Below are 55,026 nucleotides of genomic sequence, written 5' to 3'. Positions count from 1 at the left end.
TTGCCCGCGATCCCCTCGTACCCGCGGCTGCCCAGCGCCTCGACCCGCGCCGTCTCCACCGCGTCGAACACCGCGCGCGCCACCGGCTCGGCCGGCGCGGCGCGCGTGTGCAGTCCGGCGTCATGCAGCCGCAGCCGCAGTGCGAAGGAGTCGGCGAACCCGCGGGCCTCCGCCACCTGCTCGGGCGGCAGCGCGCGCGCCGGCATCGGCACTTTCAGATGCTTGCCCGACTGTGCCGGCGCGTCGGCGGTAAAGGCGAGTTCGACCTCCGGCTCGTCCGCTAGTGCTCGCGCCGCACCGCCGAGCACCGCCTTGAACCGATCCAGGGGTGTGTCAGTGGCCATTACCAGAGCAGCTCACAGCCAAGCGCGGCGAACTCGGGATCGCGGGTGACGACGACCAGATCCTGCGTCACCGCCTGTGCGGCAATCATCCGGTCGAAAGGGTCACCATGCCTACCTGGCAACAGGCCGGCGCGTAGACCATGGCGTTGGTCAATCGCGATCACACGAAATCCTTCTTCGGCGATGTCCAGTTCGTATCGATGCAACATGCCCGCCATCTCCGGCATCCCGCCAAGACGGACCTTCGTCGCGATCTCCCACGCCGACGCAGCACTGACGAATATCGTAGCATCCGGTTGCGAGATCGCCATGGTGGCGGGTCTGGAAAGACGATCGTCGTCCAGCAGCCACCAGACCAGCGCGTGGGTGTCCAGCAGCAGCCGCAACGACACGTCAGTGCCGATCCTCGTGCGTACCTTCCCACAAGGCGAGTTCCTCTTCAGGCAGAGGATCGAACCACACCGAGCTAGGAATGTGGCCGAGCAGGCCCTTCCAACGCCCAGGACGCCGCGGCTCGCCCGGTTGCAGCGGCAGCGGCATCAATCGCGCGTGCGGCTTGCCGTCCTTCGCGACGATGATCTCCTCGCCGGCATGGGCACGGTCGATAAGACGGGAAAACTGCGTCTTCGCCTCGTGCACGTTGAACATGTTCTGCGGATCGGCTTCGGCCATCGTTGCCACTCCCATCGTGGACTAAGTAACTTAGCCCACTCAATGCTTCAACCCCGCCGCGCCACGCTCTCGGGCAGGTCCTTGCCGAACACGCGCTGGTAATATTCCGCCACCAGCGACCGCTCCGCCTCGTCGCACTTGTTGAGGAAGCTCAGCCGGAACGCCATGCCGACGTCGCCGAAGATCAGCGCGTTCTGCGCCCAGGTGATGACCGTGCGCGGGCTCATCACGGTGGAGATATCGCCGTTGACGAAGCCCTTGCGCGTCAGGTCGGCGACGCGCACCATCTGCTCGACCGTCTTCTTGCCGTCCGGCTTGTCGTACTCGCCCGACTTGGCGAGCACGATCTGCGCCTCCACGGCGGCGGGCAGGTAGTTGAGCGTGACGACGATGTTCCAGCGGTCCATCTGCCCCTGGTTGATCTGCTGCGTGCCGTGATACAGGCCGCTGGTATCGCCCAGCCCCACCGTGTTGGCGGTGGCGAACAGGCGGAACCACGGGCTCGGCCGGATGACCCGGTTCTGGTCGAGCAGCGTCAGCTTGCCCTCCGTCTCCAGCACGCGCTGGATCACGAACATCACGTCGGGGCGGCCGGCGTCGTACTCGTCGAACACCAGCGCGGTCGGCGTCTGCAACGCCCAGGGGAGCAGCCCCTCGCGGAACTCCGTCACCTGCTGGCCGTCGCGCAGCACGATCGCGTCGCGGCCGACCAGGTCGATGCGGCTGATGTGTGCGTCCAAGTTGATGCGGATGCACGGCCATTTCAGCCGCGCCGCCACCTGCTCGATATGCGTCGACTTGCCGGTGCCGTGATAGCCCTGCACCATCACCCGCCGGTTGTGCGCGAAGCCCGCCAGCACCGCCAGCGTCGTGTCGTGGTCGAACACGTACGCCGGATCGAGATCCGGCACCCGCTCGTCTGCCTCGGAGAAAGCGGGCACCTCCATGTCGAGGTCGATGCCGAACAGGTCGCGCACCGACACCATCTTGTCGGGGGCGTCGAGGACGGTCGTCTCGCGGCTGTCCGGTTGCGTATTGGAAATATCGTTCATGGCCATGGCACCGAACGCCTTAGGCGACGAAACGTGCCGGACTCAACCACGCCTGCACGTTGACTTCATGCGCCGGGAGGAATCCCATGTTGCCCCGAGTCGCGGTGACGGCTGCCGGGTGCCCGAAGGAGAGAGACGATGACCTATGTCAGTGGTTTCGTGACCCCGGTCGAGCCGGCCCGGCGCGACGAGTACGTCGCCAGCGCGGAGAAGGCGTGGCCACTGTTCCGCGAATATGGTGCGATCCAGCACGTCGAGGCGTGGGGCGACAACGTTCCCGCCGGCGAGCGTACCGACTTCCGCCGCGCCGTCGACCTGCGCGACGGCGAGGTGGCGGTCTTCGCCTGGGTGATGTGGCCCGACAAGGCGACGGCCGACCGGTGCGAGGCATCGATGCAGACCGACGATCGCTGGCAGCAGATGGACATGCCCTTCGACGGCAAGCGCATGATCTACGGCGGCTTCAGCACGATCTTCGAGGCGCGCGCGGACTGATCGCGACCGGCAGGAGAGCGGAGATGACCCGGTTCACCGGCCTGCCGATCGGGCCGGCCGGGCCGCGTAGGGGAGTTGCATGATGGAAAAGCTGACCACCGTCCTCTGGTTCGATCATGGCGAGACGCGCCGGGCGGCGGAGTTCTACGCCTCGACCTTCCCCGACAGCCATGTCGGCGAGGCCGTGACCGCGCCGTCCGACTTCCCCGACGGCGCCGCGGGGTCGGAACTCGTCGTCAACTTCACCGTGCTCGGCCGCGCCTTCTCCGGTCTCAACGGCGGGCCGCAGTTCCAGCCCGACGAGGCGGTCAGCTTCATGGTGCTGACCGACGACCAGGCGGAGACCGACCGCTACTGGAACGCGATCGTGGACGGCGGCGGCGCGGCGAGCGCGTGCGGCTGGTGCCACGACCGCTGGGGCTTCCGCTGGCAGATAACCCCGCGCACGCTGATGGAGGCGTTGCTGGCGGGTGGCGGCGAGGCCAAACGCGCGTTCGACGCGATGTCGACGATGGGCAGGATCGACGTCGCCGCGATCGACGCCGCGCGCCGGAGCGCCTGACCCACTCAGGCGAAGGCGGGCGCCCCACGCAACTGCTGATAGGCGGCGATTACCTTCTGCAACTGCGCCTCGTGCCCGCGGTCGCCGCCGTTGCGATCGGGATGATAGCGACGGACCAGTTCGGAATAGCGTTTGCGCAGCGCCGTCCGGTCCGCGTCGGCGGCCAGGCCGAGCACGCGCAGGCTCTCGCGATCCTGGCCGGACAGCGGCTTGCCGTCCGGCCGATCGGTGGCCGGCTCCCGGCGATAGCGCGCCGCCAGCGCATCGAGCGGGTCGGAGAAGTCGGCCCAGCGCGGTGGCTGGTCGCCCGCACCGCCCCGCGCGAACGCCCGCGTCTCGCGCTCCCATCCCGCCAGCGGGCGCTGGGCGTGGTGGATCTCGTCCGCCGTCATGCCGTCGAAGAAATTGTAGCGGCTGTTGAACGCGCGCACGTGCTCCAGGCACATCCAGCGAAAATTGGGCGGGCCGCCCCCGTCTCCCGCACCCTCCAGCGGCGGTGCCCGGAACTCGCCCGCGGCGTCGCAGCCCGGCTCCGCGCACAACCGGCCGTTGGCCTCCACCCGGCCGTGGAAACGCGGGCTCGGCCGCCCTTTCTTCGCCTTGTCGTCCACTTCGTTCCCTGATGTTGCGAAAACCGGCTATATAGGCCCGATGACCCCGCCTTCCACCGAGCCGCTGGAGCAGACCATCGCGGATCGCCTGACCAGGGCGCTCAGCCCGTCGCGCCTCGTCGTGTCGAACGACAGCGCGCAGCACGCCGGCCACATGGGCGACGACGGCACCGGCGAAACGCATTTCAGCGTCGAGGTGGAGAGCGCCGCCTTTGCCGGCCTGTCGCGCGTCGCGCGGCAGCGGCTGGTCAACGCCGCGCTCGCCGACCTGCTCAGCACCCGCATCCACGCGCTCGCGATCAGCGCGCACCCGCCGGCCGATTAGGAGACACGCGTGGCGTACGACCTCTGGTACTGGCCGACCATCCCCGGCCGCGGCGAGTTCGTCCGCCTGGCGCTCGAGGCGGCCGGCATCGACTATCGCGATCGCGCGCGAGAGGAAGGCGCCGCCGCGCTGGTCGCCGATCTGGAGGAGCGCACCGCCCGCGCGCCGTTCGCACCGCCCTATCTCGCGCTGGAAGGGCTGGTGATCGCGCAGGTCGCCAACATCCTGATGTTCCTGGGCGAGCGTCACGGCCTCGGCCCCTCGTCGATGGCCGACCGGCTGTGGCTGAACGAGGTGCAGCTGACCATATCGGACCTGGTCGCGGAGGTGCACAACGTCCACCACCCCGTCGGCGTCGGCGCCTATTACGACGAGCAGAAGCCCGAGGCCGCCCGCGCCGCCGCGCCGTTCCGCGAGGAACGGCTGCCCAAATTCCTGCACTGGTTCGAGAAGGCGGTGACCTGCCACCCTGGCGACTGGCTGATCGACGGCCGCTGGACCTACGGCGACACCTCGCTGTTCCAGCTGGTCGAGGGGCTGCGGTACATGTTCCCGAAGCGCATGGCGACGCTGGAGCCCGATTATCCCGGCGTGATCCGCGTGCACGACATGGTCGCCGGCCTGCCCGGCGTCCGCGCCTATCGCAACAGCGACCGCGCGATCCCGTTCAACGAGGACGGCATCTTCCGCCACTACCCCGAACTCGACGCCGCGTGAACCCGGCATGACGACGTTGGGGATAAAGGCCCGCCGCCCCGCCGCGCGCATCCTGCTCGTCGACGGCCAGGGCCGCGTGCTGCTGTTCCGCTTTACCCCGTCCGACCGGCCGCCCTTCTGGGTCACCCCGGGCGGTGCGCTCGACGCGCACGAGACCTACGAGGCCGCCGCCCGCCGCGAGCTGCGCGAGGAGGTCGGCCTCGACCGCGACTGCGGCCCGCAGGTCGCGCGCCGAGAAGTCGAGTTCCTCACCATCGAGGGCGTCGAGGTCGTCGCCGACGAGCGCTATTTCCGCGTCGACGTCGACGCCTGCGACGTGGTCACCGCCGGCCATACCGACCTGGAGCGCCGGGTGATGTTCGGCTGGCGCTGGTTCGATCCCGCCGAGCTCGCCGACTGGCCCGAACCCGTCTACCCGATCGACCTGGCCGACCTGCTGGCCGCATCCCGGAGCCTGCCATGACCGACCTCACCCGCATCGCGCTTCCCACCGGCGTCGAGCTGGACGTGCAGATCGCGGGGCCGGAGGGCGCACCGGCCGTGTTCCTCCTCCACGGCTTCCCCGAATCGCACCGCACCTGGCGCGGCATCGTTCCCGACCTGGCGCGCGACCACCGCGCGATCGCCCCCGACCAGCGCGGCTATGCCGCCTCGTCCAAGCCCGCGAACGTCGCCGACTACGCGCCCGACCGGATCGTCGGCGACCTTCTCGCGCTCGCCGATCACTTGGGCGTCGACCGTTTCACGCTGGTCGGCCATGACTGGGGCGGCGCGGTCGCGTGGATGGCGGCGCTCGGCCGGCCCGACCGGGTCGAGCGGCTGGTGATCGTCAACGCGCCGCACCCGCTCGTCTTCCAGCGCTCGCTGTTCGACGACGCGGACCAGCGCGCCGCCAGCCAGTACATCACCCGCTTCCGCGACACCGGCATCGATCAGGGCCTGGTCGGCCAGGGCCTCGAACGCTTCCTCGCCACCAGCTTCGCGCAGCACACCGCCGGCGCGCTGCTCGGCGAGGACAAGGCCGCCTACCTCGCCGAATGGTCCCATCCCGGCGCGATGACGGCGATGCTCAACTGGTACCGCGCCTCGTCCATCGTCGTTCCCGCGCCCGGCGAGGACCCGCCTCGCCCCGCCTTCCTCGACGCGCCCTTCCCGCCCGTGACCCAGCCGACGCTGGTGATCTGGGGCACGGGCGACAAGGCGCTGCTGCCGGTACAGCTCGACGGCCTCGACGCGCTCGTCCCCGACCTGACGGTGGAGCGGGTCGACGCCGGCCATTTCGTGCCTTGGCAGAACCCGCAGGCCGTGATCGACGCGATGCGGCGCTGGGGCATCTGAGCCGGGCAGCGAACCTGTCTTTTCGCTGACGGCCGCATTCCCGCGCCGTTCAGCCGGACGGGTGCATCTGCGTGCCCATGCCGCCCCCGGCATCGCACCTGAAGGAGAGCAGTCATGCGCACGATCATCCTGGCCGCGCTCGCCGCCGCCACCGCCATCACCCCCGTCGCCGCCAGCGCGCAGAGCTACGGCGAGGCCCGCCGCAGCCAGCGCGAGGTGCGCGAGAGCCGGCGCGACCTCGCCGAAGCGAGCGCGTACGGCAGCCGCGGCGACATCCGCGAGGCCCGCCGCGAACTGCGCGATGACCGTCGCGAGGCGCGCCAGGACTGGCGCGACTATCGCCGCACGCACCGCGGCGTCTACACCCGCCCCGGCTACGCCGGCCCGCGCGGCTATCGCTATCGCCCGGTCGCCGTCGGCCACCGCTTCGCGCCCGCTTATTACGGCCGCGATTATTGGGTGAACGATTACGCGCGCTATCGCCTGCCGCGGCCGGGCTACGGCTATCAGCGCTGGGTCCGCTATGGCAACGACGTGGTGCTGGTGGACACGCGCAACGGTCGCACGCTGCAGGTCTACGACCGCTTCTTCTACTGATCCGTCGCGCAGGGGGCGGTCGCCGCGCGATTGCGCGCGGCCGTCCCCGTCCGTAAAGCCCGGCCATCCATGGCCACCCCCACTCCCACCAGCCCACTGGTCATCGCCGTTCCCAAGGGCCGCATCCTCGCCGAGGCGCTGCCCCTCCTCGCCCGTGCCGGCATCCATCCGGAGGCCGCGTTCGGCGACGAGAACAGCCGCGCGCTCCGCTTCGCCACCGACGATCCGGGCGTGGCGCTGATCCGCGTCCGCGCCTTCGACGTCGCGACCTTCGTCGCCCACGGCGCGGCGCAGATCGGCATTGTCGGCTCCGACGTGCTCGCCGAATTCGCCTATTCCGAACTCTACGCGCCGGTGGATCTCGGCATCGGTCACTGCCGCCTGTCCGTTGCGGAGCCCGCCGCGCTCGCCTCGCGAGATGATCCGCGCGGGTGGAGCCACGTCCGCGTCGCGACCAAATACCCGCACGTCACCGCCGCCCATTTCGCGCGCCGCGGGGTTCAGGCGGAATGCGTCAAGCTCAACGGCGCGATGGAACTCGCCCCCACGCTCGGCCTGGCACCGCGCATCGTCGACCTCGTCTCCTCGGGCCGCACGCTCCGGGAGAACGGCCTGGTCGAGGTGGAGGAGATCATGCAGGTCACAAGCCGCCTGGTCGTCAACCGCGCCGCGATGAAGACCAGGGCGGACGTGGCCGCGCTGGTGGAGGCGTTCCGACGGGCGGTCGGCCACCACTCTCCCCTCTCTGCAAGGGAGGGAGTGAAGTGATCCGCCTCTCCGCCTCCACCCCCGACTTCGCGGAAGCCTTCGCCGCCCTCGTCGACGATCGCCGCGAATCCGCCGCCGACGTGTCCCGCGACGTTGCCGTGATCATCGCCGACGTCCGCCGGCGCGGCGCCGAGGCGGTCCGCGACCTCACCCACCGCCTCGACGGCCACGATCTCGACCAATCCGGATGGCGCATCGATCCCGCCGACTGCGCCGCCGCCTACGAGGCGCTGGAGCCCGGCCTGCGCACCGCGCTCGATCTCGCCGCCGCCCGCATCCGCGCCTATCACGAGCGCCAGCGGCCCGCCGACAGCGACTATACCGACGCCGCGGGCGTCCGCCTCGGCGCGCGCTGGACGCCGGTCGACGCGGCGGGCCTCTACGTCCCCGGCGGCCGCGCGGCCTATCCCTCGTCGCTGCTGATGAACGCCATCCCCGCCAAGGTCGCGGGTGTCGGGCGGCTGGCGATGGTCACGCCGACGCCGAACGGCCGGATCAACCATCTCGTCCTCGCCGCCGCGCACCTCGCGGGCGTGGACGAGGTGTGGCGGATCGGCGGCGCACAAGGGGTCGCCGCGCTCGCCCACGGCGCCGGCGACCTGCTGCCCGTCGACGTCGTCACCGGCCCCGGCAACGCCTGGGTGGCGGAGGCCAAGCGCCAGCTCTACGGCGTCGTCGGCATCGACATGGTCGCCGGCCCGTCGGAGATCGTCGTCGTCGCCGACGCGAAGAACGATCCCGAGTGGATTGCCGCCGATCTGCTCAGCCAGGCCGAGCACGACACCGTCACCCAGTCGATCCTGTTCACCGACGACGCCGCGTTCGCCGACGCCGTCACCGCCGCCGTCGACCGCCAGCTCGCGACCCTCGCCACCGGCACCGTCGCGCGCGCCGCCTGGGACACCAACGGCGCGGTGATCGTGGTCGACCGCCTCGCCGACGCCTGCCCGCTGATCGATCGCCTCGCCCCCGAGCACCTCCAGCTCGCCGTCGACGACCCGCAGTCCTTGTTCGACAGGGTACGCCACGCCGGCAGCGTCTTTCTCGGCCGCCACACGCCGGAGGCGATCGGCGATTACGTCGCCGGCCCCAACCACGTCCTCCCCACCGGCCGCCGCGCCCGCTTTGCCAGCGGCCTGTCGGTGCTCGATTTCATGAAGCGGACGAGCTTTCTCGGCTTGGACGAGACCGCGCTGGCCGAACTCGGCCCCGCCACCGTCGCGCTGGCCGAGGCGGAGGGGCTGCCCGCCCACGCCCGCTCCGTCGCGCTCAGGCTGCGGCTCAACCGCTAACGCGCACGATGGACCGCCGGGTGCGCTCCGTCCCGTCCAGCAGCATCTCCACGTCGCACCGCTCGCGCGCGACGTGCTGCGCCAGCCGGTCGGCCAGGGCGATCACCGCCGCCGCGTAATCCGCCCAGCACGCGTGGATCGCCTCGCCCGTCCACAAGGCGACGTGCCGCTGGTAATCCTCGCCCGCCGCGACGCACCGCTCCTTCATTCCGCGGGCCAGATCGGCGCGGCGCGCATCGCCCCGGACGATGGCGGGATCGAAGATCTCGACGTGCTTGAACAGCTGATACTCGCGCAGCATCCGCATCAGCACCCAGCGCTGCTTGGCCAGATGCGGCTGCGCGCCGCGCCCGTCGCTGCGGAGCCGGCGGCGACTGTCGTCGACCTGCGCCATGATGGCGCGCTGATGGTCGGCGAGGCGAGCGAGGGCGAAGCGCGTTTCCATGCCAACGACTTGGGAAATCGGCGTTAGCGCAACGTTACCGAACCAGAATGACGGTCGAAACCCGCGTCCTCGGACCACATCGGGGTGACGCGCGCGCGGTTGCGCCCTACAGGCTGCTTCCCATGTCCCGTAACGCTACCCGTACCACCGCGCGTGCCGCCGCGCGCCTCGCCGCCGTCCAGGCGCTCTACCAGCGCGACATGGAAGCGACCCCGATCCCCGCGCTGCTCCACGAATTTCACCATCACCGCATCGGCGCGACCATCGAGGACGTCGAATATGCCGACGCCGACGTCGATTTCTTCGACGATCTGGTGAAGGGTGCCGACGCGCGCACCGGCGAGATCGACCGGCTGATCGAGGCGAAGCTCGCCACCGGCTGGACGCTCGCCCGCCTCGACAAGCCGATGAAGGCGATCCTGCGCGCCGGCAGCTACGAACTGCTCGCGCGCAAGGACGTGCCGGTCGGCGCGGTCATCAGCGAATATGTCGACGTCGCCCACGCCTTCTACGAGAAACGCGAGTCCGGCTTCGTCAACGGACTGCTCGACGCCATCGCCAAAGATGCCCGCGGCTGACCGCTCCCGTCCTCCCCAAGCTTTGCTTGGGGAGGGGGACCGCTCGCCGCAGGCGAGTGGTGGAGGGGCAAGGCCGCAAGCGCCACGCTTCCGGCCTGCCCCTCCACCATACTGCGCATGGTCCCCCTCCCCGAGCAAGCTCGGGGAGGACTAGAATGGCCGAGATCGTGAACCTGCGGCGCGCCCGAAAGGTCAAGGCGCGCGCCACCGCGGAGAAGCAGGCCGCCGCCAACCGCGCCGCCTTCGGCCGCACCCGCGCCGAGAAGGCGCAGGACGCCGCCGAGCGCACCCGCGTCGACACGACGCTCGACGGTGCCCGGCGCGACCCGTGACCGAAGCCGAGTTCCTCGCCGCCCTCCGGCAACTTCCCCTTCACCCCGGCGCCCGCGGCCTCGCCGACGACGCCGCGCTGGTCGCCGGCCTCGTCGTCACCACCGATACGCTAGTCGAGGGCGTCCATTACCTGCCCAGCGACCCGCCCCAGGACGTCGCCTGGAAGCTCGTCGCGGTGAACCTGTCCGACCTCGCCGCCAAGGGCGCGGTGCCGGAGGGCGTGCTCCTCAACCTGCCCCTCGGCGGCGAGGCGTGGGACCGACCCTTCCTCGCCGGCCTCGCCGAGATCCTGCACGCCTACGACGTCCCGCTGATCGGCGGCGACACCGTCTCGCTGCCCGCGGGCGCGCCCCGCGTCCTCACCTGCACCGCGATCGGCCGTGATGCCGCCGCCCCGCTCCGCAGCGGCGCGCGCGCCGGCGACGCGTTGTGGGTCACCGGCACGATCGGCGACGCGGGCCTCGGCCTCGCGGTCGCCCGCGACGGCGAGGGCCCGGCCGCGCTCCTCGCCGCCTATCGCCGCCCGCTGCCGCGCCTGGACGAGGGCCGCGCGCTCGCCCCCCACGTCCACGCCATGGCCGACGTGTCCGACGGCCTGCTGATCGACGCCGCGCGGATGGCCGCGGCGAGCGGTCTCGCGGCCCGGATCGACCTTGCCGCCGTTCCCCTCTCCCCGCACGCGCCCGCCGATCGCCCCGGCCGCCTCGCCGCGGCGACCGCGGGCGACGACTATCAGTTGCTCTTCGCCGCTCCCGCCGGCTGGACGCCGCCCGTGCCCGCCACCGGCATCGGCCGCTTCGCCGCCGGCACCGGCATCGCGCTGGTCGACGGCGACGAGGCCGTCCCTCTGCCCCCGCTGCTCGGCTTCGAGCACGCTTGCATCGCGCGCCTCCCCTGATAGCCTCCCCGAATCGCGCGTGACGACATCGGCGGAGCAACCGCCGGGCGCCCGCGCATCAGGAGGAGGATGAGCATGACGAGTGTCTACCTCGCCATGATCTGCGGCGTCATCGCCGTGATCTACGGCATCGTCACCAGCGGCCAGGTGCTGCGCCAGTCGCCCGGCGACGCCCGCATGCAGGACATCGCCGCCGCCATCCAGGAGGGGGCCAAGGCCTATCTCGGGCGGCAGTACACCACCATCGCGATCGTCGGCGTCGTCGTCGCGGTCGTGCTCTTCCTCACTTTGGGCGTCCTCTCCACCACCGGCTTCGTGATCGGCGCGGTGCTGTCGGGCGTCGCCGGCTACGTCGGCATGAACATCTCGGTGCGCGCCAACGTGCGCACGGCGGAGGCAGCGCGCACCTCGCTCCAAGGCGGGCTCACCACCGCCTTCCGCTCGGGCGCCGTCACCGGCATGCTGGTCGCCGGCCTCGGCCTGCTGTCGATCGCCGTCTTCTTCTGGTACCTGACCGGGCCGTCCGGCCTCGCCCCCAACGACCGCGAGATCGTCGAGGCGCTGACCGCCCTGGCGTTCGGCGCGTCGCTGATCTCGATCTTCGCGCGGCTCGGCGGCGGCATCTTCACCAAGGCGGCCGACGTCGGCGCCGATCTCGTCGGCAAGGTCGAGGCCGGCATTCCGGAGGACGATCCCCGCAATCCCGCCGTGATCGCCGACAATGTGGGCGACAATGTCGGCGACTGCGCCGGCATGGCCGCCGACCTGTTCGAGACCTACGTCGTCACGCTCGGCGTCACCATGATCTCGATCGCCCTGCTGATCCAGGCGGACCCGGCCGAGCTGATGCGGCTGATGAGCCTGCCGCTGATCGTCGGCGGCGTCTGCATCGTCACCTCCATCATCGGCACCTACGCCGTGCGCCTCGGCCGCGGCAGCATCATGGGCGCGCTCTACAAGGGGTTCTTCACCTCGGCGATCCTGTCGATCCCCGCGATCTGGTTCGCCAGCACGCTGGTGCTCGGCGATCTCGGCGCGACGATCGGCGGGGCGGGCTTCCTTGCGCCCGGCACCGGCGCGATCACCACCGACATGGTGCCCGCCGCCCCAGCCGTGGGCGGCACCGGCTTCACCGGGCTCGACCTGTTCTGGTGCATGATGGTGGGCCTGGTCGTCACCGGCCTGCTGGTGTGGATCACCGAATATTACACCGGCACCAACCACCGCCCGGTCCGCTCCATCGCCAAGGCGTCGGAGACGGGCCACGGCACCAACGTCATCCAAGGCCTGGCGATCAGCCTGGAGGCGACCGCGCTGCCGACGCTCGTCATCGTCGTCGCGGTGATCGCCGCCTATCAGCTCGCCGGCATCATCGGCATCGCCTTCGCCGCCACCGCGATGCTGGCGCAGGCGGGCATGGTCGTCGCGCTCGACGCCTACGGTCCCGTCACCGACAATGCCGGCGGCATCGCCGAGATGGCGGAACTGCCGCACGAGGTGCGCGAGCGCACCGACGCGCTCGACGCGGTCGGCAACACCACCAAGGCGGTGACCAAGGGCTACGCGATCGGCTCCGCCGGGCTCGCCGCGCTGGTGCTGTTCGGGGCCTATACGACCGACCTCGCCACCTATTTCCCCGACCTCACCGTCGATTTCAGCCTGTCCAACCCGTACGTCATCGTCGGGCTGCTGCTCGGCGCGCTCCTGCCCTACCTGTTCGGCGCGTTCGGCATGACCGCGGTCGGCCGCGCGGCGGGCGCGGTGGTGGAGGAGGTGCGCGGTCAGTTCCGCGACAATCCCGGCATCATGCAAGGGACCAGCCGCCCCAATTACGGCCGCACCGTCGACCTCGTCACCCGCGCCGCGATCAAGGAGATGATCGTCCCCTCGCTGCTGCCGGTGGCCAGCCCGATCGCGCTCTACTTCGTCATCACCGCCGTCGCGGGGCAGGCCTCCGGCTTCGCCGCGCTCGGCGCGATGCTGCTGGGCGTCATCGTCTCCGGCCTGTTCGTCGCCTTGTCGATGACGTCGGGAGGCGGCGCCTGGGACAATGCCAAGAAATATATCGAGGACGGCAATCACGGCGGCAAGGGATCGGAGGCGCACAAGGCCGCGGTCACCGGCGACACCGTGGGCGACCCGTACAAGGATACGGCGGGCCCGGCGGTGAACCCGATGATCAAGATCACCAACATCGTCGCGCTGCTGCTGCTGGCAGCCTTGGCTGGCAGCGGCTCCTAGAGCAGCGCCACGGCCGGCGGACCGTGCGGGACCAGCTCCCGCCCGTCCGCCGGGCCCTAGCGCCCGCGCCGCGAGCGCTGGGTACCGATCATCGTTCCCGCAGCGGACATCCCGGCGGCAGCCGGATCACCGAAATACTTTACGTCCACCCCGGCGCAGGCCGGGCCCCAGGTGGAATGACCGTCTTAGATTGCCGTGACTGTTGCCCAACTGGACCCCGGCCTGCGCGGAGATACAGGCTTGTTCTGCTCGATCTTGGCCAAGGGAAGGATGCAAAACGCCTCGCCCGCGTGACGCTGTGGCTAGGGTACGATAGCCTCGCCTGATGAGCGACGCCGATACCACTCCCAACCCAAGCCGCTTCCCCCTCCACCTCCAGATGCTCGCCGGCTTCGCGATCGGCCTTGCCGCCGGTCTGGTCGTCAACCTCACCGCCGGCGGCGCGCCCTGGATCGCGACCGTCACCACCTACGTCACCGGCCCGATCGGTCAGATTTTCCTACGCCTGCTGTTCATGCTCGTCCTGCCGCTGCTCTTCGCCGCGCTGGTCACCGGCGTGGCGGAGATGGGCGACCTCGCCGCGCTCAAGCGGGTGGGCTCGCGTACGCTCGCCTACACCTTCGTCCTGTCGGGCGTGTCGGTCGTCCTCGGCCTCGCCGTCGTTCACCTGATCCGCCCGGGCGAGGGCGTCGATCCGGCCCAGGCGCGCGCGCTCCTCGCCCAGGCGTCGGGCGGCGCCGCCGCGATCGTCGCACAGGGGCGCGGGAGCCCCGGCGCGCTCGACCAGCTCCTCGCCATCGTGCCCGCCAATGTCGTCCGGGCCGCCGCCGACAACGACATCCTGGCGGTGATGGTGTTCGCGCTGGCGATCGGCATCGGCGTGGTGGTGACCGGCAAGGACAAGGTGCAGCCGCTGCTCGACACGATCGACGGGCTGCTGGAGGTGACGATGACGCTGATCGGCCTCGTCATCCGCCTGGCACCGATCGCGGTCGCCTGCTTCATGTTCAACCTCGCCGCGCTGTTCGGGGTGGAGATCGTCGTCCGCCTCGGCTGGTACGTCGCCACGGTGCTCGCGGCACTGCTGATCCAGCTGGTCGTCGTCTACGGCATCGCCGTGCGCGTCGCCGGCGGCATGAACCCGCTCGCCTTCTTCCGGGGGGTGCAGGAGGCGATGGTGATGGCCTTCTCCACCGCCTCGTCCAACGCCACGCTCCCCACCTCGTTGCGCGTCGCCGAGCATCAGCTGAAGCTGCCGCGCAAGGTCTCCCGCTTCGTGCTGACGATCGGCGCCACCGCCAACCAGAACGGCACCGCCATCTTCGAGGGCATCACCGTCCTCTTCCTGGCGCAGTTCTTCGGCGTCGACCTCGGGCTCGGCCAGCAGGCGATGGTGATGCTGGTCTGCATCATGGGCGGCATCGGCACCGCCGGCGTTCCCGCCGGCTCGCTGCCGGTGATCGCCCTGATCCTGGGCACCGTCGGCGTGCCCCCCGCCGCGATCGGCCTGATCCTGGGCGTCGACCGCTTCCTCGACATGTGCCGCAGCACACTCAACGTGACCGGCGACCTCGCCATCGCGACGATGGTCGCGCACGGGGCGAAGGACTAGCGCCCATCGACACTCAGCCTTTCTGCGTCCCCGGCAAAGGCCGGGGCACAGGTGGAAAGGCCTTCATGACGACGCACAACGGCCTTCGCGGGCGCTCACCAACCGGACGCTCAGCCTTGTACGACCTGCTCCTTCCGTCATGCCGGGCTCGTCCCGGCATCCAGAGCCACGGACGGCGGCGCTGCTTGGTTGTGGATGCCGGGACGAGCCTGGCGTGACAGCGAGAATGCGCGCGGGTTTAACCGTGTTCGGGAGCACGATCGCTACACGCCGCGCGCGCACCTACGCGATCGGCACCCCCGCGCGCCTGGTCGCCGCGACATAGCCGCCCATGGCCTTCACCGCGCGCGGCGACAGCGCCATGAAGGCGCGGCGGCGATCGGCCGGGTCGGGTTGCCGCTCGAACAGGTGCAGCTCGGTCATCTTGCCGATCCAGCGCAGCGCCGTAGTCGGCGCCACCGCCGCGGCGATGCACAGGCTCGACACCGACACGCGCCCGCCCTCCAGGTACGAGGCGTAGAGGTCGAGCAGCATGTCCCAGGCCGGGTCCTCGAACAGGTTCTCGCCGAAGAAGCCGTCGCGCATCCGCCGGCCGCGGATCGTCTGGCGGATCGCGGCGGGATCGACCTCGGTCGCGGGCGGCGCGAAGCCGAAGGAGAGGTGCCGGTCGCCGACCTCGTCGCCGCCCCCGCCCTCGCCGCGCTTGGCGAGCCGGGCGAGCACTTCCGCGATCCGCGCCACCTCCTCGTTCAGCTTCTTCAGCCGCTCCGCCTCGCCCTCGCGCCAGCCGTCCGCCAGCATCGTCTCGCCCGACGCCTGCCCCGCCACCGCGATCGCCGCGACCCGCTCGGCAAGCGAGGGTTCGCAGAGCAGTTGAGCGCCCGGCCCCATCAGCGCCTCGGCGACCAGGTCGATCTGCGCGCGCCCCAGCACCGCGACCACGTGCAGCCCGCGCGCCTCTGCCAGCTCGCGCACCAGCGGCAGCCCGGCCGCGAGCACGTCGTCGGACACGCCCTCGGCCTCCACCACCAGCACCGGCTGGCCGGGCGACGCGTCCGCCACGGCGCCCGCGTCGTCCCAGCCGATCGTCGCCAGCAACCGTCCGCCAGCGAGCGCGATCGCCTCGTCTGCCTCGGTGACGAATGCCGGCTCGGCCACCAGCACCACGTCGAACCCGTCTCCACCCGGCCGATCCTGCACGCCGTCTCTCCGATCCATTCCCGTCGTCGACACCCGTTCAACCGAGCGCCTTGACGATCTCCTCGACCATCTTCTTGGCATCGGCGAGCAGCATCATGGTGTTGTCGCGGTAGAACAGCTCGTTGTCGACGCCGGCATAGCCGACACCGCCCATCGACCGTTTGATGAACAGCACCGTGCCCGCCTTCTCCACGTCGAGCACCGGCATGCCGTAGATCGGCGAGCTCTTGTCGGTCTTCGCCGCCGGGTTGGTCACGTCGTTGGCGCCGATCACGAAGGCGACGTCGGTCTGCGCGAAGTCGGCGTTGATGTCCTCCAGCTCGAACACGTCGTCGTACGGCACGTTCGCCTCGGCGAGCAGCACGTTCATGTGCCCCGGCATCCGCCCCGCGACGGGGTGAATGGCGTATTTCACCCGGACGCCGTGTTCCTTCAGCTTGTCCGCCATCTCGCGCAGCACGTGCTGCGCCTGCGCCACCGCCATGCCGTAACCGGGCACGATCACGACCTGCCCGGCTTCCTTCATCAGGAACGCCGCGTCCTCGGCCGATCCGCGCTTCCACGGCCGGTCGATCGCCTCCCCGCCCGCGCCGCCGCCCGCCACCGCGCCGAAGCCGCCGGCGATCACGCTGATGAAGCTGCGGTTCATCGCCCGGCACATGATGTAGCTCAGGATCGCGCCCGACGATCCGACCAGCGCGCCCGTCACGATCATCGCCGTATTGCCCAGCGTGAACCCCATCGCCGCCGCCGCCCAGCCGGAATAGCTGTTGAGCATCGATACCACGACCGGCATGTCCGCGCCGCCGATCGGCACGATCAGCAGGAAGCCGATGATAAAGGCGAACGCCGTCACCAGCCAGAAATCGAGCGGCGACTGCGTGGCGTAGAAGCCGTAGGCGAAGAAGGCGATGGCCAGCGCCATCCCCAGATTGATCGCGTGCCGCTGCGGCAGCAGGATCGGCGATCCCGACATGGTGCTGTTCAGCTTCAGGAACGCGATGACCGAGCCCGAGAAGGTGATCGCGCCGATCGCCACGCCCAGGATCAGCTCGATCCGGCTGACCTGGTGGATGACCGCGAACGGCTGCCCGATCATCGGCGTGACGATGTCCGCGATCCCGAACGCCGCCGGATTGAGGAACGCCGCGACCCCGACCAGCACCGCCGCCAGACCCACCAGCGAGTGGAATGCCGCCACCAGCTGCGGCATCGCCGTCATCGCGATGCGACGGGCGGTCGTCAGGCCGATGACCGCGCCGAGGGCGATGGCGGCGAGGATTTCGACGACGGGTACCCAGTCAACTCTCGGCTTGGCCCAGTCATCTAAACCGACTGCACCGGGCGGCAACACGTCTACGATCACCGGCACGTGCGTCACCAGTGTGGTGACGACCGCGATCGCCATCCCCGCCATGCCCAGCCGGTTACCGCGCCGCGACGTGGCAGGGTGCGACAGCCCGCGCAGCGCCAGGATGAAGCACACCCCCGCGACCAGATAGGCGAAGGCGACCCAGGGGCTCTGCGCGACCTCGTGCACCGATCAGCGCTCCTTCTTCTTGTACATCGCCAGCATCCGCTCGGTCACCGCGAAGCCGCCGAAGATGTTGACGCTCGCCAGCACCACCGCCGTGAGCCCCAGCCACTTCGCCCCCGGCACCCCGGCGGCGGCGGAGGCGACCAGCGCGCCGACGATGATGACCGACGAGATCGCGTTGGTCACCGCCATCAACGGCGTATGCAGCGCCGGCGTCACCGACCAGACGACGTAATAGCCGACGAAACAGGCAAGCACGAAAATCGACAGGATCGACACGAAGGTCATGATTACTCCTGATCCTCCCCGGCACGGGGAGGGGGACCGCTCGCCGCAGGCGAGGGGTGGAGGGGCGCCGCAGCAAGCGCGACGATGGATGAAGCAGCGTCGTCGGCGTTCCGCAAAACGTCGATCGCGAGTACGCGCAAGATGCGAAAACCCATGGCCCGCAACGAAGCGTCCCGGCGTGCATCGCGCTCGAGCGAGCCGGCGGCGGAATGTATCTCGCCATCGACTTCGACGACCAGCCTGGCAGCGGCGCAGTAGAAATCGACCGTGATCCCGTCGCACACCGGATGCTGCCGCCGGAACCGCATACCCTGCGGCGAGCCCCGCAGCCGCTGCCACAGCAGCACCTCCGGATAGCTCATCGCCCGTCGCAGCACACGGGCGCGTTCCACGTGGGGCGGCACGCGTGGCGGCGCCCCTCCACCACTCCGCTCACCACGCAGAGCGGTCCCCCTCCCCGTGCCGGGGAGGATCAAGACCGCAACCTCTCGCTCACCACAGCACCATCCCTGGTCAGCCGGATCGCGTTGCCGATCTCCGCGTCGAGCACCGGCCGCCTGGCCTCCTTGTTCCAGAACGCGCTCAGGAAATTGTACAGGTTGCGGCTGAACAGCGCGCTGGCATCCGCCGCCAGCCGGCTCGGCACGTTGCGGTGGCCGACGATCTTCACCCCGTGCCGCTCCACGACCGCGCCCGCGACCGAGCCCTCGACGTTGCCGCCCTGCTCCACCGCCAGGTCGACGACGACGCTGCCCGGCCGCATCGTCTGGAGCTGCGCGTCGGAGATCAGCCGCGGCGCCGCGCGGCCGGGGATCAGCGCGGTGGTGACCACCACGTCCTGCCGAGCAAGGTGCGCCGATACCAGCTCGGCCTGCGCCGCCTGATATTCGGGGCTCATCTCGCCCGCGTAGCCGCCGGCGCCCTCGCCCTCGATCCCGGCCACCGTCTCGACGAACACCGGCTTGGCGCCGAGCGACTGGATCTGCTCGCGCGTCGCCGAGCGGACGTCGGTGGCGGACACCTGCGCGCCCAGTCGCCTGGCGGTGGCGATCGCCTGCAACCCCGCGACGCCGACGCCCATCACGAACACGCGCGCCGCCGCCACCGTGCCCGCCGCCGTCATCATCATCGGAAAGGCGCGGCCATACTCGGCCGCCGCGTCGAGCACCGCCTTGTAGCCCGACAGGTTCGATTGCGACGACAGGATGTCCATCGACTGCGCGCGGGTGATGCGCGGCATCCACTCCATCGCCAGCGCCTCGATGCCGGCGGCCGCGTAGCCGTCGACCCGCGCCCGCTCGGCGAGCGGATTGAGGCTCGCGACCAGCCACACGCCGGGCCGCACGCCGGCGAGCGTCGCCGCGTCGGGCCCCTGCACCGCCAGCACCACGTCCGCCCCCGACAGCGTCGCCACCCGGTCGCCGATGCTCGCCCCCGCCTCGGCATAGCCGGCGTCGGCGAAGCCGGCGGCGGCGCCCGCCCCCGCCTCGACGGCGACGGTCGCGCCCAGCGCGGCGAACTTCTTCGCGGTCTCCGGCGTCGCGGCGACGCGTTTCTCGCCGTCTGCTGTTTCCTTCAGGACGGCGATCTTCATGTGGCTACGCGATCAGCCAGATGACGGCGGCGACGATGATCGCCACGCCGACCGACCCCCATTTCAGCATCCCGATCATCTTGCCGTAATCGGCGACGTGCGCGTTCAGGTCGGTCTGGTCGGCCACGGCCTCTTCCCCATGTCGTTTCGGGTCGGACCCTATCGACGTGCGCGCACCACCTCAAGTGGGGTGACGTTTAAGTCGTCCTTTACCGCCCACCGCTACCAACCGTGCCGAACCGGGACGGATGAACCAGATGACGCGCAACGGCCAGCGGATGCTATTGCTGATCGACGACGAGCCCGCGCAGCGCCGGCTCGTCTCCGCCCTCGCTGCGCGCGCCGGCTGGCGCTCGCTGTTCGCGGGCGACGGCGAGATGGCGGTCGCCACACTCGGCACGCAGGACGGCCAGCAGCTCGACGCCATCCTGCTCGATCACTGGGCGGGCGGGACCGAGGCGGCACGGCTGATCGCCGAACTGCGCACTCACCGGCCCGCCCTTCCCATTCTGGTCCTCACCGCCAACGGCTCGGCCGAGCAGGCGGTGTCGGCGATGCGCGCGGGCGCGACCGATTTCCTGGTTAAGCCGCTCGCGCCCGATCGCCTGCTCGACGCGCTGGAGGCGGCGGTTTCCAGTTCGCTCGCGGGCGAGCTGCGGCCGCTCAGCGAGAAGATGTCGGCGATCCTCGGCTTCGACGAGATCGTCGGCTCCTCGCCCGATTTCCGCGCCGCGCTCGCCATCGCCGCCAAGGCCGCCCGCGCCCGCGTCCCCGTGCTGATCGAGGGCGAGCACGGCGTCGGCAAGGAAGTCATGGCGGAGGCGATCCACGCCGCCTCGCCCCGATCCAGGCGGCCGATGGTCCGCATCAACTGCGGCGCGCTGCCCCGCAACCTGATCGAATCGGAATTGTTCGGGCATGAGCGTGGTGCCTTCACCGGCGCGTTCGAGCGCAAGATCGGCCGCCTGCAGGAGGCGGACGGCAGCACCGTGTTCCTGGACGAGGTCGGCGAGATCCCGGTCGACGCGCAGGTCAAGCTGCTGCGCATGATCCAGACCGGCGAGGTGCAGCCGCTCGGCAGTCGCCACAGCCGCACGGTCGACGTGCGCGTCATCGCCGCCGCCGATGGCGGGCTCGCCGCGGAGGTGGCGGAGGGGCGGTTCCGCGAGGATCTCTTTCACCGCCTCAACGTCGTGCCGGTGACCATCCCGCCCTTGCGCGAGCGGGCCGGCGACGTGCCCGCGCTCGCCCGCCACCTGCTCGCGCGCATCGCCCGCCAGCCGGGCCTGCGCGCACTCGGCATCACCGACGACGCGCTGCAGCTGCTCGGCGAATATGACTGGCCGGGCAACGTCCGCCAGCTCGGCAACGCGCTGTTCCGCGCGGCGGTGCTGTGCGAGGGCGACGCGCTGACCCGCGCCGACTTCCCGCAGATCGCCGCGCTTGGCGGCCGGCGCGAGGCATCTGTCGCCGCGGCGACGGCGGGCGGCATCACGCTCTATCGCCCCGACGGCAATCTGCGCCCGCTGGAGGATATCGAGGCCGACGTCATCCGCCTCGCCATCGGCCATTATCGCGGTCGCATGACGGAGGTCGCCCGCCGGCTGGGGATCGGCCGCTCGACCCTCTACCGCAAGCTCGGCGAACTGGGGATCGACAACGCCGCCGCGTGACGCGGGTGTTTCTTGCGCGGCAAGGCGCGAGCGACCAGACGACCGTCGACCACACCAGTACCCCGGCGAAGGCCGGGGCCCAGGTGAGAAAGCCTCGCGTGAGACGCAGCGCCTCTCATCAGCGTCCCTTAACTGGGCACCGGCCTTCGCCGGGGTGCAGAAGCACGAGAGCCGATAGCCTGCCCTCACGGCAAGCAGGCTGAGCCACTCCCCCTTCGCAACACCTTCGCGCCGTCGCGCGAACACCCCTTCTCCCTCCCGCCCCTCGACTTCGTGCCCGCCGGACGGCAGGAGGAGGCATGACCCGCGGCATCCTCCTCGTCACCGGCGCCGCATCGGGTATCGGCCGGGCGACCGCGCGCCTCCTCGCCGACACGGCCGAGCGGCTGGTGCTGGTCGACCGCGACGCCGACGCGCTCGCCCGCCTCACCCTCCCCTGCACCGTCGACCTCCTGCCCGGCGACGTCGCCAGCGAGGCGTTCTGGGACGAGGCCGCGCCCTATCTCGGCGGCCTTACCGGTGCGGTGGTCAACGCAGGGGTGGCCGGCGCCGCCGCAATCGAGCGGCTCGACTGGGCCGAGTGGCGCCGCATCCTCTCCGTCAACCTCGACGGCGCGTTTCTGACGATCCGCGCCGCGATGCGCGCGATGGAGGGGGCGGGGGCGATCGTGGCGGTGTCGTCGGCGGCGGGGATCAAGGCGGAACCCGGCATCGCCGCCTATGCCGCGTCCAAGGCCGGGCTGATCCAGCTGGTCCGCGTCGCCGCCAAGGAAGGCGCCGCGCGCCGCCTCCGCGTCAATGCCATCGCCCCGGCCGGCGTCGAGACGCCGGTGTGGGACGCGGTGCCGATGTTCGCGGACCGCGCCGCGGCGATCGGCCGCGACGCCGCCTTCGCGGAGATGGCCGCGGCCGGCACGCCGCTCGGCCGCTACGCCAAAGCCGAGGAGATCGCGCGCCAGATCGCGTTCCTCCTGTCCGACGACGCGGCGCTGGTCACCGGCAGCGTGCTGGTCAGCGACGGCGGCTACACGCTCTGAGATGGACGCGCCTTTCGTCCTCCTCGACGACGCCCGGCCCCGCGGCGAGACGCGCCTCTACCGCGATCCCGTGGAGGTGGTGGAGGCACGCAGCGCGGCGGAGATCGCCCCCGCACTCGACCGCCTCCGCGCCGCCGGCGCCCGCGGCCTCCATGCCGCGGGCTATCTCGGCTACGAGGCCGGGGCGGCGTTGGAGCCGAAACTGCCGCCGCCCGCTGCCGACGCGCCGCTCCTCTGGTTCGGCCTGTTCGAGCAGTGGCAGCCCTTCGACCCGGCCGGCCTGCCCGACCCCGCCGGTGCCTGGATCGGCCGCCCCGATCCCCAGGTGTCGCGCGCGGCGTACGAGGACCAGGTGCGTGCCGCGCTGGACCTGATCGCGGCGGGCGACCTCTACCAGGTCAACCTCAGCTTCGCCGCCACCGTGGCGCTGGTCGGCGACCCGCTCGCCGCCTTCGCGCAGCTCCGTGCCCGCGCCGCGGCCGGCTACGGCGCCGTCGTCGCGACCGGGCGCGAGACGCTGCTCAGCCTCTCGCCCGAACTGTTTTTCCGGCTCGACGGCGACCGCCTCACCTGCCGGCCGATGAAGGGCACCGCACGCCGCGCCGACGATCCCGTGCACGACCGCGCCGCCGCCGCGCACCTCGCCGCCGATACCAAGCAGCGCGCCGAGAACCTGATGATCGTCGACCTGATGCGCAACGACCTCGCGCGTGTCGCCGTCGCCGGATCGGTCGCGGTGCCCGAGCTGTGGACGGTGGAGCGATACCCGACGGTCCACCAGCTCACCTCCACCGTCACCGCCAAGCTCGCCCCCGACCGCACCGCGGTCGATGTGCTGGCCGCCGCCTTTCCCTGCGGCTCGATCACCGGCGCGCCCAAGGTCCGCGCGATGGAGGCGATCGCCGCGATCGAGCAGCGCCCGCGCGGCACCTATACCGGGTCGATCGGCCGCATCGACGCAGGGGGCGATGCCGAATTCAACGTCGCCATCCGCACCCTGTCGCTCCTGGACGGCGCCGCCACCCTGTCGCTCGGCGCCGGCATCGTCGCCGACAGCGATCCCGCCGCCGAATGGGCGGAATGCCTGGCCAAGGGCGGATTCGTCGGCGACGGCCTGCCTCGTTTCGACCTGGTGGAGACAATGGCGTTCGATCCGGTCGAAGGAATCGCGCTGCTCGACCGTCATCTCGCGCGCATGAAGGCCAGCGCCGACGCGCTCGGCTTCGCCTTCGATCGCCACGCCGCGCGCAACGAATTGCAGGCCGCCACCTTCCGCCTGCGCGAGGCCCGGCGCCTGCGCCTGCTGCTGGCGCCGTCGGGCAAGGTCGCGATCGAGGTCGCGGCGATGCCGCCCGTGCCCGCCGGTCCGCTGTCGGTAGCGATCGTACCGCTGCCGGTTGCCGCCGCCGACCTCCGACTGCGCCACAAGACCAGCGCGCGCGCCTTCTACGACGACGCCCGCCGCGCCGCGGGCACGGATGAGGTCGTGTTCGTCCATCGCGGCCTGCTGACGGAGGGCAGCTTCACCTCGATCTTCGTTGAGCGCGACGGCGTCCTCGTCACGCCGCCCGCCGGCCCGCTGCTGCCCGGCGTGCTGCGCGCCGAACTGCTCGCGACCGGCCGTGCGGTGGAGGCGCCGCTCACCCGCGCCGACCTGGCCGGCGGCTTCTTCGTGGGAAATGCGGTGCGCGGCCTTCTTGCCGCGGTTGCGAAGGAAGCCGCCCCGCCGCTATGAGCCGCACGCCATTGCGCGAAAAGGTTCCCGATCATGCAGACATCCGCCGCGCTCGACCGCATCAGCCCGTCGCCGACGCTGGGCGTCACGAGCCGCGTGATGGCGTTGAAGCGGCAGGGCGTCGACGTGATCGGCCTGGGCGCGGGCGAGCCCGATTTCGACACGCCAGACTTCATCAAGGAAGCCGCCATCCAGGCGATCCGCGATGGCCGCACCAAGTATACGCAGGTCGACGGCACGCCCGAGCTGAAGGACGCGATCGTCGCCAAGTTCGCGCGCGACAACCGCCTGTCCTTCACCCCCGACCAGATCAGCGTCAACGTCGGCGGCAAGCACACGCTGTTCAACGCGCTGGTCGCCACCGTCGGCCCGGGCGACAAGGTGGTGATCCCCGCGCCCTACTGGGTCAGCTATCCCGACATCGTGCAATATTGCGGCGGCACGCCGGTGATCGCCCCCGCCGGGCCGGAGCAGGACTACAAGCTCTCGCCCGCCGAGCTCGACCGTGCGATCGGCCCGCGCACCAAATGGGTGATCCTCAACAGCCCGTCCAACCCGACCGGCGCCGCCTACTCGGTCGCCGAGCTGCGCGCGCTGGGCGAGGTGCTGCTCCGCCACCCGCACGTCTGGGTGCTGGCGGACGACATGTACGAGCATATCGTCTACGACGATTTCCGCTTCGCCACGATCGCCGAGGCGGTGCCCGAACTCTTCGAGCGGACGCTGACGGTGAACGGCTGTTCCAAGGCCTATTCGATGACCGGCTGGCGGATCGGCTACGCCGGCGGCCCGGCCTGGCTCATCAAGGCGATGGCCAAGCTCCAGTCCCAGTCGACCTCCAATCCCTGCTCGATCGCCCAGGCCGCCGCCGTCGCCGCGCTGAACGGCGACCAGTCGTTCCTGGCCGACCGAAACGCCGCCTTCCAGCGCCGCCGCGACCTCGTCGTCGCAGGCCTGAACGCGATCCCCGGCATGCACTGCCCGACGCCGGAGGGCGCCTTCTACGTCTACCCCTCTTTCGCCGAGCTGATCGGCAAGACGACGCCGAAGGGCGCCACGATCGCCGACGACGAGGCGTTCGTCACCTACCTGCTCGACGACGCGCGTGTCGCCGCCGTCCAGGGCGCCGCCTTCGGCCTCTCGCCGGCGATGCGGATCAGCTACGCCACGTCGGACGCGCTGCTGACCGAAGCCTGCACCCGCATCGCGGAGGCATGCGCCGCGTTGCGGTAGTTCCGACCCGCGCCACAAAGTCCCCGTCACCCCGGCCTTGAGCCGGGGTCCAGGACCAGGCAGCGCCGCTGCCCGTGGCTCTGGACGCCGGAAGAAGCACCCAAAACCTTGGATGAACGCCGCGCCCAGCGGTCGTTCAGGCCACGCAACCTAATGTTTCAGGACAGTCATCTTGTCGTGACGTAGCCCAGCCACGACATGGCGAGCGCACGTTAACCGCACAGTACGATCGAAGGGCGTAAGGGTTCCCCCATGTTGAACAGTTTCAAATCCAGCTTCGTGTGGCAGTTCGCCGGCGGCTTCGTGCTCGGCGCGGTCGGCCTCGTCGTCCTCCAGCCGGCGGACCGCACGCAGGAGCTCGTCGGCCACTTCACCCCCACCCACCAGGTCCGCTGAGGTGAAGGCCGCGGCGCTCCCGATCGGCCTGCTCGCCGTCGCGGGCGCCGTGCTGCTGGCGCCCGCACACGCCGAGCGCGCCGTGCCGATCCCGGCCGCGCGCGCCGACGTGCCGCGCGCACCCGGTCTCCAGACCGCCGTCCTCGCCGGCGGCTGCTTCTGGGGCATGGAGGCGGTGTTCGGCCACATGAAGGGCGTGAAGTCGGTCACCGCGGGCTATGCCGGCGGCACCCGCGCCACCGCGACATACGACCAGGTCTCGACCGAGAGGACGCGCCATGCCGAGGCGATCCGCGTCGTCTACGATCCCGCACAGGTCAGCTACGCGACGCTGCTGCGCGTCTATTTCTCGGTCGCGCACGATCCGACGGAGGTGAACCGCCAGGGTCCGGACACCGGCCCCAGCTACCGCTCCGCGATCTTTCCGCAGACCCCGCAACAGGCGCAGGTCGCCCGCGCCTATATCGCGCAACTCGGCGCCGCCAGGGCGTACCCCGCCCCGATCGCCACCCGGATCGAACGGGGTGGCTTCTTCCCGGCCGAGTCGTACCACCAAGACTTCTTCGACCGGAACCCGACCCACCCGTACATCGTCCGCTGGGACAAGCCCAAGCTCGCCGCCTTCCGCGCGGCCTATCCAACGCTCTCGCGCTAAGCCGGCCCCCTTCGTCACCCTGGGCTCGTCCCGGGGTCCAGGGCCAAGCAGCGCCACCGCCCGCGACCCTGGATGCCGGGTCACGCCCGGCATGACGGCGGAAGAATTACCGATCTACTCCCGGCGAGACACCACTACGCCGCGATCGGAAACCGCAGCAGCCGATCCTCCACCGGCACCAGCGCCTGCGCGACCCCGCCCAGCGCGCGCCGGAGCGCCGGGTGGTCGACGTCGAGCCCGCCGGTCAGCGACCCGAAGGCCGGCAACACCAGCTTGGTCGCGCTCGCCACGTAGCAACGTCGCGCCACCTGCCGCCCACGCACCCGCACGCGCAGCTTGGGGTGGAAATGCCCCGACAGCTCGGGCCGCGTCTCGCGCGGGTCGGCCTCGTGGCGCAGCACCACGCCGTCGACCACCGCCTCGTCCACCACCTCGCCGCCGCAGCGGTCGACGATCACCGGATCGTGGTTGCCGGTGATCCACGTCCAGGCGGTCGCCCCGGTCAGCGCCCTCAGCATGTCCTGCGCCGCCGCCGGCAACCGCTCGCACCCGCCGACGTCGTGGAAACTGTCGCCCAGGCACCACACCTCGCGCGCGCCGACCGCCGCCACCACCTCCGCCAGCGCCGACAGCGTGGCGAGCGAGTCGTAGGGCGGCAGCAACTGCCCCTTGGTGGCGTACCAGCTGCCCTTCTCCAGGTGCAGGTCGGCCACCATCAGCGCGGCCCTGGCCGGCCAGAACAGCGCGCCCGCCGCGGTCGCGCGCCACTCCTGCCCACCGAACGAAAAGGGAACCATGCCCCAGGCTCCTACGCCGGTCGACTCCGGGGAATCAAGTGGTTAACCGCTCCTCGTCGAGCGCCAGCGCCGCCGCGTCGATCCGCCGCAGCGTCGCCACGAACGCCTCCAGCTCCGCCCGCGGCAGCGCCGCGAACAGCCGCCGCTCCAGCTCCAGCGCCTTGGGCGCCACCGCCGCGTACAGGTCGCGGCCCGCATCGGTCAGCGTCAGCAGGTGCGAGCGGCGATCGTCCGGATTGTCGCCGCGCGCCAGCAGCCCGCGCGCGGTCAGCGCGATCGCCGCGCGACTGACGGTCACCTTGTCCATCCGCGTTCGCTGGCCGATCGCCGCCTGGGTGACGCCCACCCCTTCCGCGATCACCGCCACCAGCCGCCACTCGGGGATGGAGAGGCCGAACATCGCCTCGTACGTCCGCGCGATCCGGTCGCTGACCAGGTTGGAGGTATAAGACAGCCGGAACGGGATGAACGCGTCCAGGCGAAGCTCTTGCGCGGTCGATCGGTCGGCCATGCGCTCCTGCTATCCGTTGACGAGCGCGTCGGAAAGGCGCATCTTGGTATCAATCGATACCAGTTGTGACGAGGATGTGACGATGGACCATATGGACGTGAACCCGATGGGCCTGGACGGTTTCGAGTTCTGCGAGTTCACCTCGCCCGACCCGGACCGCATGGCGGCGCAGCTGGAACAGTTCGGCTTCGTCGTCGCCTCGCGCCACCCGACCAGGGACGTGGTCCGCTACAAGCAGGGCTGCATCAACCTGCTCCTCAACCGTGAGGCGACTGGCCACGCCGCCGACTTCCGCCGCGACCACGGCCCGTCGGCCAGCGCCATGGCCTTCCGCGTGCAGGACGCGAAGGCCGCCTACGACAACGCGATCGCCGCCGGCGCCAAGCCCGCGCCCGCCGGGGCCGCGCTCGACGGCATCCCCGCGCTGGAGGGCATCGGCGGCTCGATCCTCTACCTCGTCGACCGCCACGGCGCCGCCGGCTCGCTCTACGACGACTGGGACCAGGTCCCCGGCGCGGCGGAGGCGGAAGCGGAGAACAATGTCGGCCTCGACCTGCTCGACCACCTCACCCACAACGTCCGCCGTGGCCAGATGCGCACCTGGGCCGAATTCTACGGCCGCATCTTCGGCTTCGAGGAGCAGAAATATTTCGACATCAAGGGCAAGGCGACCGGCCTGTTCAGCCAGGCGATGATCGCTCCCGACAAGGCGATCCGCATCCCGCTGAACGAATCGCAGGACGACAAGAGCCAGATCGAAGAGTTCATCAAGGACTATAACGGCGAGGGCATCCAGCACCTGGCCCTCACCACCCCCGACATCTTCGAGACGGTGGAGAAGCTCCGCGCCCGCGGCGTCAAGCTCCAGGACACGATCGAGACCTATTACGAACTGGTCGACAAGCGCGTGCCGAACCACGGCCATGACCTGGAACGCCTGCGCAAGAACCGCATCCTGATCGACGGCAACGTCGGTGAGGAGGGGCTGCTGCTCCAGATCTTCACCGAGAACATGTTCGGCCCGATCTTCTTCGAGATCATCCAGCGCAAGGGCAACGAGGGCTTCGGCAACGGCAACTTCCAGGCGCTGTACGAGTCGATCGAATTGGACCAGATCCGGCGCGGCGTGGTGACGGTCGACGCGTAAGCGTCGGCCGAACGCGAAGACGCTCGCCCGCGCCCGGCCGGCGGGTAGCGGCGTCCTTGATCCTCCCCGTTCACGGGGAGGGGACCGCCGCTCGCAGAGCGGTGGTGGAGGGGGCTCTCCACCAGCGACACCCCATGAGGAGAGCCCCCTCCACCATGCTACGCATGGTCCCCCTCCCCACGAGTGGGGAGGATCAAGGAGAGAGCATGACCGACTACCTCCCCGGCTTCGGCAACCACGTCTCGACCGAGGCGGTCCCAGGCGCCCTCCCCATCGGCCGCAACTCGCCCCAGCGCCCGCCGCACGGTCTCTACGCCGAGCAACTCTCCGGCACCGCCTTCACCGCCCCCCGCGCCGAGAACCGTAGAAGCTGGCTCTATCGCCTCCGCCCCACCGCGCAGCACCCCGCCTTCACGCGCTACGACGGCGCGCCCCTCTTCAAGACCGCTCCGTTCGACGCCGCGCCGCCGAGCCCCAACCGGCTCCGCTGGGACCCGCTACCCATGCCGACCGAGCCGACCGACTGGCTCGACGGCCTCGTCACCACCGGCGGCACCGGCAACGTCGCCGAACAGTCCGGTGTCGGCATCCACGGCTACGCCGCCAACGCTGATATGGAGCGCGCCTTCTTCTCCGCCGACGGCGAACTCCTGATCGTGCCGCAACACGGCCGCCTCCAGATCGACACCGAACTCGGCCGCCTCGACGTCGCCCCGCTCCAGATCGCCTTGATCCCCCGCGGCGTCCGCTTCCGCGTCGCGCTTCCCGACGGCGAGGCGCGCGGCTACGTCTTGGAGAATTACGGCGCGCTCCTCCGCCTGCCCGACCTCGGCCCGATCGGCGCCAACGGCCTCGCCAACCCGCGCGATTTCGAGACACCCGTCGCCTGGTTCGAGGACGTCGACGCCCCCACCCAGATCGTCCAAAAATTCCAGGGCGGCCTCTGGCAGACCAGCCTCGATCATTCGCCTTTCGACGTCGTCGCCTGGCACGGCAATCTCGCCCCCTGCCGCTACGACCTGACCCGCTTCAACACGATCAACACCGTGTCGTTCGACCATCCGGACCCGTCGATCTTCACCGTCCTGACCAGCCCCAGCGACACGCCCGGCACCGCCAATTGCGATTTCGTGATCTTCCCGCCGCGCTGGATGGTGGCGGAGGACACCTTCCGCCCGCCCTGGTTCCACCGCAACGTCATGAGCGAGTTCATGGGCCTGATCGCCGGCGCCTACGACGCCAAGGAGGGCGGCGGCTTCGTCCCCGGCGGCGCCTCCCTGCACAACCAGATGAACGGCCACGGCCCCGACCAGGCGACCTACGACAAGGCGTCCACCGCCGAGCTCAAGCCGGTCAAGATCGACGGCACCATGGCCTTCATGTTCGAGACGCGCCACGTGGTGCGCACCACCGAATGGGCCAACAGCTCGCCGACCATGCAGCTCGACTATGACGACGTCTGGACCGGCTTCCCCAAGGCGCAGTTGCCCAAGTGACGCGCCCGCCTTCCCTGTACCCCGGCGAAGGCCGGGGCCCAGGTGGGAAAGCCGTCGTGACGACGCGCCGCGCTTCCTCGCCCGCTCACACCAACTGGGCCCCGGCCTCCGCCGGGGAACTGTAGCCCCATGACCCTCACCCTCCACGGCTACTGGCGCTCCGGCACCTCCTACCGCGTCCGCCTCGCGCTCGCGCTCAAGAACATCCCCTACCAGCAGGCGACCCACGACCTCCGCCGCGGCGGGCAGCGCGCCCCCGACTATCTCGCGCTCCAGCCGCAGGGCCTCGTCCCCGCGCTCGACACCGGCGACGCCGTCCTGACGCAGAGCCCCGCCATCCTCGAATGGCTGGAGGAGCGTTACCCCGACCCTCCACTCCTCCCCGCCGACCCGACCGACCGCGCGATCGTCCGCGCCATGGCCGCGCTGATCGCCTGCGACATCCACCCGCTGAACAACCTGCGCGTCCTCACCGCGCTACGCACCGATTTCGCCGCGGACGAGGCACAGGTGAACGCCTGGATCGCCCGCTGGATCGCCACTGGCTTCGCCGCCCTGGAGACCATGGTGCAGCGCCACGGCGCCGGCTTCGCCTTCGGCGACACGCCCACGCTCGCCGACTGCCACCTCGTCCCCCAGCTCTACGCCGCCGAGCGCTTCGCGGTCGACCTCGCCCCTTATTCCGCCCTCGTCGCCGCCGGCGCCCGTCTCCGCGCCCTCGCGCCCTCCGCGCATCCCGATGCGCAGCCCGACGCCGGATGACCGAGCCGGCCACTCCTCAGAGCGAGCGCCTCACCACGACCCCCGCCGGCGTCAAACTCGGCCCGCTCGACGCGATTCCGGACGGCACCGCGCGCAACTACGTCGTCCAGATGCGCGCCGGCCGCTTCCACGGCTTCGTCGTCCGCCGCGCCGACCAAGTGGTTGGCTACGTCGACCGCTGCCCCCACATGGGCCTCCCCCTCGCACAGCAGCTCGACGCCTATCTCACCCCCGATGGCGGCCTGATCGCGTGCAGCTGGCACTCGGCGCTGTTCCGCATCGACGACGGCGCCTGCGTCGGCGGGCCATGCGGCGGCGCGAGCCTCACGCCCTGGCCTGTGCGGGTGGAGGAGGGTCAGCTCGTCACCGCCTGACCGCTGTCCTACACGCCGGCGAATCGCTATGGTGACGGCGAATGACCACGCTAACCCACGATTTTCAAAACGATGGCCGCGGAAAGTTTCGCTCTGAGGGTCAATCGAGTCTAGCAAGTGTGACCTTCGCGGTGATGACGGCGGCCGCGGACCGTGTTCGCGAGCACCAGGCATGACGATCCCGCGCGTCCTTGTCGTCGCCGGCTCCGATTCGGGCGGCGGCGCCGGCATCCAGGCCGATATCAAGACGATCGCCATGCTCGGCGGTCACCCGACCACCGCCATCACCGCCATCACCGCGCAGAACACGCTCGGCGTCCAGGCCGTCCATCCGGTCTCCGCCGACATGGTCGTCGCGCAGATCGACTCGGTCCTGTCCGACATCGGCACCGACGCGGTGAAGATCGGCATGATCGGCTCGGCCGCCATTGCCCACGCCGTCGCCGATCGACTGGAACGCCTCGACGTGCCGATCGTCTTCGACCCCGTGATGATCGCGACCAGCGGCTCCACCCTCGCCGACGCCGCTACGATCGCCGCGTTCGAGCGGCTGATGACCATCGCCTCCGTCGTCACCCCCAACCTCCCCGAGCTGGAGGCGCTCGGCGGCGAGGCGGCGGTGCTGGCGCATGGCTGCCACCTCGCCGCGAAAGGTGGCCATGCCGAAGGCGCGACCGTCACCGACCGTCTGCTCGCTGCCGATGGACGCGAGGTCGCGGTGATGCATGCCGAACGCCTCGACACCCGCGACACGCATGGCACCGGCTGCACCTTCGCCAGCGCGCTCGCCTGCGGCCTCGCCGCCGGCTTGTCGGTCGAGGACGCCTTCACCCGCGCGATCCGCTTCGTCCGCCGCGCCATCCTCGCCGCGCCCGGGCTCGGCCAGCGCCACGGCCCCCTCGGCCACGCGCTCGGCGTCGTGCCCTTCGACCAAGTCGAGCGCTGAGATGCCCGGCCTCGCCCACGAGAAGCGTCACCCCGCCCCCGTCGCGGGCGTCGACGAGGCCGGGCGCGGCCCCCTCGCCGGGCCGGTCGTCGCTGCCGCGGTGATCCTGCCGGATAGGGGCGCACCCCGTGGTCTCGACGATTCCAAGAAGCTCTCCGCCACCGAGCGTCACCGCCTCCACGACCGCCTCCTCGCCTGCGCGCGCGTCGGCATCGGCATCGTCGAGGCGGACGAGATCGACCGGCTCAACATCCACTGGGCGACGATGAAGGCGATGACGCTCGCCGTCGACGCCCTGTTCGCACACGCGGAGGGCGGCCCCGCCCACATCCTCGTCGACGGCAACCGCCTGCCACGCTGGGGCTATGCCGCCACCGCAATCGTCGGCGGCGACGCCGCATCGCGCTCGATCGCCGCCGCGTCGATCGTCGCCAAGCACACCCGCGACCGGATCATGATCGCGCACGCGGAGACCTGGCCGGCCTACAACTGGCATTCGAACAAGGGCTATGGCTGCCGTCATCACCTCGCCGCCCTGCGCGAACATGGCCCCACCCCGCTCCACCGCCGCAGCTTCGCGCCCGTCGCGCGGGCCGAACTGCCGTTCGCCGACGGCATGAGTCTTTCCGGATACACACCGCCGCTGGGGCTTGCCGACGGGCCGAACCACAAGCTCTAGCCACATGACCTGTCCCCTCCCCTCCCTTCATCAATTGGCAAGGTTCTTCGTTAACCAATGCCCGCTTGACGAGGCCGCACGCCGCGGCACGATGCGCGTCGATTAGGGGGATGACGATGGGGGGAGTTCGGACGATCGCGCGGCCACGGCCGGCGCGCCAGGAGGCGGCCCCGCCCGCCTCGCCGCTCCCGCTCGACCAGATTATCCAGGGCGACTGCATCGCCCGCATGCGCGCGCTGCCCGACAAGTCGGTCGACCTGATCTTCGCCGATCCGCCCTACAACCTCCAGCTCGGCGGCGAGCTGTTCCGCCCCGACGGCACCCATGTCGACGCCGTCACCGACGATTGGGACAAGTTCGAGAGCCTCAAGACCTACGACGCCTTCACCCGCGCCTGGCTGGCGGAGGCGCACCGCGTGCTGAAGGACGACGGCGCGATCTGGGTGATCGGCAGCTATCACAATATCTTCCGCGTCGGCGTCGCGGTGCAGGATCTCGGCTTCTGGATCCTGAACGACATCGTCTGGCGCAAGGCCAATCCGATGCCCAATTTCCGCGGCACGCGCTTCACCAACGCGCACGAGACGCTGATCTGGGCGTCGAAGGGCGAGAAGGCGAAATACACCTTCAACTATCGCAGCATGAAGACCTTGAACGACGAGCTGCAGATGCGCTCGGATTGGGAGTTCCCGATCTGCGGCGGCCCGGAGCGGCTGAAGAAGGATGGTCACAAGGTCCACCCGACGCAGAAGCCGGAGGCGCTGCTCTACCGCGTCCTCCTCGCCTGCACCAAGCCGGGCGACGTCGTCCTCGACCCCTTTTTCGGCACCGGCACCACCGGCGCGGTCGCCAAGCGGCTGCGCCGCCGCTGGATCGGCATCGAGCGTGAGGACGGGTATATCGACGCCGCGCGAGCGCGCATCGCCGCCGCACTGCCGCTCGACGAATCGGCGATCGCCACCATGCAGAGCCCGCGCGCCCAACCCAAGGTCGCCTTCGGCACGCTGGTCGAGACCGGTTATCTCGCGCCGGGCACGATGCTGAGCGACGCCAAGCGGCGCTTCCAGGCGATGGTCCGCGTCGACGGCTCGCTCGCCAGCGTCTGCGGCGAGGTGGGCTCGATCCACAAGCTCGGCTGCATTCTCCAGGGCACCCCCGCCTGCAACGGCTGGACCTTCTGGCACCACGAGGCGGACGGCCGCCTCCAGCCGATCGACACGCTCCGCCAGACCTACCTGCTCGCGACGCAGCCGTAAGGCGACCAGAGCATGTCGAACCTGTACCTGCACCCCGTCCAGTTCGTGGACGCGCCGATGGCGTATCCGGACGGCGCCGTTGCGCGCCTCGCAGGCGGGTTGCAATGGTTCGCTGCCTACGAGGTGGTGGACGGAACCAGCCGCCGGATCGTGCCCGTGGCCGAGATCGACATGGCGGGGGAGCGGGCGGCGCTGCTCCATGCACGGATCACCGCGCCGCGGCCCGCGCTGGTGCTGGGCGAGCGGACCTTGCGCTTCGATCAGCCGCTGGTTGCCGGCATCCTCAACGTCACACCCGACAGCTTCTCCGACGGCGGTGCCCATGCCGACGATCCGGCGGGCGCGGCGGCGGCGGGGATCGACATGCTCGCGGCGGGCGCGGCGCTGGTCGATCTCGGCGCCGAGTCGACGCGCCCCGGCGCGGCACTGGTGTGGGAGGGGGACGAGATCGCGCGCGCGCTGCCGGTGGTGGAGCGGCTGGTCGCGGCCGGCGCGCTCGTCTCGATCGACACGCGCAAAGGCGCGGTGATGGAAGCGGCCCTCGGCGCGGGGGCGGCGATCGTCAACGACGTGTCGGCGCTGCTGTGGGACGACCGCGCCGCGGGCATCGTCGCGCAGGCGGGCTGCCCGGTGATACTGATGCACTCGCCCGACCCGGAACGCGGCGGCCATGGCTGCGTCGCCTATCCCGACGTGGTCGGTGCGGTGTTCGCCTGGCTGGAGGGGCGGATCGAAGCGGCGGTCGCGGCGGGGATCGATCGCGCGCGCATCATCGTCGATCCCGGCATCGGCTTCGGCAAGTCGCTCGCCGACAATCTCGCGCTGTTGAACGGGCTCACCGCGCTGCACGGCCTGGGCTGCCCGATCATGCTGGGGGCAAGCCGCAAGCGGCTGATCGGTGCGCTGTCGAACGAGGCGCCCGCCACCGCGCGGCTGGGCGGGTCGGTGGCACTCGCGGTACGTGCGGCGGAACAGGGCGTGCAGATGCTCCGCGTCCACGACGTGGCGGAGACGGTGCAGGCCCTGCGCGTCTGGCGGGGGTTGCGCGACCGGGCACTGGTCGGTCACTGAACCTCTGCTGCGGTGCAGCGTTACGCCCGCCTAAGGAGGAACAGCCGCTTGATCGTCGACGCCACCCCCCGCCTGCGCCAGATCGTCACCGAAGTGTGGCGCCCGCTCCTCGGCCTGTTCGTGTGGGACGTGGTCGTCACCGTCACCTACTACATCCTGCCGTTCCACGCGCCATCGCTGCCCTTGACGCTGTTCGGCTCCGCGCTGGCGCTGTTTCTCGGCTTTCGCGTCAACGCCTCCTACCAGCGCTGGTGGGAGAGCCGCGGTCTGTGGGGGCTGATGATCAACGCGTCGCGCAACCTGGCGCGCGGCGTGCGCAACTTCATGCCCGATCCGTACGCGACCGAGCTGAAGCGGTCGATCGTTCTTCGCCAGATCGCCTATGTCAACGCGCTGCGCTGCCAACTGCGCAAGCGTCCACGCGACGAGGCGGTGCTGAAGTTCCTGTCGATGGACGAGGCGAAGGTCGCCCTCGCCCGCGTCAACACCGCCAACGGGCTGCTCGACGGCACCGGCCGGCGGATCAACGACGCGCGCATGAACGGCTGGGTCGACACCATCCAGCAGACGTCGCTGGAGAGCGTGCTGGTCGACATCGCCAACGCGCAGGGCGGCATGGAGCGGATCAAGAACACGCCGCTGCCCAACCAGTATCGATTCTTCCCGACCTTCTTCACGCGGCTGTTCTGCGTGCTGCTGCCGATCGGGCTGGTCGAGACGCTCGGCTTCGCGACGCCGATCGGCTCGACGATCGCGGGGCTCATGTTCCTGGCGGTGCTCCAGATCGGCGACGACCTGGTCGATCCGTTCGCCGACACGATCCACGACGTGCCGCTCGACGCGATGTGCCGGACGATCGAGATCGACCTGCTCCAGGCGATCGGCGATACGGCGCCGGAGCCGTTGCAGCCGGTCAAGGGCGTGCTGTGGTGACGCACGCCGTCGCTGCGTCTACAGCGGCGGCATGACCGACCAGCCTGCCCCACCCCCTGCCCCCGCGCCCTTGCGCGCCGCCATCGTCCCCGTCACGCCGCTGCAGCAGAACTGCACGCTGATCTGGTGCACGGCGACGATGAAGGCCGCGGTGGTCGACCCGGGCGGCGACCTGCCGCGGATCAAGGCGGCGGCGGCCCAAGCGGGCGTGACGATCGAGAAGATCCTGCTGACGCACGGCCATATCGACCATGCCGGCGAGGCCAAGCCGCTGGCCGACGAGCTGGGCGTGCCCATCGAAGGACCGCACGAGGCCGATCGCTTCTGGCTGGCGCGGCTGGACGAGGACGGGCGCAATTACGGCGTGCGCGGCGTGCCGTTCGAGCCCGACCGCTGGCTGGACGACGGCGACACGGTGACGATCGGCGACCTGACGCTGGACGTGTACCTGACGCCGGGGCACACGCCAGGGCACGTGATCTTCCACCACGCGCCGTCCAAGTTCGCGCAGGTCGGCGACGTGCTGTTCCAGGGATCGGTCGGCCGCACCGACTTCCCGCTCGGCAGTTTCGACGATCTCGTCCGCTCGGTCACGACCAGGCTGTGGCCGCTGGGCGACGTGACCTTCATCCCCGGCCACGGCCCCGCCAGCACCTTCGCGCACGAGCGGCGGACCAATCCGTTCGTGGGGGATGCGGCGCTGGCGCGGGGGTGAGCGGCGTCAAAGTTCACACTTGCTTGACTCGCTTGACCCCTGAACGGAAACTTGCGCGGGCGATTGTTTCCGATTGCGGCATGATGCGCGCGATTATTGTACCTGCATGGTTCAAATAGCGCTTCTGCTATAGCCGATTCGACGCTTGTAGGAAAGTAGGCTCGTCACGCTCTCCTCCCTTCGTCATGCCGGGCCCTTCGGCGAAGCTCAGGAGAGCCTCGACCCGGCATCCATGGTGCCGCAAGATCCGGACGGTCGAGTTCGCGGCACCATGGACCCCGGCTCAAGGCCGGGGTGACGTAAGAAGTCGGCGCTGGCCTCCCTATCGCCGCGCGGCTGCGCTCTCGGCGCGGATCGCCTTGAACTCGGAGGTGGCATTCCAATCCGGCCAGAGCCGACTGTTGGCGAGCGTCTCGCCGACCTGCGCGATCAGGCCGACGTCGGCCGCGGCGCCGCGCAGGTCCCAGTCCGCCGACCATTCATCGCAGGTCTGGTGATAGCATGTCATGTATCCGTCGAGCCACGCCTGCCCCGCCGCACGACCGCCGGCCACCAGATCGGGCGCGCCGCTGATCGCCATGAGGAGGAGGGTCGGCACGCCGCGCCGGGCAAGCGAGAAATGGTCGGCGCGGTAGAATAGGCCGCGCTCGGGCAGCGCCTCGGGCGTCACCACCCGCCCCTGCGCCCGCGCGGCCTGGACGAGCATCCGTTCCAGCTGGTTCTGGCCGTCGCCGACCAGCATCACGTCCTTCGACGGCCCCGCGGTCTGGAGGATGTCGAGCGTCAGGTTGGCGACCGTCTTGGCCGCCGGATAGACGGGATCGGCGGCGTAGGTCTCCGAGCCGAGCAGCCCTCGCTCCTCGCCCGTCCACAGGCCGAACACCAGCGACCGCTGCGGACGCGGCGCCTTGGCCGCGGCGCGGGCGATCTCGAGCAGCCCGGCGACGCCGAGCGCGTCGTCGTTGGCGCCGGGGCGGATCGTCTTGCCGCGCGCATCCGACTTGCCCGCGCCATACGCGTCCCAGTGCGCGCCGAACATCACCACCTCGTCGGCGTGGGTGGTGCCGGGCAGCTTGGCGAGCACGTTACGGCTCACCGCGCGGGTGAAGCTGGCGGGCAGCGTCGCCGAGAAGGCGGGTGTCAGCGGCACCGGCCGGAAATCGGCGCGACGCGCGGCGACGCGCTGCTTCGCGAGATCGAGGCCGGAGGCGGCGAACAGCTTGGTCGCGGCCCCGCCCTCCAGCCAGCCCTGGAGCAGCACGCGCGGCGCTCTCGGCGCGGCCACGTCGTAATTCTCGCCGGCGGGCGCGGTCACCGTCTGCCAGCCATAGCCGGCGCCGGGCGTGTCGTGGACGATCAGCGCCGCCACCGCGCCGCGCCTGGCCGCTTCCTCGAACTTGTAGGTCCAGCGGCCGTAATAGGTCATCCGCTTGTTGCCGAACTTGCCCGCGACCGGCTCGCCCGCTGCCGCCTCGAAATCGGGATCGTTGACCAGGAAGACCGCGACCTTGCCCTTCAGGTCGACCCCCTTGAAGTCATCCCATTGCCGCTCCGGCGCCGACACGCCGTAGCCGACGAAGACCATCGGCGCGTTCGCCACCGCCACGCGATCGACCGGGCGGACGGTGCTGAGGTACACGTCGCGGCCCTGGGCCAGCGGCACGGTTCCCGCGGTGACGGTGCCCTGCCCGAGTTGCGTGCGGACGAGCGGCACGTCCTGCGTCCAGCTGCCGGCGCGGCCGCCGGGCTGGAGCCCGGCCGCCTTGAACTGCGCGATCAGCCAGTTGATCGTCTTCGCCTCGCCCGGCGTACCCGGCGCGCGGCCGCCGAACGCGTCCGAGGCGAGCGTGCGGACGTCGGCCGACAGGCGGTCGGGCGAGATCGGCCCGTCGTAGCGCACCGGATCGGGCGCGGCGGCGGCTTGCGCCATCGCGCTGCTCGACAGGAGCGCTAGGGATAAAGCGAGGGCGTGGCGGATCATCGGGGAAATACTCCTGTGCCGGCCCTGCCTGCCACTGCGCCCACGTGCTTGCAACGGGGGGCGAAATCGCTATAGCGCCACGCTTCGCGATGCGTCCGGGATGTGCGCGCGGCTCCATGGGCCGGGCATGCTTCTCGCGTCCATTCCTCTATTTGTTCAAGACCATAAGGTGCCGCAATGGCCGTCCCCAAGAGAAAGACTTCGCCCTCCAAGCGCGGCATGCGTCGCGGCCACGATTCGCTGACCGTCGCGGCGTTCCAGGAATGCCCGAACTGCGGCGAGCTGAAGCGCCCGCACGTGCTGTGCATGTCGTGCGGCCATTACAACGGTCGCGAGGTCGTGTCGGTCGAGGCGTAAGCCCGAACGACGCGAAACAGGCTTATGACGGACCGGCCCTGCATCGCGGTTGACGCGATGGGCGGTGACGAAGGGCTGGCGGTGATGCTCGCCGGGGTCGCGCGTGCGCGACGCCGGTTCGAGGACCTGCACTTCCTGCTGGTCGGCGACGAGGCGCAGGTCCGCGCCGGGCTGGCCAGCCATCCCAACCTCAGCGCGCATTCGGAGGTGGTCCACGCCCCCGAGATCGTCGGCTCCAGCGAGAAGGCGGGCCAGGCGATCCGTCGCGCCAAGAAGACGTCGATGGGCATCGCCATCGACTTGGTGAAGCAGGGGCGCGCCGCCGCCGCCGTCTCCGCGGGCAACACCGGCGCGCTGATGGCGATGGCCAAATTGTCGCTGCGCACCATGAAGGGGATCGACCGCCCCGCCCTCGCCGCGCCGTTGCCGACGCTGGGCGACAACGACGTGGTGATGCTGGATCTGGGCGCCAACACCGAGTGCGACGCGCAGAACCTGGTGCAGTTCGCGGTGATGGGCGCAGCCTACGCGCGCATCGTCTTCGATCTCGACCGGCCGCGCGTGGCGCTGCTCAACATCGGTTCGGAAGAGCAGAAGGGCACCGACGAGATCCGCGACGCGGCGGCGGTGCTGAAGGAGCAGAGCCACCTGCCGCTCGCCTTTACCGGTTTCGTCGAGGGCAACCAGCTGGCGCGCGGGCAGCACGACGTGATCGTGTGCGATGGCTTCGCCGGCAATATCGCGCTGAAGACGGCGGAGGGCACGGCACGGTTCGTCGCCGACCTGCTGAAGCGCGCCTTTACCAGCTCCGTCCGGTCCAAGGTCGGCTTCCTGATCTCACGCCCGGCGACCGAGCTGCTGAAACATCACCTCGACCCCAACAACCATAATGGCGCGATCTTCCTCGGCCTGAACGGCGTGGTGGTGAAGAGCCATGGTTCGGCCAACGAGAACGGTATCGCCACGGCGATCGGCAATGCGGCCAAGCTGGTCCGCGCCGACCTGACGCGGCGCATCGCCGAGGATTTGGCCGAGTTCGAGAGGGCGGCGGCGTGATCCGATCCGTCCTGACCGGCACGGGATCGGCGCTGCCGGTGCGCCGGGTGTCGAACGCGGAACTGGCGGCGCAGGTCGACACCTCGGACGAGTGGATCGTCGAGCGCACCGGCATCCGCTTCCGCCACCTCGCCGGGCCGGACGAGACGACGGCGACGCTGGGCGCGGACGCGGCCAGGGCGGCGATCGCGGCGGCCGGGCTGTCGGCGCAGGACATCGACCTGATCGTGCTCGCCACCGCGACCCCCGACCAGACATTTCCGGCGACCGCCACCAAGGTGCAGGCGATGCTGGGCATCGACGACTGCGTCGCGTTCGACGTGGCGGCGGTGTGCTCCGGCTTCCTCTACGCGGTGCAGGTCGCCGATTCGATGCTGCGCACGCAGGTGCACCGGCGCGCGCTGGTGATCGGTGCGGAGACGTTCAGCCGCATCCTCGACTGGGAGGACCGGACGACCTGCGTGCTGTTCGGTGACGGCGCCGGCGCGATCGTGCTGGAGAGCCGCGAGGTCGAGCAGCAAGGCCGCGGCATCCTCGCCACGCGGCTGCACGCCGACGGGCGGCACAACGACCTGCTCTACGTCGACGGCGGTCCCTCCACGACGGGCACGGTCGGCAAGCTCAGGATGAAGGGGCGCGAGGTGTTCCGCCACGCGGTGACCAACCTGGCCGCGGTGATGACCGAGTCGCTGGGGATCGCCGGGATCGACGCGGGCGACGTCGATTGGGTGGTGCCGCATCAGGCCAATGCGCGCATCCTGGACGCGACCGCCCGCAAGCTGGGCCTGGCGCCGGAGAAGGTGGTGGTGACGGTCGATCAGCACGCCAACACGTCGGCCGCGTCCGTGCCGCTCGCGCTCGACGTGGCGGTGCGCGACGGACGGGTGAAGCAGGGCGACATCGTCGTGCTGGAGGCGATGGGCGGCGGTTTCACCTGGGGCGCCGCGGTGATCCGCATCTGAGGGTTAACCTGTGGCATAGGGTCTATCGCTCGAACCGCCGCTTGTGTAGATTGCGTGTGGGAGGGAAACGGACCGATGCTGATGACGAACGATCTCGGAACGCTGACGCGGGCCGATCTGGCGGAGGCGCTGCACCGCGAGGTGGGGCTGAGCCGCAGTGATTCGGGCGAAATCGTCGAGCAGATCCTGGCGTGCATGTGCGAGTCGCTGTCGAACGGCGACAACGTCAAGATCTCCGGGTTCGGCACCTTCGTGCTGCGCGACAAGGGCGAGCGCGTCGGCCGCAATCCCAAGACCGGCGTCGAGGTGCCGATCGCCCCGCGCCGCGTGCTGACCTTCCGCGCCAGCCAGATCATGCGCGAGCGCATCGCCGCCGCGCACCACTGACGCGGGGCGTGGCCGCGCCCGGCGCCAAAGCGAGCGGCGCGCTGCGCACGATCGGCGAGGTTTCCGCCGAGACCGGGCTGCCGCACCACGTGCTGCGGTACTGGGAGACGCGGTTTCCCGCGCTCAAGCCGCTGACGCGCGCCGGCAACCGGCGCTACTACCGGGCAGAGGACGTGCTGCTGGTGCGGCGCATCGACGCGCTGCTCAACCGCGAGGGCTATACGATCCGCGGCGTGCAGCAGTTGCTTCTCGCGGAGAGCAAGGCGAGCGGCGACGATCCGCTGGCGACGTTGCGCGCGATCCGCGACGCTTTGGCCGCGGCGCTGGCGGCGGACGGGCGGTAGCGGCGGCCTGCCGGGGCGTCCTGACGGCGACCGTCGATCCGATCGCTAGACAAAAACAATCGGATCGGGTGCGTCCTTCCGCCCCGCCGTCCCGTATCTCGGACGTAGCCGGTGCAACGCTGCGCGGATCGGCTGCCGAGTGAAGGTCGGCACACCCCTGCGCCGACCCCCATCAAGGGGATGATGCATGACCGACAGCGGCCAATTGATCGAGGCGATGGACCACCGCGTCCAGCGTCGCGAGGCACGACGGGAATTCTTCAAGTCGGCCTTCGGCGTCGGCGCGCTCGCCGTCGGCGGCGTCGCGGCACTCAACTTCTCCTCGCGCGCGGGCGCGCAGACGGCGCTGACCGATGTCGACATCCTCAACTTCGCGCTGAATCTCGAATATCTCGAGGCGCAATTCTATTCCTACGCCGCCAACGGCGTGGGCCTAGCCGCCAATCTGCAGACGGGCGTGACGACCACGGGTGCGCAGGGCGCGGTGCAGATCGGCTCCGGCGCCACCCAGGCGCGCCGGGTGCCGTTCACCGACCGGGCGGTGGCCGCCTACGCCCGCGAGATCGCGGCGGACGAGATCGCGCACGTCTCCTTCCTGCGGTCGGCCTCCGCGCTCGGCAACGCCGCCGTGGCGCAGCCGGCGATCAACATCGCGGGCGGCGCGGGCAGCGCCTTCGCCGCGGCGGCGACCGCCGCCAGCATCCCCGGCGGATCGACCTTCGACCCGTACGCCAACGACGACAACTTCCTGCTCGGCGCGTACATCTTCGAGGATGTCGGCGTCACCGCCTACAAGGGGGCGTCGCCGCTCATCACCAACAAGATCTTCCTGGAGGCGGCGGCCGGCATCCTCGCGGTGGAGGCGTACCACGCCGCCACCGTGCGCACGACGCTGTACGCCCGCGGCGTGGCCGCGCCCGACCTGCGCACCTTCGCCGACGGCATCTCCAACGCGCGCGACACGCTGGACGGGTCGATGGACTTGGATCAGGGCATCTCGCCCCTGACCCGCACGGGCGCGACCGCGGCGGAATCGAACATCGTGCCGCTCGACCCGAACGGGCTCGCCTACAGCCGCTCGCCCGGCCAGGTGCTCAACATCGTCTATCTCACCCGCGCCGCGGCGACGATGGGCGGCTTCTTCCCGAGCGGCGTCAACGGCAACGCCGCGCTGCGCGCCAGCACCGCCAACTGATCGAGGGAACAGCATCATGCACGACCAGCAGACCGTTCTCGAGATCATCGAGAAGACGCAAGCCCGCCGCGACCAGCGCCGCGCCTTCATGCGCGCCGCGGCCGGCGCCACCGTGATGGCGGGCGGCCTGTCGCTCCTCGCCGCCTGCGACGACGACGACGATACCCCCGCGCCGACGCCGACGCCGACGCCCACCGCCACGTCGGTGTCGGTCGACGTCCAGGTGCTCAACTTCGCGCTCCAGCTCGAATATCTGGAAGCGCAATTCTACTCCTACGCGGCCTTCGGCACCGGCCTGCCCGCCGCGTCGCTGACCGGCACTGGCACGCAAGGCGCGGTGCAGACCGGCAGCGGCGACGGCTTCCCGCGCGCAGTCAACTTCTCGGGCGACCCGCTGATCGGCGAGTACGCGCGCGAGATCGCCTATGACGAGATCGCCCATGTCAACTTCCTGCGCTCGGCACTGGGCGCGTCGGCCACGGCACAGCCGGCGATCAACATATCGGGCACGACCACCGGCGCGTTCACCGCCGCAGCCCGCGCGGCGGGGGTCATCCCCGACAACAGCACCTCGACCTTCGACCCGTACCTCAACCCGATCAACTTCCTCCTCGGCGCGTACATTTTCGAGGACGTGGGCGTCACCGCCTACAAGGGCGCGTCGCCGCTCATCACCAACCGCACCTTCCTGGAGGCGGCCGCCGGCATCCTCGCGGCCGAGGCGTACCATGCGGGGCTGGTCCGCACGATCATCTACAATCGCGGCATCACCAACCGCGACCTCATCACCAACGCAACCCGCATCTCCGACGCCCGCGACAGCCTCGACGGCTCGTCCGATCTCGACGAGGGCGTCGGCGGCACCAACATCGGCGATCTGTTGACCGGCGTGTCGAACATCGTCCCCGCCGACGGCAACGCCATCGCGTACAGCCGCACGCCGCAGCAGGTGCTGAGCATCGTCTATCTCGGCAGAACGCCGACCGCGGCCAGCTTCTTCCCGAACGGCGTCAACGGCTCGTTCACGACGACGACCTGATCCGGGCAGGCGACCGAGAAGGGAGCCGTGCCGGCGAGGCGCGGCCCCTTTTCATTTGTAGCCCACCGCTTACCCGCTTATGCATAGGCCATCCCCGGGGGAGCGCTTCGTCGCGCTTGAGAGGGAGGCCGGGGTTCTCGTGAAAGTATCACTTTCATGGGCGCCCAACAGCCTCCGACCCGCTGAACCTGATCCGGTTGACACCGGCGTAGGGAGTGGAGCGGCCACCAGCCCTTCTTCTCCCGACCATGAGGAGAGAAGACGTGGCAGACATTCCAGCGCGTACCGAGATCGGCGTCACCACCGGCCCGATCCGCGGCTCCCGCAAGATCCATGTCGGGCCGCTGAACGTCGCCATGCGCGCGATCGACCTCGATCCCGGCTGCGGCGAGCCGCCGCTCAACGTCTACGACACCTCCGGCCCGTACACCAACCCGGACGCCCGCATCGACATCATGGCCGGCCTTCCCCAGCTCCGCCGTTCGTGGATCGAGGCGCGCGGCGACGTGGAAAGCTACGACGCGCGCGAGATCCGCCCGGAGGACAACGGCCAGCTCGGCCCCGACCGCTCCGGCGGCGTCCCGCAATTCCCCCGCATGGTGAAGCGCCCGCTGCGCGCGAAGGCGGGGCAGAACGTCAGCCAGATGCACTATGCCCGCCGCGGCATCATCACGCCCGAGATGGAGTACGTCGCCACCCGTGAGAATCTCGGCCGCGAGGCTTTGCGCGAATACGCCCGCGACGGCGAATCCTTCGGCGCCGCCATCCCCGACTATGTCACGCCCGAGTTCGTCCGCGACGAGGTGGCGCGGGGCCGCGCGATCATCCCCAACAACGTCAACCACCCCGAATCCGAGCCGATGGCGATCGGCCGCAACTTCCTGGTCAAGATCAACGCCAATATCGGCAACAGCGCCGTCGCGTCGAACGTCGCCAGCGAGGTCGACAAGCTCGTCTGGTCGATCCGCTGGGGCGCCGACACGGTGATGGACCTGTCGACCGGCCGCAACATCCACGACACGCGCGAGTGGATCATCCGCAACAGCCCCGTGCCGATCGGCACCGTGCCGATCTACCAGGCGCTGGAGAAGGTCGGCGGCATCGCCGAGGAGCTGACCTGGGAGATCTTCCGCGACACGCTGATCGAGCAGGCCGAGCAGGGCGTCGATTATTTCACCATCCACGCCGGCGTCCGCCTGCCCTACATCCCGATGACCGCCAAGCGCGTCACCGGCATCGTCAGCCGCGGTGGCTCGATCATGGCGAAATGGTGCCTCGCGCATCACAAGGAGAGCTTCCTCTACGAGCGGTTCGACGAGATCACCGAGATCATGAAGGCGTACGACATCGCCTATTCGCTCGGCGACGGCCTCCGCCCCGGCAGCATCGCAGACGCCAATGACGAGGCGCAGTTCAGCGAGCTCTACACGCTCGGCGAACTCACGCACCGTGCGTGGAAGAGCGACGTGCAGGTGATGATCGAGGGCCCCGGCCACGTGCCGATGCACAAGATCAAGGAGAATATGGACAAGCAGCTGGAGGTGTGCGGCGAAGCGCCCTTCTACACGCTGGGGCCGCTCACCACCGACATCGCGCCAGGCTACGACCATATCACCAGCGGCATCGGCGCGGCGATGATCGGTTGGTACGGCACCGCGATGCTTTGCTACGTCACCCCCAAGGAGCATCTGGGGCTGCCCGACCGCGACGACGTCAAGACCGGCGTGGTGACCTACAAGCTGGCCGCCCACGCCGCCGACTTGGCGAAGGGCCACCCCGCCGCCAAGATGCGCGACGACGCGCTGAGCCGCGCGCGGTTCGAGTTCCGCTGGCGCGACCAGTTCAACCTGTCGCTCGATCCCGACACGGCGGAATCGTACCATGACCAGACCCTGCCCGCGGAAGGCGCCAAGACCGCGCATTTCTGCTCCATGTGCGGGCCGAAATTCTGCTCGATGAAGATCACCCAGGAGGTGCGGGACTTCGCGGCGAAGCAGAACCAGCCGGCGGACGCGTTCCTCGCTTCGGGCGGTCCCACCGGCGCCGAAACCGCCGCCGCCAGCCGCGCCGCCGCGATCCGCGGCATGGAGGAGATGAGCGAGCGGTTCCGCGAGAAGGGTGGTGAGGTTTACCTGCCGGCGGAGTAATAAAAGACGGCCCCGCACATGATGCGGGGCCGCCGGTCTAGCTGACTATGGCCTCGGGTAGGCTGAGCAGATTGTTCAGCTGCTCGCCATCGTTCTGCGTCATGAGGTGCATTGCTACGGTGGCGGTCAATAATGATACCGGCACTGCGCCACCTGAAGCACCTGCTCCTCGCCTGATCCTGTCACGCGGTACACGAAGCGGTGTTCGTGGCTGATCCGCCGCGACCACCAGCCGGACAGGTTGCCGCCTAGCGGCTCGGGCTTGCCCGTGCCCTTGAACGGGTGGCGGCGGCATTCCTCGATCAAGGCGTTGATCTTGTCGATCAGCTTGGTGTCATGCTCCTGCCAATGGCGGTAATCGTCCCATGCCGTCGGCGAGAACGCCACCCTCACGGCAGCGGCACGCCTTCGTCGCCGGCCTCGAAGCCACGCACCGCTTGCAGCAGCCGCTCGGCATTTCGGGGCGACGACAGCAGGTGCAGCGTTTCCTCGATCGACGCCCACTCGCTCGCGGAGATCAAGACCGCGCCCTCGCCGCGTTGGCGCGTGATCGCGAGCGGCGCCCGATCGGCGACCACCTTGTCGATCATCGACTTCAGATTTTCGCGGGCTTCGGAATAGCTGACGGCGTGCATACCCGCAGAAGTGGACAACGACCTGTCCAATGTCAACGAAAGCCGAACCTTCCTGCCGCAACCCGCCGCCCGGTCGGACGTTCAGCGGGACAACAGGAGGAAGCCATGATCCGTTCGCGAAGCACGTCGATCCTTCCCGCCGCCCTGCTCGCGCCGCTGATGCTGGTCGCCGCGTGCGGCGGATCGCCGGGCGGCAACGACGCCGCGGAGACGGCGAACGTCGCCGCGCCGGACGGCAACACCGCCGCGACGATCCGCGACCTGCCCGCCGGGCAGCGCACCGCGGTGCTGCTGCGCGCGATCCGCGATGCCGGTCGCGATTGCCAGGGCGTGACCGAGGCGACGGAGGTGACCGCCCAGGGCTCGCCGCCGACCTGGGCGGCGACGTGCGAGGACGGCAATCAGTGGATCGTCGCGATCGGCGAAGGCGGCACCGCCACCGTCACCAACCGGACGGAACTGCGTCAGGCGGGCGGCAAGGCGGGCTGAGCCGCGGGTTCCAGCGCGTTCATGCCGGTGTGGACCAGGCGCTCGATCTCCGCGCGCGGGAGGCCGGCGGGGATTGTCTTACCATAGCGCAGGGTGATCGTGCCGGCACGCTTCAGCCCCCGTTTGGGCCATAGCCGCCCGGCGTCGAGCGCGACGGGCACCACCGGCAGGCCGATCGCGCGGTAGAGCCCGGCGAAGCCCGATTTCAGCGGTGGCGCCTCTCCGGGCGGCACGCGCGTCCCTTCGGGGAAGATGAACACCGACCGGCCCTGCGCCCGCGCCGCCTGCCCCGCCTTCATCATCCGGCGCAGCGCCGCGGCGGAGGCGTCGCGGTCGACGGGGATGGCGCCGTAGCGGACCGCCGCCCAGCCCCAGACCGGGATGCGCGTCAGCTCGCGCTTCAGCACCATCGCCGGCCCGTCCAGCCGCTGTTGCAGCTCCAGCGTCTCCCACATCGACTGGTGTTTGGCGGCGTAGAGGGCGGGGCCGGCGGGCCGTTCCCCCTCCACCACGACGCGGATGCCGAGCAGCCATCGCACCGCCCAGGCGTGGAAGCGCGTCCACAGCGTGGCGTTGGCGATCACCGCCCGCTGGCCGAACAGCGCGCTGACCGGCGTCGCCAGCACGATCGGCACCGACCCGCCGTAGAAGACGATCGCGAAGGCGATGTTGCGGAGCCAGGTCATGCGCCGATCCCCAGCCACAGCGCCACCCGGCGCAGCAGCAGCTTGTTGTACTCGTTGACCAGCGTGCCCAGTCGCGGGCTGCTCGGCACCCCGTCGCCCAGCACCACCACCCGCGGGCCGAGTGCGGCCGCCAGCTCCATGCGCGCGCGCGGCAGGTGCCAGTCGGAGGTGACCAGGCGGACGCTGCCGAAGCGGTGCCTGGCCACCCAGGCCGCGGTCTCGGCGGCGTTGGAGCGGGTATCGACCGCCTCGTCGCCCAGGTCGACGCAGCAGGCGATCAGCCGCGGCGAGGCGTGATAGGTCCGCTGCAGGTCGACCGGCCGCACGCCCGCGCCCACGCCGGTCACCAGCATCCGGCGCGCCTGGTGCCGGGCCATCAGCGCCAAGCCGCGATCGATCCGCCCCGGCGCCCCGGTCGGCACCACCACCGCGTCGGTCGTGTTGCCCTCCAGCGGTGCCGGCAGCAGCAGCATGAACGCCGCGAAGCCGAGGCACCAGGCGAGCAGCGCCACGCTGAGCGTCCGCACGATCACGACCCCGCCCTCACAGCGTCCGTCCGAGCGCCCGCGTCACCGTCCACCGCGCGGCCAGCGTCGCGAGCAGGGCGAAGCCGAGCGGCAGCAGCGCCAGTGCGATCCAGTCGGCCGGCGCCAGCGCGACGCCGCCGACCAGCTCCGACCCCAAGGTCAACAGCTGCCGGCCGACCGCGGCGGCCACCGCCATCGCCGCGACGGTGCCGGCCAGCCCGCCGATCAGCGCGTCGGCGGTGATCCGCCGCTGGAACAGACGCGCCAGCTGCACGTCGGTCGCGCCCAGCATGTGCATGACGCCGATGGTGCCGCGATGCGCCTCCAGCCCGGCGCGCGCGGCCAGCACGACCACCGCCGCGGTCGCCGCCGCCATCAGCAGCACGATCCCGGCCGCCAGCCAGCTGAGCGACCGCATCAGCCCGCCGACCGGCGACATCCAGCGCGCATGGCGATCGACCCGCGCCGCCGGGCTGGCCGCCGTCGCCACCGCCGCAACGCGCGCGACCGCGGCGTCGCTGCCGCCGCGGGCGAGGTCGACGTCGATCATCGCGGGCACCGGCAGCCCGGCATCGGCGGCGTCGCTGCCCAGCCAGGGGCGCAGCAGTTGCTCCAGCTCCGCGCGCGGCACCGGCGTCGCGCGGACCACGTCGCGGCTTCGCCGCAGCGCCGCCAGCACCCGCGCCGCCGCGGCGTCGGCGCGGGCCCGGTCGCCCTCCACCACCTGCACCGTCAGCCGCCCGGCGAGCTGCCGGTCGATCAGCGCCCCCGCCGCCGCCGTGCCGAGCCCCAGCGCGGCGGCGAGCACGGTCAGGAACATCATGATCGCCATCACCGCGGTCATCGCGCGCAGGCCCGGCGCCTCGTCCAGCACCCGCCCGGCGGCGGCGCGTCCCCCAATCCGCATCCTCACGCCTCGCCCTCCGGCGGGTGGCGCAGCGATCCCGTGGGGTCGAGCAGCCGCCCCTCCTCCAGCCGCATCATCCGTGCCGTGGGAATACGCGACAGCAGGTGCAGGTCGTGCGTCGCCACCACCACCGTGGTGCCGAGCCGATTGAGCGAATCGAACAGGTGGATCAGCCGATCCGCCATCTCGGGATCGACGTTGCCGGTGGGCTCGTCGGCGACCAGCACCTCCGGCCGGGCGATCACCGCGCGGGCGATGGCGACGCGCTGCTGCTCGCCGCCCGACAGCGTCTCCGGCCGCGCCTCCGCCCAGTCGGCGAGGCCGACCCAGGCCAGCATCTCGCGCACCGACTGCTTTACCTCGCGCTCGTTCATGCCCGCGACGCGCAGCGGCAGGGCGACGTTGTCCGCCGCCGACAGATGCGGCACCAGCCGGAAATCCTGGAAGACGACGCCGATGCGCCGCCGAAATCCCGGCAGCCGCGCCCGCGGCAGCACCACCGCGTCCTCGCCGAACAGGCGGATGATGCCGCGGCTGGGCCGCTGCGCCAGGTAGAGGAGGCGCAGCAGCGACGTCTTGCCCGCGCCGCTCGCGCCCGTCACGAAGTAGAAGGCGCCGCCCTGCAGCGAGAAGCTCAGGTCGATCAGCGTCTCCGTCCCGGTGCCGTAGCGCAGGCCGACATTCTCGAACTGAACGATCGTCGCCATGAGCCGCAGGGTTTGGCATGAGCGACCGGCGGCTTCAAGCTTGCCAGTGGCGCGGCCGCCGTGTCACATTGACCGGCGGGGGGCCAAGCACGGCCCGGTAAGGCGTCGCGCAACCATCATGATCCTCGAATGCCCCGAGTGCCGCACCCGTTACCTGGTGCCCGACAGCGCGATCGGCGTGGAGGGGCGCACGGTGCGCTGCGCCAATTGCCGCCACAGCTGGTTCCAGGAGCCGGCGGTGCTGGACCTCACCGCCGCCTCGCCGGCATCTCCGCCATCGCCGCCGGCGGCCGAGATCGATCCGCCGCCATCATCGATCCCGGTGTCGTCGGTGCCCTTCCCCACGATGCCGGCGCCCGCGCCCGTGGAGCGGGTCGCGCCGGTGCCGCCGGTCGTCTCGCCGGTCGATTACGGTGCGCAGAGCTACGACGCGTTTGCCCACCGGCCGCCAATCCACGCCCGTCGCAATCCGGCGCGGCGCTGGACGGCGCTGGCGCTGGCGGCGGGGCTGCTGATGCTGCTCGGCGTCGCCGCGATCCTGTGGTCGGGCGCGCCCGGACTCGCCAACCAGTTCGGCCTCTCGGTCGGCCCGGCGGAAACGCCGCTGCGCCTGCGCGACAACCCGATCGAGCGGCGTGAGCTGGAGAACGGGTCCGAACTGTTCGCCGTCAGCGGCCAGGTGGTGAACCCGTCCTCGACCCGGCAGCGCGTGCCCGACATCCTCGTCGAGCTGAAGGACGCGGCCGGCGGCGGGGGGCGCACCGTGTACAGCTGGACGATCACGCCCGAGCGGCGGACGCTGCCGCCCGGTGGCACCGTCGATTTCAACTCGGCCAAGCTCGACGTGCCGGCCAATTCCAAGCAGCTGGAGTTGAGCTTCGTCGGCAGCGATACGTAAGGGGGTCGCATGAAAGCCGTTGCGTGGGGGTGGGAGCGCTGCTAGGGGCGCTCGCCTACCAGCCAGCGGAGCCTCCGCCGGCATGACACGGGCGGCCGTGGCGGAATTGGTAGACGCGCAACGTTGAGGTCGTTGTGGGCGAAAGCCCGTGGAAGTTCGAGTCTTCTCGGCCGCACCATCCCTATCGATGAACATCCCCCCTTCACGGGGACCCCGCATCGGCGGGTGATGCTTCATCCGATCCGACCGGTGCGGCGGCGCTCCACAGCACCAGATAGCCGAACAGCCCGGCGACCAGCGATGCCGCGAGGATCGCCACCGCGGCCAGCTCGATCTCACCCTCGTCGACGAAGGCGAGTTCGGCGATGAACAGCGACAGCGTGAAGCCGATCCCCGCCAGCCCACCGATGCCCAGCACCATGCGCCAGTTGACGCCCTCCGGCAGTCTTGCCGCGCCGACCCTGGTCGCCAGCCACGTCGCGGCGAGGAAACCGATCGGCTTGCCGAGCGCGAGCCCCGCGACGATGCCGCCCGTCAGCGGCGAGCCGATCGCCTCCGCCAGCAACTCCGCCGAGAAATGGATGCGGACGTTGGACAGCGCGAACAGCGGCAGCACGATGTACGACACCCACGGCGTCAGGATGCGGACCAGCCGCTCCGCCGCCTCATCGGTCGCCGCCGTCATCTCGTGGATATAGCCCAGCCGCTTCTGCGCGCGGCGGTGATGCTGCTCGGCCGCGGCGTCGTCCTCCGCCTCTTCGGCAGCGACGCGCGCTTCCTTGAACTGGTCCAGCGGCTGCTGGACGCGCTCGGCGAAGCGGCGTTCCGACAGGCGCGAACTGGTCGGCAGCAACAGCCCGACCGCCACTCCTGCGATCGTCGGGTGGACGCCCGACGCGAACACCCCGATCCACACCACCACGCCGAGCAGCACGTAGGGGATCGGCGCCACCCAGCGCAGGCGCAGCAACCCCAGGATGATGCCGTACGCCACCGCGGCGAGCAGCAGGAACCAGGCGTCGAGCTGCGCGGTATAGGCGATGGCGATCACCAAGAGACCGAACACATCGTCGATCGCGGCGAAGGCAAGCAGCACCGCGCGCACCGAGCCCGGCAGCCGCGTGGTGAACATGGCGACGATCGCCAGGCTGAACGCGGTATCCATCGCCGCGACGATGCCCCAGCCGTGCACCGTCGGCTCGCCCCGGTTGAACGCGACGAAGATCGCGATCGGCACCACCAGCCCGCCGATCGCGCCCGCCACCGGGAAGATCGCGGTGCGCAGCGACGCCAGCGATCCCTTGACGAACTCGCGCTTCACCTCCGTGCCGATGATGAGGAAGAACAACGGCATCAGCGCGTCGTTGACCCATTCCGCCGCCGATCGCGAGATCGTCCAGCTGCCGTAGCTGAGGCTGATCGACCGCTCCCACAGGCGGATATAGGCGTCGCCCACGTCCGTGTTGACGACGACCAGGGCCAGGATCGACGCCAGCAGCAGCGGCCCGCCCGATACCTGGCCGATCGCGAAGAACGGTTCGATCTTCCGCAGCAGCGCGGCGGCGGGCGAGTGGTGGGCGCGCGCCGCCACTTGTCCGGATAAACGGGGATTGGTGACCATGGCTGTCCTTCGTTCCCGATGCGAACGAAACAGCGGCGAAAAGGTCTCCGATGCGGGGACTTAGGCTCCGGCCTACCGTTCGAGGATGCGGGACAGGGCGTCGAGCGGCAGCGGCGCGCAGAAGCGGAAACCCAGCTGCCCGCCCTGTGCCCAACAGATCCGCCCGAACAGCGCCGTGCCGGTATCCACCAGCGTCACCTGGCCGGTCTGTCCCGCGTCGACCGCCTCGCCGGTGGCGAGCTTGACGCCGCCTGCCGAGATGTCGACCGCCTCGGCCGTGACCCGCTCGCCCTCCAGGCGCAGCGTCACCGGGCCGGACAGCGCGAAGCGCGGCGGGCGCGATACGAGCCCGTCGTCGCGCTTCAGCTGGAACACCTGCTCGATCGGCTGCGATTCGGCGAATTGCAATCCGGCCTTGCGGCCCTTTACCCAGCGTACCGTGCCGCGCATCGGCGGCAGTCCACGCACCTCCACCACCAGCTCGTCGCCGACCGCGGGCGCCTCCGGGAAGCGCGCCATCAGCCCGTGTTGCGAGATGTCGTGGACCACGCAGGCACCGTCGACGCCGCCGCGCTGCACGCGCCCGACCAGCAGCACCGACTGGTGCCGCTTGCCGCCGCTGCGGCGGTCGGCGGCGGCGAGGGGATCATCCCCGGCATGTTCCGGTTGATCGCTGAGCATGGTCACTTTCCTCCCACCGGTTGCATGGTCGTGCGTCGCGTGGCTCCGGCGGTGTCCATGCCGGCTGCTGTGGCGGTAACGGGTTGCCAAAAGGTTGCCGCACGGCGTCGTCCACGGGTCATCGCCCCTGCCTGCCGAGCCGAAGCAGCGACTGGTCGAACTTGACGCGCATGGTCACATAAGGTCCCGACCGGGTATAGCGGTCCGCCTCGAAATCGCGGTCGCGGTAGCCGGCGACGTTGTACCCGACGCTGATCCACGTGTTGCCGCCGGGCGACACGCCGAGGGACGGCCCGCCGCTCCACGCCCAGGCGCCGCGCCCGCGCCCGTTCGCATCCCACGCGTGCTGCACCGACGCCTGCACGCCGATGTCGACGCGGCGACCGGCGTCCTGCCGCAGTTCGAACCCGGTCACGTCGACGAAGCCCGCGTACACGTCGTCGGCGAACCGGCCGCGCACGTATTTGGCGCCGTAATACACCGTCGCCTCCGTCGCGTGCCCCGCCCCTTCCGCGCCGCTGCGATAGTTGACCGCGAGATTGTTGACCGCGCGCGAGGTCACCTGGTCGGCCCCGTTATAGGCGGGCACGCCCAGCGGATTGGCGCCGGTGATCGCACCGTCGGCGTGCTCGTGCCGCAGCTCGACGCGCTCCAGCACCGACCAGCGGCTGCCCGGCGGCCGCAGCGCCAGCGCCACATCGGCCGAGGCATAGGTCGCCCGCGCCCCGCCCTGCGCCGTGACGGCATAGGCGCGGAGACCGGAGGCGAGCGTCCGCCCCTCGCCCAGCGTGCGCAGCAGGTTGCTGGTGATGCCCCAGCGATCCTCGCGGTCGGCGTCGCGCCGCTCCAGCCGGCCGTTCCACGACCAGCGGGTTCCACGATAGCTCGCCCCCATCGTCACCGCGAGATAGTCGCCGTTGACCTGGTCCTGCCCCAGGAACCCGCCCGACGCGACCGGTTGAAAGGCGTTGATCCCGCCGGCCACCGGAATGCGTCCCCTGACTGTGCTCGACGCGTCCAGCGTGGCGTCGATGCTCCAGCGTTTGCCGATCGGCAGCGACTGACTGAGCCCGTACTGGGCGAAGGTGCGCGCGCCGTTCTCGCCGCCCCCGCCATCGGCCGCCTGCTGGTTCAGCGTGCTGAACAGCTTCGCGCCCGTCCACGGCGCCAGGTCGAAGCCGATCTGCGCGGTGTCGGTGGTGAAATCGCGGCCTTGCGCGATCTCGTAACCGGCGAGGAGGCGGATGCCCGGCCGCACCCGCCAGGCGGCGTTCAGCTGGTGGCGGGCGGGGAAGTCGACGCTCGCCTTGCCGCCCAGCGCAACCTGCGTCTGCGCCGACAGCGTCAGCGCTTCCCCCAGTTGCCGGCTGCCGCCGAGCGTCGCCAGCAGGCTGCGACGATCGCGTCCGTCGAGCCCGCGGTCGGCCGCGCCCTGCACGCCGGCGAACACCGTGCCCGCGTCGCGGCGGTATTCCAGCCGGCCCTCCCCCGC

General features: G+C 70.5%; 64 protein-coding genes and 1 tRNA gene (2 of these 65 cut by a window edge). 41 read left to right on the top strand and 24 right to left on the bottom strand.

Going from position 1 to position 55,026, the window contains the following annotated elements:
• The 4 genes in view from cobT to cobS are tightly spaced (at most 47 nt apart) and all read right to left on the bottom strand, a layout consistent with a single transcriptional unit that may run on beyond the window.
• Positions 1-344 carry the beginning of a cobaltochelatase subunit CobT gene (gene cobT, locus BM145_RS12360; protein WP_093333946.1) on the bottom strand. It extends 1,480 nt beyond the left edge of the window, so 344 of the gene's 1,824 nt are visible here — the first part of the coding sequence; it begins with the start codon at positions 342-344; the stop codon falls past the left edge of the window.
• A complete protein-coding gene (locus BM145_RS12355; RefSeq protein ID WP_093333979.1) occupies positions 344-730 on the bottom strand; it encodes a type II toxin-antitoxin system VapC family toxin in 387 nt (128 codons plus the stop codon). The genes cobT and BM145_RS12355 overlap by 1 nt, the downstream gene beginning before the upstream one ends.
• 7 nt (positions 731-737) lie before the next feature.
• A complete protein-coding gene (locus BM145_RS12350; RefSeq protein WP_218149660.1) occupies positions 738-1,016 on the bottom strand; it encodes a type II toxin-antitoxin system Phd/YefM family antitoxin in 279 nt (92 codons plus the stop codon).
• A gap of 47 nt (positions 1,017-1,063) precedes the next feature.
• Positions 1,064-2,068: a cobaltochelatase subunit CobS gene (gene cobS / locus BM145_RS12345; RefSeq protein ID WP_093333977.1), complete on the bottom strand. Its 1,005-nt coding sequence runs from the start codon at positions 2,066-2,068 to the stop codon at positions 1,064-1,066.
• 138 nt (positions 2,069-2,206) lie between these two features.
• Here cobS and BM145_RS12340 point away from each other — a divergent pair, with 138 nt between their 5' ends.
• Positions 2,207-2,563, top strand: coding sequence for a DUF1428 domain-containing protein (locus tag BM145_RS12340; protein WP_093333945.1), 357 nt, complete (start codon positions 2,207-2,209; stop codon positions 2,561-2,563).
• Positions 2,564-2,642: 79 nt separating this feature from the next.
• The gene (locus tag BM145_RS12335) at positions 2,643-3,125 is read left to right on the top strand and encodes a VOC family protein (RefSeq protein ID WP_093333944.1); all 483 of its coding nucleotides are present in this window, start codon (positions 2,643-2,645) and stop codon (positions 3,123-3,125) included.
• A gap of 5 nt (positions 3,126-3,130) precedes the next feature.
• On the opposite strand, the gene BM145_RS12330 is transcribed toward BM145_RS12335, so the two are convergent.
• Positions 3,131-3,685, bottom strand: a complete 555-nt coding sequence (locus BM145_RS12330; protein ID WP_177200203.1) for a DnaJ domain-containing protein — start codon at positions 3,683-3,685, stop codon at positions 3,131-3,133.
• Positions 3,686-3,776: 91 nt separating this feature from the next.
• Here BM145_RS12330 and BM145_RS12325 point away from each other — a divergent pair, with 91 nt between their 5' ends.
• From BM145_RS12325 to hisD, 7 genes are all read left to right on the top strand, one after another.
• Positions 3,777-4,061: a BolA family protein gene (locus BM145_RS12325; RefSeq protein WP_093333942.1), complete on the top strand. Its 285-nt coding sequence runs from the start codon at positions 3,777-3,779 to the stop codon at positions 4,059-4,061.
• 9 nt (positions 4,062-4,070) lie between these two features.
• Positions 4,071-4,778: a glutathione S-transferase gene (locus BM145_RS12320; protein WP_093333941.1), complete on the top strand. Its 708-nt coding sequence runs from the start codon at positions 4,071-4,073 to the stop codon at positions 4,776-4,778.
• Between the two features lie 7 nt (positions 4,779-4,785).
• Positions 4,786-5,241 (top strand): NUDIX hydrolase, encoded by a 456-nt coding sequence (locus tag BM145_RS12315; RefSeq protein ID WP_093333940.1) that lies wholly within the window; start codon positions 4,786-4,788, stop codon positions 5,239-5,241.
• The gene (locus BM145_RS12310; RefSeq protein WP_093333939.1) at positions 5,238-6,116 is read left to right on the top strand and encodes an alpha/beta fold hydrolase; all 879 of its coding nucleotides are present in this window, start codon (positions 5,238-5,240) and stop codon (positions 6,114-6,116) included. Before BM145_RS12315 ends, BM145_RS12310 begins: the two co-directional genes overlap by 4 nt.
• 114 nt (positions 6,117-6,230) lie before the next feature.
• Positions 6,231-6,713 carry an RcnB family protein gene (locus tag BM145_RS12305; RefSeq protein WP_093333938.1) on the top strand — a complete coding sequence of 161 codons (483 nt, stop codon included), beginning with the start codon at positions 6,231-6,233 and terminating at the stop codon, positions 6,711-6,713.
• Between the two features lie 69 nt (positions 6,714-6,782).
• Positions 6,783-7,481: an ATP phosphoribosyltransferase gene (hisG, locus tag BM145_RS12300; protein ID WP_093333937.1), complete on the top strand. Its 699-nt coding sequence runs from the start codon at positions 6,783-6,785 to the stop codon at positions 7,479-7,481.
• Positions 7,478-8,773: a histidinol dehydrogenase gene (gene hisD / locus BM145_RS12295; protein WP_093333936.1), complete on the top strand. Its 1,296-nt coding sequence runs from the start codon at positions 7,478-7,480 to the stop codon at positions 8,771-8,773. The genes hisG and hisD overlap by 4 nt, the downstream gene beginning before the upstream one ends.
• On the opposite strand, the gene BM145_RS12290 is transcribed toward hisD, so the two are convergent.
• Positions 8,763-9,218: a hypothetical protein gene (locus BM145_RS12290; RefSeq protein ID WP_093333935.1), complete on the bottom strand. Its 456-nt coding sequence runs from the start codon at positions 9,216-9,218 to the stop codon at positions 8,763-8,765. The two genes, hisD and BM145_RS12290, sit on opposite strands and share 11 nt — an antisense overlap.
• A gap of 122 nt (positions 9,219-9,340) precedes the next feature.
• Here BM145_RS12290 and nusB point away from each other — a divergent pair, with 122 nt between their 5' ends.
• The 5 genes from nusB (at position 9,341) to BM145_RS12265 (ending at position 14,880) form a co-directional block, all read left to right on the top strand.
• Positions 9,341-9,796, top strand: a complete 456-nt coding sequence (nusB, locus tag BM145_RS12285; protein WP_093333934.1) for a transcription antitermination factor NusB — start codon at positions 9,341-9,343, stop codon at positions 9,794-9,796.
• A gap of 155 nt (positions 9,797-9,951) precedes the next feature.
• Positions 9,952-10,128, top strand: a complete 177-nt coding sequence (locus BM145_RS12280; protein ID WP_093333933.1) for a DUF4169 family protein — start codon at positions 9,952-9,954, stop codon at positions 10,126-10,128.
• Positions 10,125-11,027, top strand: a complete 903-nt coding sequence (thiL, locus tag BM145_RS12275) for a thiamine-phosphate kinase (protein WP_093333932.1) — start codon at positions 10,125-10,127, stop codon at positions 11,025-11,027. Before BM145_RS12280 ends, thiL begins: the two co-directional genes overlap by 4 nt.
• 75 nt (positions 11,028-11,102) lie before the next feature.
• Positions 11,103-13,268: a sodium-translocating pyrophosphatase gene (locus tag BM145_RS12270; RefSeq protein ID WP_093333976.1), complete on the top strand. Its 2,166-nt coding sequence runs from the start codon at positions 11,103-11,105 to the stop codon at positions 13,266-13,268.
• Between the two features lie 325 nt (positions 13,269-13,593).
• Positions 13,594-14,880, top strand: a complete 1,287-nt coding sequence (locus BM145_RS12265) for a dicarboxylate/amino acid:cation symporter (protein ID WP_093333931.1) — start codon at positions 13,594-13,596, stop codon at positions 14,878-14,880.
• 282 nt (positions 14,881-15,162) lie between these two features.
• Here the strand turns inward: BM145_RS12265 and BM145_RS12260 are convergent, their stop codons facing one another.
• The 6 genes from BM145_RS12260 to BM145_RS12235 all read right to left on the bottom strand — a co-directional run bounded on the left by BM145_RS12260 (position 15,163) and on the right by BM145_RS12235 (position 19,662).
• Complete coding sequence (locus BM145_RS12260; RefSeq protein ID WP_143090184.1) at positions 15,163-16,098, bottom strand: winged helix DNA-binding protein; 936 nt, start codon at positions 16,096-16,098, stop codon at positions 15,163-15,165.
• Positions 16,099-16,117: 19 nt separating this feature from the next.
• Positions 16,118-17,620, bottom strand: coding sequence for an NAD(P)(+) transhydrogenase (Re/Si-specific) subunit beta (locus tag BM145_RS12255; RefSeq protein ID WP_093333929.1), 1,503 nt, complete (start codon positions 17,618-17,620; stop codon positions 16,118-16,120).
• Positions 17,621-17,623: 3 nt separating this feature from the next.
• On the bottom strand, positions 17,624-17,905 hold the full coding sequence (locus tag BM145_RS12250) for an NAD(P) transhydrogenase subunit alpha part 2 (protein WP_093333928.1): 282 nt from the start codon (positions 17,903-17,905) through the stop codon (positions 17,624-17,626).
• A gap of 2 nt (positions 17,906-17,907) precedes the next feature.
• Positions 17,908-18,267 carry an endonuclease domain-containing protein gene (locus tag BM145_RS12245; RefSeq protein WP_245739310.1) on the bottom strand — a complete coding sequence of 120 codons (360 nt, stop codon included), beginning with the start codon at positions 18,265-18,267 and terminating at the stop codon, positions 17,908-17,910.
• Between the two features lie 110 nt (positions 18,268-18,377).
• A complete protein-coding gene (locus BM145_RS12240; RefSeq protein ID WP_093333927.1) occupies positions 18,378-19,499 on the bottom strand; it encodes an NAD(P) transhydrogenase subunit alpha in 1,122 nt (373 codons plus the stop codon).
• A gap of 4 nt (positions 19,500-19,503) precedes the next feature.
• Positions 19,504-19,662 carry an aa3-type cytochrome c oxidase subunit IV gene (locus tag BM145_RS12235; RefSeq protein WP_425441096.1) on the bottom strand — a complete coding sequence of 53 codons (159 nt, stop codon included), beginning with the start codon at positions 19,660-19,662 and terminating at the stop codon, positions 19,504-19,506.
• A gap of 94 nt (positions 19,663-19,756) precedes the next feature.
• Here BM145_RS12235 and BM145_RS12230 point away from each other — a divergent pair, with 94 nt between their 5' ends.
• The 6 genes from BM145_RS12230 (at position 19,757) to msrA (ending at position 26,228) form a co-directional block, all read left to right on the top strand.
• A complete protein-coding gene (locus tag BM145_RS12230; RefSeq protein ID WP_093333974.1) occupies positions 19,757-21,172 on the top strand; it encodes a sigma-54-dependent transcriptional regulator in 1,416 nt (471 codons plus the stop codon).
• 299 nt (positions 21,173-21,471) lie between these two features.
• Positions 21,472-22,209, top strand: coding sequence for an SDR family NAD(P)-dependent oxidoreductase (locus tag BM145_RS12225; protein ID WP_093333925.1), 738 nt, complete (start codon positions 21,472-21,474; stop codon positions 22,207-22,209).
• Between the two features lies 1 nt (position 22,210).
• Entirely contained in the window at positions 22,211-23,944 is a 1,734-nt protein-coding gene (gene pabB / locus BM145_RS12220; RefSeq protein ID WP_093333924.1) for an aminodeoxychorismate synthase component I, read from the top strand.
• 33 nt (positions 23,945-23,977) lie between these two features.
• Entirely contained in the window at positions 23,978-25,177 is a 1,200-nt protein-coding gene (locus tag BM145_RS12215) for a pyridoxal phosphate-dependent aminotransferase (RefSeq protein ID WP_093333923.1), read from the top strand.
• 252 nt (positions 25,178-25,429) lie between these two features.
• Entirely contained in the window at positions 25,430-25,573 is a 144-nt protein-coding gene (locus BM145_RS16090) for a hypothetical protein (RefSeq protein ID WP_177200196.1), read from the top strand.
• A gap of 22 nt (positions 25,574-25,595) precedes the next feature.
• Complete coding sequence (gene msrA, locus BM145_RS12210; RefSeq protein ID WP_425441095.1) at positions 25,596-26,228, top strand: peptide-methionine (S)-S-oxide reductase MsrA; 633 nt, start codon at positions 25,596-25,598, stop codon at positions 26,226-26,228.
• Between the two features lie 134 nt (positions 26,229-26,362).
• Here msrA and pdeM read toward each other — a convergent pair whose 3' ends face one another.
• The gene (pdeM, locus tag BM145_RS12205) at positions 26,363-27,025 is read right to left on the bottom strand and encodes a ligase-associated DNA damage response endonuclease PdeM (RefSeq protein ID WP_093333921.1); all 663 of its coding nucleotides are present in this window, start codon (positions 27,023-27,025) and stop codon (positions 26,363-26,365) included.
• 34 nt (positions 27,026-27,059) lie between these two features.
• A complete protein-coding gene (locus tag BM145_RS12200; protein WP_177200195.1) occupies positions 27,060-27,536 on the bottom strand; it encodes a MarR family winged helix-turn-helix transcriptional regulator in 477 nt (158 codons plus the stop codon).
• A gap of 82 nt (positions 27,537-27,618) precedes the next feature.
• Between BM145_RS12200 and hppD the strand changes: the two genes are divergently transcribed.
• From hppD to BM145_RS12150, 10 genes are all read left to right on the top strand, one after another.
• The gene (gene hppD, locus BM145_RS12195; RefSeq protein WP_218149659.1) at positions 27,619-28,683 is read left to right on the top strand and encodes a 4-hydroxyphenylpyruvate dioxygenase; all 1,065 of its coding nucleotides are present in this window, start codon (positions 27,619-27,621) and stop codon (positions 28,681-28,683) included.
• 206 nt (positions 28,684-28,889) lie between these two features.
• A complete protein-coding gene (gene hmgA, locus BM145_RS12190) occupies positions 28,890-30,179 on the top strand; it encodes a homogentisate 1,2-dioxygenase (RefSeq protein WP_093333919.1) in 1,290 nt (429 codons plus the stop codon).
• 129 nt (positions 30,180-30,308) lie between these two features.
• A complete protein-coding gene (maiA, locus tag BM145_RS12185) occupies positions 30,309-30,941 on the top strand; it encodes a maleylacetoacetate isomerase (RefSeq protein WP_093333918.1) in 633 nt (210 codons plus the stop codon).
• Positions 30,938-31,315, top strand: coding sequence for a Rieske (2Fe-2S) protein (locus BM145_RS12180; protein WP_093333917.1), 378 nt, complete (start codon positions 30,938-30,940; stop codon positions 31,313-31,315). The genes maiA and BM145_RS12180 overlap by 4 nt, the downstream gene beginning before the upstream one ends.
• A gap of 172 nt (positions 31,316-31,487) precedes the next feature.
• Entirely contained in the window at positions 31,488-32,261 is a 774-nt protein-coding gene (thiD, locus tag BM145_RS12175; RefSeq protein ID WP_093333916.1) for a bifunctional hydroxymethylpyrimidine kinase/phosphomethylpyrimidine kinase, read from the top strand.
• Between the two features lies 1 nt (position 32,262).
• Complete coding sequence (locus BM145_RS12170; protein ID WP_093333915.1) at positions 32,263-32,940, top strand: ribonuclease HII; 678 nt, start codon at positions 32,263-32,265, stop codon at positions 32,938-32,940.
• A gap of 116 nt (positions 32,941-33,056) precedes the next feature.
• The gene (locus BM145_RS12165; protein WP_093333972.1) at positions 33,057-34,196 is read left to right on the top strand and encodes a site-specific DNA-methyltransferase; all 1,140 of its coding nucleotides are present in this window, start codon (positions 33,057-33,059) and stop codon (positions 34,194-34,196) included.
• 12 nt (positions 34,197-34,208) lie between these two features.
• Positions 34,209-35,267, top strand: a complete 1,059-nt coding sequence (gene folP, locus BM145_RS12160) for a dihydropteroate synthase (protein WP_093333914.1) — start codon at positions 34,209-34,211, stop codon at positions 35,265-35,267.
• Between the two features lie 48 nt (positions 35,268-35,315).
• On the top strand, positions 35,316-36,200 hold the full coding sequence (locus BM145_RS12155) for a bestrophin family protein (RefSeq protein WP_093333913.1): 885 nt from the start codon (positions 35,316-35,318) through the stop codon (positions 36,198-36,200).
• 31 nt (positions 36,201-36,231) lie between these two features.
• The gene (locus BM145_RS12150; RefSeq protein WP_093333912.1) at positions 36,232-36,915 is read left to right on the top strand and encodes an MBL fold metallo-hydrolase; all 684 of its coding nucleotides are present in this window, start codon (positions 36,232-36,234) and stop codon (positions 36,913-36,915) included.
• A 322-nt stretch (positions 36,916-37,237) separates the two neighbouring features.
• Here BM145_RS12150 and BM145_RS12145 read toward each other — a convergent pair whose 3' ends face one another.
• Positions 37,238-38,896 (bottom strand): M28 family metallopeptidase, encoded by a 1,659-nt coding sequence (locus BM145_RS12145; protein ID WP_093333911.1) that lies wholly within the window; start codon positions 38,894-38,896, stop codon positions 37,238-37,240.
• A 177-nt stretch (positions 38,897-39,073) separates the two neighbouring features.
• Between BM145_RS12145 and rpmF the strand changes: the two genes are divergently transcribed.
• The 8 genes from rpmF (at position 39,074) to thiC (ending at position 46,383) form a co-directional block, all read left to right on the top strand.
• Positions 39,074-39,253 carry a 50S ribosomal protein L32 gene (gene rpmF, locus BM145_RS12140; RefSeq protein WP_093333910.1) on the top strand — a complete coding sequence of 60 codons (180 nt, stop codon included), beginning with the start codon at positions 39,074-39,076 and terminating at the stop codon, positions 39,251-39,253.
• Between the two features lie 24 nt (positions 39,254-39,277).
• Positions 39,278-40,309, top strand: coding sequence for a phosphate acyltransferase PlsX (gene plsX / locus BM145_RS12135; RefSeq protein WP_093333909.1), 1,032 nt, complete (start codon positions 39,278-39,280; stop codon positions 40,307-40,309).
• The gene (locus BM145_RS12130; protein WP_093333908.1) at positions 40,306-41,271 is read left to right on the top strand and encodes a beta-ketoacyl-ACP synthase III; all 966 of its coding nucleotides are present in this window, start codon (positions 40,306-40,308) and stop codon (positions 41,269-41,271) included. Before plsX ends, BM145_RS12130 begins: the two co-directional genes overlap by 4 nt.
• 81 nt (positions 41,272-41,352) lie before the next feature.
• A complete protein-coding gene (locus BM145_RS12125) occupies positions 41,353-41,658 on the top strand; it encodes an integration host factor subunit alpha (RefSeq protein WP_093333971.1) in 306 nt (101 codons plus the stop codon).
• 8 nt (positions 41,659-41,666) lie between these two features.
• Positions 41,667-42,002: a MerR family transcriptional regulator gene (locus tag BM145_RS12120; RefSeq protein WP_093333907.1), complete on the top strand. Its 336-nt coding sequence runs from the start codon at positions 41,667-41,669 to the stop codon at positions 42,000-42,002.
• Positions 42,003-42,189: 187 nt separating this feature from the next.
• Complete coding sequence (locus BM145_RS12115; RefSeq protein WP_093333906.1) at positions 42,190-43,197, top strand: ferritin-like domain-containing protein; 1,008 nt, start codon at positions 42,190-42,192, stop codon at positions 43,195-43,197.
• A 16-nt stretch (positions 43,198-43,213) separates the two neighbouring features.
• Positions 43,214-44,236, top strand: a complete 1,023-nt coding sequence (locus BM145_RS12110) for a ferritin-like domain-containing protein (RefSeq protein WP_093333905.1) — start codon at positions 43,214-43,216, stop codon at positions 44,234-44,236.
• Positions 44,237-44,499: 263 nt separating this feature from the next.
• Positions 44,500-46,383 (top strand): phosphomethylpyrimidine synthase ThiC, encoded by a 1,884-nt coding sequence (thiC, locus tag BM145_RS12105; protein ID WP_093333904.1) that lies wholly within the window; start codon positions 44,500-44,502, stop codon positions 46,381-46,383.
• Positions 46,384-46,509: 126 nt separating this feature from the next.
• Here the strand turns inward: thiC and BM145_RS12100 are convergent, their stop codons facing one another.
• A complete protein-coding gene (locus BM145_RS12100; RefSeq protein ID WP_093333903.1) occupies positions 46,510-46,776 on the bottom strand; it encodes a Txe/YoeB family addiction module toxin in 267 nt (88 codons plus the stop codon).
• Positions 46,773-47,018: a type II toxin-antitoxin system Phd/YefM family antitoxin gene (locus tag BM145_RS12095; RefSeq protein ID WP_093333902.1), complete on the bottom strand. Its 246-nt coding sequence runs from the start codon at positions 47,016-47,018 to the stop codon at positions 46,773-46,775. Before BM145_RS12095 ends, BM145_RS12100 begins: the two co-directional genes overlap by 4 nt.
• Positions 47,019-47,123: 105 nt before the next feature.
• Here BM145_RS12095 and BM145_RS12090 point away from each other — a divergent pair, with 105 nt between their 5' ends.
• Positions 47,124-47,507, top strand: coding sequence for a hypothetical protein (locus tag BM145_RS12090; RefSeq protein WP_093333901.1), 384 nt, complete (start codon positions 47,124-47,126; stop codon positions 47,505-47,507).
• On the opposite strand, the gene BM145_RS12085 is transcribed toward BM145_RS12090, so the two are convergent.
• Genes BM145_RS12085 through ftsE form a run of 4 tightly spaced genes read right to left on the bottom strand, consistent with a single transcriptional unit; the run spans position 47,483 to position 50,334 of the window.
• The gene (locus BM145_RS12085) at positions 47,483-48,193 is read right to left on the bottom strand and encodes a lysophospholipid acyltransferase family protein (protein WP_093333900.1); all 711 of its coding nucleotides are present in this window, start codon (positions 48,191-48,193) and stop codon (positions 47,483-47,485) included. The two genes, BM145_RS12090 and BM145_RS12085, sit on opposite strands and share 25 nt — an antisense overlap.
• Entirely contained in the window at positions 48,190-48,726 is a 537-nt protein-coding gene (locus BM145_RS12080; protein ID WP_093333899.1) for a YdcF family protein, read from the bottom strand. The genes BM145_RS12085 and BM145_RS12080 overlap by 4 nt, the downstream gene beginning before the upstream one ends.
• A 10-nt stretch (positions 48,727-48,736) precedes the next feature.
• The gene (locus BM145_RS12075; RefSeq protein WP_093333898.1) at positions 48,737-49,627 is read right to left on the bottom strand and encodes a cell division protein FtsX; all 891 of its coding nucleotides are present in this window, start codon (positions 49,625-49,627) and stop codon (positions 48,737-48,739) included.
• A gap of 2 nt (positions 49,628-49,629) precedes the next feature.
• A complete protein-coding gene (gene ftsE, locus BM145_RS12070; RefSeq protein WP_093333897.1) occupies positions 49,630-50,334 on the bottom strand; it encodes a cell division ATP-binding protein FtsE in 705 nt (234 codons plus the stop codon).
• Positions 50,335-50,452: 118 nt separating this feature from the next.
• On the opposite strand from ftsE, the gene BM145_RS12065 reads away from it, so the two are divergent.
• Both BM145_RS12065 and BM145_RS12060 read left to right on the top strand, forming a co-directional pair.
• Positions 50,453-51,232, top strand: a complete 780-nt coding sequence (locus BM145_RS12065; protein ID WP_093333896.1) for a zinc-ribbon domain-containing protein — start codon at positions 50,453-50,455, stop codon at positions 51,230-51,232.
• Positions 51,233-51,323: 91 nt separating this feature from the next.
• Positions 51,324-51,410: transfer RNA gene (locus tag BM145_RS12060), tRNA-Leu, on the top strand.
• 24 nt (positions 51,411-51,434) lie between these two features.
• On the opposite strand, the gene nhaA is transcribed toward BM145_RS12060, so the two are convergent.
• From nhaA to BM145_RS12045, 3 genes are all read right to left on the bottom strand, one after another.
• A complete protein-coding gene (gene nhaA / locus BM145_RS12055; RefSeq protein WP_093333895.1) occupies positions 51,435-52,853 on the bottom strand; it encodes a Na+/H+ antiporter NhaA in 1,419 nt (472 codons plus the stop codon).
• Positions 52,854-52,925: 72 nt separating this feature from the next.
• Positions 52,926-53,534: a PilZ domain-containing protein gene (locus tag BM145_RS12050; RefSeq protein WP_093333894.1), complete on the bottom strand. Its 609-nt coding sequence runs from the start codon at positions 53,532-53,534 to the stop codon at positions 52,926-52,928.
• A gap of 118 nt (positions 53,535-53,652) precedes the next feature.
• On the bottom strand, positions 53,653-55,026 hold the 3' portion of the coding sequence (locus BM145_RS12045; RefSeq protein ID WP_093333893.1) for a DUF11 domain-containing protein. Its footprint extends 3,633 nt past the window's final position; 1,374 of the gene's 5,007 nt are visible here — the last part of the coding sequence; its start codon lies beyond the right edge, outside the window; the stop codon is at positions 53,653-53,655.

The sequence above is a fragment of the Sphingomonas rubra genome (assembly GCF_900115745.1).
GTDB lineage: Bacteria > Pseudomonadota > Alphaproteobacteria > Sphingomonadales > Sphingomonadaceae > Sphingomonas > Sphingomonas rubra.
The sequence above is the reverse complement of the archived record's forward strand: the minus strand, read 5'-3'. Positions and strand labels throughout refer to the sequence as shown.

Coding starts and splice junctions, on each gene's coding strand:
- BM145_RS12350 (WP_218149660.1), bottom strand. CDS start 1,016: ATGGCCGAAGCCGATCCGCAGAACATGTTCAACGTGCACGAGGCGAAG.
- cobS (WP_093333977.1), bottom strand. CDS start 2,068: ATGAACGATATTTCCAATACGCAACCGGACAGCCGCGAGACGACCGTC.
- BM145_RS12340 (WP_093333945.1), top strand. CDS start 2,207: ATGACCTATGTCAGTGGTTTCGTGACCCCGGTCGAGCCGGCCCGGCGC.
- BM145_RS12335 (WP_093333944.1), top strand. CDS start 2,643: ATGATGGAAAAGCTGACCACCGTCCTCTGGTTCGATCATGGCGAGACG.
- BM145_RS12325 (WP_093333942.1), top strand. CDS start 3,777: ATGACCCCGCCTTCCACCGAGCCGCTGGAGCAGACCATCGCGGATCGC.
- BM145_RS12315 (WP_093333940.1), top strand. CDS start 4,786: ATGACGACGTTGGGGATAAAGGCCCGCCGCCCCGCCGCGCGCATCCTG.
- BM145_RS12310 (WP_093333939.1), top strand. CDS start 5,238: ATGACCGACCTCACCCGCATCGCGCTTCCCACCGGCGTCGAGCTGGAC.
- BM145_RS12305 (WP_093333938.1), top strand. CDS start 6,231: ATGCGCACGATCATCCTGGCCGCGCTCGCCGCCGCCACCGCCATCACC.
- hisG (WP_093333937.1), top strand. CDS start 6,783: ATGGCCACCCCCACTCCCACCAGCCCACTGGTCATCGCCGTTCCCAAG.
- BM145_RS12290 (WP_093333935.1), bottom strand. CDS start 9,218: ATGGAAACGCGCTTCGCCCTCGCTCGCCTCGCCGACCATCAGCGCGCC.
- nusB (WP_093333934.1), top strand. CDS start 9,341: ATGTCCCGTAACGCTACCCGTACCACCGCGCGTGCCGCCGCGCGCCTC.
- BM145_RS12280 (WP_093333933.1), top strand. CDS start 9,952: ATGGCCGAGATCGTGAACCTGCGGCGCGCCCGAAAGGTCAAGGCGCGC.
- BM145_RS12270 (WP_093333976.1), top strand. CDS start 11,103: ATGACGAGTGTCTACCTCGCCATGATCTGCGGCGTCATCGCCGTGATC.
- BM145_RS12265 (WP_093333931.1), top strand. CDS start 13,594: ATGAGCGACGCCGATACCACTCCCAACCCAAGCCGCTTCCCCCTCCAC.
- BM145_RS12260 (WP_143090184.1), bottom strand. CDS start 16,098: ATGGATCGGAGAGACGGCGTGCAGGATCGGCCGGGTGGAGACGGGTTC.
- BM145_RS12250 (WP_093333928.1), bottom strand. CDS start 17,905: ATGACCTTCGTGTCGATCCTGTCGATTTTCGTGCTTGCCTGTTTCGTC.
- BM145_RS12245 (WP_245739310.1), bottom strand. CDS start 18,267: ATGAGCTATCCGGAGGTGCTGCTGTGGCAGCGGCTGCGGGGCTCGCCG.
- BM145_RS12240 (WP_093333927.1), bottom strand. CDS start 19,499: ATGAAGATCGCCGTCCTGAAGGAAACAGCAGACGGCGAGAAACGCGTC.
- BM145_RS12230 (WP_093333974.1), top strand. CDS start 19,757: ATGACGCGCAACGGCCAGCGGATGCTATTGCTGATCGACGACGAGCCC.
- BM145_RS12225 (WP_093333925.1), top strand. CDS start 21,472: ATGACCCGCGGCATCCTCCTCGTCACCGGCGCCGCATCGGGTATCGGC.
- pabB (WP_093333924.1), top strand. CDS start 22,211: ATGGACGCGCCTTTCGTCCTCCTCGACGACGCCCGGCCCCGCGGCGAG.
- BM145_RS12215 (WP_093333923.1), top strand. CDS start 23,978: ATGCAGACATCCGCCGCGCTCGACCGCATCAGCCCGTCGCCGACGCTG.
- BM145_RS16090 (WP_177200196.1), top strand. CDS start 25,430: ATGTTGAACAGTTTCAAATCCAGCTTCGTGTGGCAGTTCGCCGGCGGC.
- pdeM (WP_093333921.1), bottom strand. CDS start 27,025: ATGGTTCCCTTTTCGTTCGGTGGGCAGGAGTGGCGCGCGACCGCGGCG.
- BM145_RS12200 (WP_177200195.1), bottom strand. CDS start 27,536: ATGGCCGACCGATCGACCGCGCAAGAGCTTCGCCTGGACGCGTTCATC.
- hppD (WP_218149659.1), top strand. CDS start 27,619: ATGGACCATATGGACGTGAACCCGATGGGCCTGGACGGTTTCGAGTTC.
- hmgA (WP_093333919.1), top strand. CDS start 28,890: ATGACCGACTACCTCCCCGGCTTCGGCAACCACGTCTCGACCGAGGCG.
- maiA (WP_093333918.1), top strand. CDS start 30,309: ATGACCCTCACCCTCCACGGCTACTGGCGCTCCGGCACCTCCTACCGC.
- BM145_RS12180 (WP_093333917.1), top strand. CDS start 30,938: ATGACCGAGCCGGCCACTCCTCAGAGCGAGCGCCTCACCACGACCCCC.
- thiD (WP_093333916.1), top strand. CDS start 31,488: ATGACGATCCCGCGCGTCCTTGTCGTCGCCGGCTCCGATTCGGGCGGC.
- BM145_RS12170 (WP_093333915.1), top strand. CDS start 32,263: ATGCCCGGCCTCGCCCACGAGAAGCGTCACCCCGCCCCCGTCGCGGGC.
- BM145_RS12165 (WP_093333972.1), top strand. CDS start 33,057: ATGGGGGGAGTTCGGACGATCGCGCGGCCACGGCCGGCGCGCCAGGAG.
- folP (WP_093333914.1), top strand. CDS start 34,209: ATGTCGAACCTGTACCTGCACCCCGTCCAGTTCGTGGACGCGCCGATG.
- BM145_RS12150 (WP_093333912.1), top strand. CDS start 36,232: ATGACCGACCAGCCTGCCCCACCCCCTGCCCCCGCGCCCTTGCGCGCC.
- BM145_RS12145 (WP_093333911.1), bottom strand. CDS start 38,896: ATGATCCGCCACGCCCTCGCTTTATCCCTAGCGCTCCTGTCGAGCAGC.
- rpmF (WP_093333910.1), top strand. CDS start 39,074: ATGGCCGTCCCCAAGAGAAAGACTTCGCCCTCCAAGCGCGGCATGCGT.
- plsX (WP_093333909.1), top strand. CDS start 39,278: ATGACGGACCGGCCCTGCATCGCGGTTGACGCGATGGGCGGTGACGAA.
- BM145_RS12125 (WP_093333971.1), top strand. CDS start 41,353: ATGACGAACGATCTCGGAACGCTGACGCGGGCCGATCTGGCGGAGGCG.
- BM145_RS12115 (WP_093333906.1), top strand. CDS start 42,190: ATGACCGACAGCGGCCAATTGATCGAGGCGATGGACCACCGCGTCCAG.
- BM145_RS12110 (WP_093333905.1), top strand. CDS start 43,214: ATGCACGACCAGCAGACCGTTCTCGAGATCATCGAGAAGACGCAAGCC.
- BM145_RS12095 (WP_093333902.1), bottom strand. CDS start 47,018: ATGCACGCCGTCAGCTATTCCGAAGCCCGCGAAAATCTGAAGTCGATG.
- BM145_RS12090 (WP_093333901.1), top strand. CDS start 47,124: ATGATCCGTTCGCGAAGCACGTCGATCCTTCCCGCCGCCCTGCTCGCG.
- BM145_RS12085 (WP_093333900.1), bottom strand. CDS start 48,193: ATGACCTGGCTCCGCAACATCGCCTTCGCGATCGTCTTCTACGGCGGG.
- BM145_RS12075 (WP_093333898.1), bottom strand. CDS start 49,627: ATGCGGATTGGGGGACGCGCCGCCGCCGGGCGGGTGCTGGACGAGGCG.
- ftsE (WP_093333897.1), bottom strand. CDS start 50,334: ATGGCGACGATCGTTCAGTTCGAGAATGTCGGCCTGCGCTACGGCACC.
- BM145_RS12065 (WP_093333896.1), top strand. CDS start 50,453: ATGATCCTCGAATGCCCCGAGTGCCGCACCCGTTACCTGGTGCCCGAC.
- nhaA (WP_093333895.1), bottom strand. CDS start 52,853: ATGGTCACCAATCCCCGTTTATCCGGACAAGTGGCGGCGCGCGCCCAC.
- BM145_RS12050 (WP_093333894.1), bottom strand. CDS start 53,534: ATGCTCAGCGATCAACCGGAACATGCCGGGGATGATCCCCTCGCCGCC.